Origin of the sequence: Pseudomonas helvetica (genome assembly GCF_039908645.1) — a bacterium.
GTDB lineage: Bacteria > Pseudomonadota > Gammaproteobacteria > Pseudomonadales > Pseudomonadaceae > Aquipseudomonas > Aquipseudomonas helvetica.
On sequence record NZ_CP150917.1, the window covers coordinates 2,912,564 to 2,968,634 of the forward strand.

57 protein-coding genes and 1 pseudogene (2 of these 58 cut by a window edge) are annotated in these 56,071 nt (G+C 59.4%); 22 read left to right on the top strand and 36 right to left on the bottom strand.

Annotated elements, in window-relative coordinates; genetic code table 11:
• From AABM55_RS13380 to AABM55_RS13400, 5 genes are all read left to right on the top strand, one after another.
• Positions 1–927: the 3' portion of an ATP-binding protein gene (locus tag AABM55_RS13380; RefSeq protein WP_347929829.1), read on the top strand. It extends 459 nt beyond the left edge of the window; only the last 927 of its 1,386 coding nucleotides appear in the window; its start codon lies beyond the left edge, outside the window; the stop codon is at positions 925–927.
• 83 nt (positions 928–1,010) lie between these two features.
• A complete protein-coding gene (locus AABM55_RS13385; RefSeq protein WP_054597044.1) occupies positions 1,011–1,382 on the top strand; it encodes a hypothetical protein in 372 nt (123 codons plus the stop codon).
• A gap of 3 nt (positions 1,383–1,385) precedes the next feature.
• Positions 1,386–1,568, top strand: a complete 183-nt coding sequence (locus AABM55_RS13390) for a DUF1289 domain-containing protein (protein WP_123580624.1) — start codon at positions 1,386–1,388, stop codon at positions 1,566–1,568.
• A gap of 76 nt (positions 1,569–1,644) precedes the next feature.
• A complete protein-coding gene (locus AABM55_RS13395) occupies positions 1,645–2,301 on the top strand; it encodes a VOC family protein (RefSeq protein WP_347929830.1) in 657 nt (218 codons plus the stop codon).
• A 166-nt stretch (positions 2,302–2,467) separates the two neighbouring features.
• Entirely contained in the window at positions 2,468–3,913 is a 1,446-nt protein-coding gene (locus AABM55_RS13400; protein ID WP_347929831.1) for a SulP family inorganic anion transporter, read from the top strand.
• A 41-nt stretch (positions 3,914–3,954) separates the two neighbouring features.
• On the opposite strand, the gene AABM55_RS13405 is transcribed toward AABM55_RS13400, so the two are convergent.
• Positions 3,955–5,373: a M15 family metallopeptidase gene (locus AABM55_RS13405; protein ID WP_347929832.1), complete on the bottom strand. Its 1,419-nt coding sequence runs from the start codon at positions 5,371–5,373 to the stop codon at positions 3,955–3,957.
• Between the two features lie 206 nt (positions 5,374–5,579).
• Between AABM55_RS13405 and AABM55_RS13410 the strand changes: the two genes are divergently transcribed.
• From AABM55_RS13410 to AABM55_RS13420, 3 genes are all read left to right on the top strand, one after another.
• Entirely contained in the window at positions 5,580–6,707 is a 1,128-nt protein-coding gene (locus AABM55_RS13410) for a saccharopine dehydrogenase NADP-binding domain-containing protein (RefSeq protein WP_347929833.1), read from the top strand.
• Positions 6,708–6,709: 2 nt separating this feature from the next.
• Positions 6,710–7,201: a DUF2269 domain-containing protein gene (locus AABM55_RS13415; protein ID WP_347929834.1), complete on the top strand. Its 492-nt coding sequence runs from the start codon at positions 6,710–6,712 to the stop codon at positions 7,199–7,201.
• Between the two features lie 171 nt (positions 7,202–7,372).
• A complete protein-coding gene (locus AABM55_RS13420) occupies positions 7,373–8,089 on the top strand; it encodes a class I SAM-dependent methyltransferase (protein WP_347929835.1) in 717 nt (238 codons plus the stop codon).
• A 537-nt stretch (positions 8,090–8,626) separates the two neighbouring features.
• Here the strand turns inward: AABM55_RS13420 and scpB are convergent.
• The 3 genes from scpB to AABM55_RS13435 are packed head-to-tail and all read right to left on the bottom strand — an operon-like array spanning position 8,627 to position 12,037.
• On the bottom strand, positions 8,627–9,427 hold the full coding sequence (gene scpB, locus AABM55_RS13425) for a methylmalonyl-CoA decarboxylase (protein WP_347929836.1): 801 nt from the start codon (positions 9,425–9,427) through the stop codon (positions 8,627–8,629).
• Positions 9,424–10,680 (bottom strand): CoA transferase, encoded by a 1,257-nt coding sequence (locus tag AABM55_RS13430; protein WP_347929837.1) that lies wholly within the window; start codon positions 10,678–10,680, stop codon positions 9,424–9,426. Before AABM55_RS13430 ends, scpB begins: the two co-directional genes overlap by 4 nt.
• Positions 10,681–10,714: 34 nt before the next feature.
• Positions 10,715–12,037 carry an MFS transporter gene (locus tag AABM55_RS13435; protein WP_347929838.1) on the bottom strand — a complete coding sequence of 441 codons (1,323 nt, stop codon included), beginning with the start codon at positions 12,035–12,037 and terminating at the stop codon, positions 10,715–10,717.
• 177 nt (positions 12,038–12,214) lie between these two features.
• Here AABM55_RS13435 and AABM55_RS13440 point away from each other — a divergent pair, with 177 nt between their 5' ends.
• From AABM55_RS13440 to AABM55_RS13465, 6 genes and pseudogenes are all read left to right on the top strand, one after another.
• Complete coding sequence (locus AABM55_RS13440; RefSeq protein ID WP_347929839.1) at positions 12,215–13,132, top strand: LysR substrate-binding domain-containing protein; 918 nt, start codon at positions 12,215–12,217, stop codon at positions 13,130–13,132.
• A 143-nt stretch (positions 13,133–13,275) separates the two neighbouring features.
• Positions 13,276–13,935, top strand: a complete 660-nt coding sequence (locus AABM55_RS13445; protein WP_081013800.1) for a LysE family translocator — start codon at positions 13,276–13,278, stop codon at positions 13,933–13,935.
• A 95-nt stretch (positions 13,936–14,030) separates the two neighbouring features.
• Positions 14,031–14,450, top strand: a pseudogene (locus AABM55_RS13450) (transposase); the annotation flags it as partial.
• Between the two features lie 55 nt (positions 14,451–14,505).
• Positions 14,506–15,123 carry a hypothetical protein gene (locus tag AABM55_RS13455; protein WP_347929840.1) on the top strand — a complete coding sequence of 206 codons (618 nt, stop codon included), beginning with the start codon at positions 14,506–14,508 and terminating at the stop codon, positions 15,121–15,123.
• Positions 15,124–15,660: 537 nt separating this feature from the next.
• Positions 15,661–16,293: a VOC family protein gene (locus AABM55_RS13460; RefSeq protein ID WP_347929841.1), complete on the top strand. Its 633-nt coding sequence runs from the start codon at positions 15,661–15,663 to the stop codon at positions 16,291–16,293.
• A 260-nt stretch (positions 16,294–16,553) separates the two neighbouring features.
• On the top strand, positions 16,554–17,042 hold the full coding sequence (locus AABM55_RS13465; protein WP_347929842.1) for a GNAT family protein: 489 nt from the start codon (positions 16,554–16,556) through the stop codon (positions 17,040–17,042).
• Between the two features lie 402 nt (positions 17,043–17,444).
• Here the strand turns inward: AABM55_RS13465 and AABM55_RS13470 are convergent, their stop codons facing one another.
• Positions 17,445–18,779, bottom strand: coding sequence for a PLP-dependent aminotransferase family protein (locus tag AABM55_RS13470; protein ID WP_347929843.1), 1,335 nt, complete (start codon positions 18,777–18,779; stop codon positions 17,445–17,447).
• A gap of 112 nt (positions 18,780–18,891) precedes the next feature.
• Here AABM55_RS13470 and AABM55_RS13475 point away from each other — a divergent pair, with 112 nt between their 5' ends.
• The gene (locus tag AABM55_RS13475; RefSeq protein ID WP_347929844.1) at positions 18,892–19,506 is read left to right on the top strand and encodes a DJ-1/PfpI family protein; all 615 of its coding nucleotides are present in this window, start codon (positions 18,892–18,894) and stop codon (positions 19,504–19,506) included.
• Between the two features lie 30 nt (positions 19,507–19,536).
• Here the strand turns inward: AABM55_RS13475 and AABM55_RS13480 are convergent, their stop codons facing one another.
• On the bottom strand, positions 19,537–20,430 hold the full coding sequence (locus tag AABM55_RS13480; RefSeq protein ID WP_347929845.1) for a LysR substrate-binding domain-containing protein: 894 nt from the start codon (positions 20,428–20,430) through the stop codon (positions 19,537–19,539).
• Positions 20,431–20,606: 176 nt separating this feature from the next.
• Here AABM55_RS13480 and AABM55_RS13485 point away from each other — a divergent pair, with 176 nt between their 5' ends.
• Together AABM55_RS13485 and AABM55_RS13490 are read left to right on the top strand one after the other, a co-directional pair.
• Positions 20,607–21,251: a hydrolase gene (locus tag AABM55_RS13485; protein WP_054597057.1), complete on the top strand. Its 645-nt coding sequence runs from the start codon at positions 20,607–20,609 to the stop codon at positions 21,249–21,251.
• A gap of 77 nt (positions 21,252–21,328) precedes the next feature.
• Positions 21,329–21,904, top strand: coding sequence for an antibiotic biosynthesis monooxygenase (locus AABM55_RS13490; RefSeq protein WP_054597058.1), 576 nt, complete (start codon positions 21,329–21,331; stop codon positions 21,902–21,904).
• 70 nt (positions 21,905–21,974) lie between these two features.
• On the opposite strand, the gene yghX is transcribed toward AABM55_RS13490, so the two are convergent.
• From yghX to AABM55_RS13585, 19 genes are all read right to left on the bottom strand, one after another.
• Complete coding sequence (gene yghX, locus AABM55_RS13495; RefSeq protein ID WP_347929846.1) at positions 21,975–22,862, bottom strand: YghX family hydrolase; 888 nt, start codon at positions 22,860–22,862, stop codon at positions 21,975–21,977.
• 287 nt (positions 22,863–23,149) lie between these two features.
• The gene (locus tag AABM55_RS13500) at positions 23,150–24,379 is read right to left on the bottom strand and encodes a hypothetical protein (protein ID WP_347929847.1); all 1,230 of its coding nucleotides are present in this window, start codon (positions 24,377–24,379) and stop codon (positions 23,150–23,152) included.
• Positions 24,380–24,768: 389 nt separating this feature from the next.
• Positions 24,769–25,728 carry a PDR/VanB family oxidoreductase gene (locus AABM55_RS13505; RefSeq protein WP_347929848.1) on the bottom strand — a complete coding sequence of 320 codons (960 nt, stop codon included), beginning with the start codon at positions 25,726–25,728 and terminating at the stop codon, positions 24,769–24,771.
• Between the two features lie 29 nt (positions 25,729–25,757).
• On the bottom strand, positions 25,758–26,792 hold the full coding sequence (locus tag AABM55_RS13510; RefSeq protein ID WP_103314397.1) for an aromatic ring-hydroxylating dioxygenase subunit alpha: 1,035 nt from the start codon (positions 26,790–26,792) through the stop codon (positions 25,758–25,760).
• A gap of 21 nt (positions 26,793–26,813) precedes the next feature.
• Entirely contained in the window at positions 26,814–27,041 is a 228-nt protein-coding gene (locus AABM55_RS13515) for a recombinase-like helix-turn-helix domain-containing protein (protein ID WP_027923567.1), read from the bottom strand.
• A 91-nt stretch (positions 27,042–27,132) separates the two neighbouring features.
• Positions 27,133–28,275, bottom strand: coding sequence for an FAD-dependent monooxygenase (locus AABM55_RS13520; protein ID WP_347929849.1), 1,143 nt, complete (start codon positions 28,273–28,275; stop codon positions 27,133–27,135).
• Between the two features lie 13 nt (positions 28,276–28,288).
• Positions 28,289–29,254: a VOC family protein gene (locus tag AABM55_RS13525; protein WP_347929850.1), complete on the bottom strand. Its 966-nt coding sequence runs from the start codon at positions 29,252–29,254 to the stop codon at positions 28,289–28,291.
• A complete protein-coding gene (locus AABM55_RS13530) occupies positions 29,251–30,747 on the bottom strand; it encodes an aldehyde dehydrogenase (protein WP_347929851.1) in 1,497 nt (498 codons plus the stop codon). Before AABM55_RS13530 ends, AABM55_RS13525 begins: the two co-directional genes overlap by 4 nt.
• Before the next feature lie 10 nt (positions 30,748–30,757).
• On the bottom strand, positions 30,758–31,561 hold the full coding sequence (locus AABM55_RS13535) for an aspartate dehydrogenase (RefSeq protein WP_054597066.1): 804 nt from the start codon (positions 31,559–31,561) through the stop codon (positions 30,758–30,760).
• Between the two features lie 10 nt (positions 31,562–31,571).
• Positions 31,572–33,254 carry a thiamine pyrophosphate-binding protein gene (locus tag AABM55_RS13540; protein ID WP_347929852.1) on the bottom strand — a complete coding sequence of 561 codons (1,683 nt, stop codon included), beginning with the start codon at positions 33,252–33,254 and terminating at the stop codon, positions 31,572–31,574.
• Positions 33,247–34,044, bottom strand: a complete 798-nt coding sequence (locus tag AABM55_RS13545) for an SDR family oxidoreductase (RefSeq protein WP_347929853.1) — start codon at positions 34,042–34,044, stop codon at positions 33,247–33,249. The genes AABM55_RS13540 and AABM55_RS13545 overlap by 8 nt, the downstream gene beginning before the upstream one ends.
• 1 nt (position 34,045) lies before the next feature.
• Positions 34,046–34,882 (bottom strand): IclR family transcriptional regulator, encoded by an 837-nt coding sequence (locus AABM55_RS13550; protein ID WP_081013801.1) that lies wholly within the window; start codon positions 34,880–34,882, stop codon positions 34,046–34,048.
• Positions 34,879–35,763, bottom strand: a complete 885-nt coding sequence (locus tag AABM55_RS13555; protein WP_347929854.1) for an alpha/beta hydrolase — start codon at positions 35,761–35,763, stop codon at positions 34,879–34,881. The genes AABM55_RS13550 and AABM55_RS13555 overlap by 4 nt, the downstream gene beginning before the upstream one ends.
• Positions 35,764–35,767: 4 nt before the next feature.
• Positions 35,768–36,331 (bottom strand): cupin domain-containing protein, encoded by a 564-nt coding sequence (locus AABM55_RS13560; protein WP_054597070.1) that lies wholly within the window; start codon positions 36,329–36,331, stop codon positions 35,768–35,770.
• A gap of 13 nt (positions 36,332–36,344) precedes the next feature.
• A complete protein-coding gene (locus AABM55_RS13565; protein WP_173859995.1) occupies positions 36,345–37,112 on the bottom strand; it encodes an SDR family oxidoreductase in 768 nt (255 codons plus the stop codon).
• Complete coding sequence (locus AABM55_RS13570; RefSeq protein ID WP_054597071.1) at positions 37,109–37,885, bottom strand: ABC transporter permease; 777 nt, start codon at positions 37,883–37,885, stop codon at positions 37,109–37,111. Before AABM55_RS13570 ends, AABM55_RS13565 begins: the two co-directional genes overlap by 4 nt.
• A 28-nt stretch (positions 37,886–37,913) precedes the next feature.
• Positions 37,914–38,915 (bottom strand): ABC transporter substrate-binding protein, encoded by a 1,002-nt coding sequence (locus AABM55_RS13575; protein WP_347929855.1) that lies wholly within the window; start codon positions 38,913–38,915, stop codon positions 37,914–37,916.
• A 39-nt stretch (positions 38,916–38,954) separates the two neighbouring features.
• Complete coding sequence (locus tag AABM55_RS13580; RefSeq protein ID WP_054598309.1) at positions 38,955–39,791, bottom strand: ABC transporter ATP-binding protein; 837 nt, start codon at positions 39,789–39,791, stop codon at positions 38,955–38,957.
• A 350-nt stretch (positions 39,792–40,141) separates the two neighbouring features.
• Positions 40,142–41,200, bottom strand: coding sequence for a LacI family DNA-binding transcriptional regulator (locus AABM55_RS13585; RefSeq protein ID WP_347929856.1), 1,059 nt, complete (start codon positions 41,198–41,200; stop codon positions 40,142–40,144).
• Between the two features lie 138 nt (positions 41,201–41,338).
• Between AABM55_RS13585 and AABM55_RS13590 the strand changes: the two genes are divergently transcribed.
• On the top strand, positions 41,339–42,262 hold the full coding sequence (locus AABM55_RS13590; protein ID WP_347929857.1) for a TIM barrel protein: 924 nt from the start codon (positions 41,339–41,341) through the stop codon (positions 42,260–42,262).
• 25 nt (positions 42,263–42,287) lie between these two features.
• Entirely contained in the window at positions 42,288–43,457 is a 1,170-nt protein-coding gene (locus AABM55_RS13595; RefSeq protein WP_103314407.1) for a Gfo/Idh/MocA family protein, read from the top strand.
• 78 nt (positions 43,458–43,535) lie between these two features.
• Here the strand turns inward: AABM55_RS13595 and AABM55_RS13600 are convergent, their stop codons facing one another.
• Positions 43,536–44,216: a hypothetical protein gene (locus AABM55_RS13600; protein ID WP_347929858.1), complete on the bottom strand. Its 681-nt coding sequence runs from the start codon at positions 44,214–44,216 to the stop codon at positions 43,536–43,538.
• 358 nt (positions 44,217–44,574) lie between these two features.
• On the opposite strand from AABM55_RS13600, the gene katG reads away from it, so the two are divergent.
• A complete protein-coding gene (katG, locus tag AABM55_RS13605) occupies positions 44,575–46,809 on the top strand; it encodes a catalase/peroxidase HPI (protein WP_347929859.1) in 2,235 nt (744 codons plus the stop codon).
• A gap of 185 nt (positions 46,810–46,994) precedes the next feature.
• On the opposite strand, the gene AABM55_RS13610 is transcribed toward katG, so the two are convergent.
• The 3 genes from AABM55_RS13610 to AABM55_RS13620 form a co-directional block, all read right to left on the bottom strand.
• Positions 46,995–47,420: a DUF1810 domain-containing protein gene (locus AABM55_RS13610; protein WP_347929860.1), complete on the bottom strand. Its 426-nt coding sequence runs from the start codon at positions 47,418–47,420 to the stop codon at positions 46,995–46,997.
• Positions 47,421–47,460: 40 nt separating this feature from the next.
• On the bottom strand, positions 47,461–47,760 hold the full coding sequence (locus AABM55_RS13615; protein ID WP_347929861.1) for a hypothetical protein: 300 nt from the start codon (positions 47,758–47,760) through the stop codon (positions 47,461–47,463).
• A 235-nt stretch (positions 47,761–47,995) separates the two neighbouring features.
• On the bottom strand, positions 47,996–49,063 hold the full coding sequence (locus tag AABM55_RS13620; protein ID WP_103314412.1) for an alpha/beta fold hydrolase: 1,068 nt from the start codon (positions 49,061–49,063) through the stop codon (positions 47,996–47,998).
• Positions 49,064–49,478: 415 nt separating this feature from the next.
• On the opposite strand from AABM55_RS13620, the gene AABM55_RS13625 reads away from it, so the two are divergent.
• Entirely contained in the window at positions 49,479–50,174 is a 696-nt protein-coding gene (locus AABM55_RS13625) for a tRNA (adenine(22)-N(1))-methyltransferase TrmK (protein WP_347930025.1), read from the top strand.
• 55 nt (positions 50,175–50,229) lie between these two features.
• Here AABM55_RS13625 and AABM55_RS13630 read toward each other — a convergent pair whose 3' ends face one another.
• Complete coding sequence (locus tag AABM55_RS13630; protein ID WP_347929862.1) at positions 50,230–50,892, bottom strand: NAD(P)-binding domain-containing protein; 663 nt, start codon at positions 50,890–50,892, stop codon at positions 50,230–50,232.
• A 100-nt stretch (positions 50,893–50,992) separates the two neighbouring features.
• On the opposite strand from AABM55_RS13630, the gene AABM55_RS13635 reads away from it, so the two are divergent.
• On the top strand, positions 50,993–51,889 hold the full coding sequence (locus AABM55_RS13635; protein WP_347929863.1) for a LysR family transcriptional regulator: 897 nt from the start codon (positions 50,993–50,995) through the stop codon (positions 51,887–51,889).
• A 63-nt stretch (positions 51,890–51,952) separates the two neighbouring features.
• Here AABM55_RS13635 and AABM55_RS13640 read toward each other — a convergent pair whose 3' ends face one another.
• The 6 genes from AABM55_RS13640 to AABM55_RS13665 all read right to left on the bottom strand — a co-directional run.
• Positions 51,953–52,213: an Ada metal-binding domain-containing protein gene (locus tag AABM55_RS13640; RefSeq protein ID WP_347929864.1), complete on the bottom strand. Its 261-nt coding sequence runs from the start codon at positions 52,211–52,213 to the stop codon at positions 51,953–51,955.
• Positions 52,210–52,821 carry a DNA-3-methyladenine glycosylase gene (locus AABM55_RS13645; protein WP_347929865.1) on the bottom strand — a complete coding sequence of 204 codons (612 nt, stop codon included), beginning with the start codon at positions 52,819–52,821 and terminating at the stop codon, positions 52,210–52,212. Before AABM55_RS13645 ends, AABM55_RS13640 begins: the two co-directional genes overlap by 4 nt.
• A gap of 144 nt (positions 52,822–52,965) precedes the next feature.
• Positions 52,966–54,006 (bottom strand): YncE family protein, encoded by a 1,041-nt coding sequence (locus tag AABM55_RS13650; protein ID WP_347929866.1) that lies wholly within the window; start codon positions 54,004–54,006, stop codon positions 52,966–52,968.
• A 92-nt stretch (positions 54,007–54,098) separates the two neighbouring features.
• A complete protein-coding gene (locus tag AABM55_RS13655; RefSeq protein ID WP_347929867.1) occupies positions 54,099–54,551 on the bottom strand; it encodes a chromate resistance protein ChrB domain-containing protein in 453 nt (150 codons plus the stop codon).
• Between the two features lie 84 nt (positions 54,552–54,635).
• Positions 54,636–55,994, bottom strand: a complete 1,359-nt coding sequence (gene chrA, locus AABM55_RS13660) for a chromate efflux transporter (RefSeq protein ID WP_347929868.1) — start codon at positions 55,992–55,994, stop codon at positions 54,636–54,638.
• Positions 55,991–56,071: the 3' portion of a chromate resistance protein ChrB domain-containing protein gene (locus AABM55_RS13665; protein WP_347929869.1), read on the bottom strand. 861 nt of this gene lie beyond the right edge of the window; only the last 81 of its 942 coding nucleotides appear in the window; its start codon lies beyond the right edge, outside the window; the stop codon is at positions 55,991–55,993. The genes chrA and AABM55_RS13665 overlap by 4 nt, the downstream gene beginning before the upstream one ends.

Consider the following 56,071-nt stretch of genomic DNA (forward strand, 5'->3'; position numbering starts at 1 on the left):
GCCTGGCGCGGCCTGCTGCCGTTTCTCATCCTGTTTCCGGTGCTCTTGCTGGTGGTTGCCGATCTGGTGCGCAAGCTGTTTCGGCCTATCGCGGCACTGGCGTCTGAAATCGACCAGCGCGGCGAGCAGGAACTGCACCCCATCGACGAAAACCATTTGCCCGCCGAGATCCGTCCCTTCGTGTTGGCCATCAATCGATTGCTCAACCGTGTGGCGCAGTCGATGGAAACCCAGCGGCGCTTCGTCGCCGACGCCGCCCACGAACTCCGATCGCCGTTGACGGCGCTGTCGCTGCAAGCCGAGCGCCTGGCCGTCGCCGACATGTCGACGTTGGCCCGGGAGCGTCTGTTTGCATTGCGGCGAGGGATCGAGCGCGGCAAAAATCTGATTGATCAACTGTTGGCGCTGGCCACCGCACAATCGAACTCGACGCTGCCGGCAACGCCGGTTTCCGTGCATGGCGTCTATCGGCGTGTGTTGGAGGATCTGCTGCCGCTGGCCGAGGCCAAGCATATCGACATCGGTGTCGAGGATGAACAGGATGTGCAGGTGCTGATCAACGAGCTCGACCTGCTGGCCATGGTCAAGAACCTGGTTGATAACGCCATTCGCTATACACCTGCGGGCGGACGGGTAGATCTTTCGGTGGGCATGGAGGAGGGCGGAGCGCTGTTGCAGGTCAAGGACACCGGCCCCGGGATTGCGGCCGAGGAACGGGAGCGTGTGTTCGACCCGTTTTATCGCAGCCTCGGGAACCATGAGGTAGGGTCCGGCCTGGGGCTGTCGATCGTCAAGGCAGTAGCGGATCGCAACGGGGCACAGATCCGCCTGGGGTTTGGCGATGAAGTGGCAAGACGCGGGTTGGGTGTTTCGGTATGGTTGCCGTCATTGATTTCCCGCAGCGTTCCGCCTGCCGCCCATTTGTAGGCGCGGCATCATTTGCGAAAAGAACACATCGCTGGCCGGTGCATCCTTCGGCCGGCCACGGATATTCATTCAAGGATCAACCCATGCTTTTAAGCAAACGCGATCAGGCGCGAATCGAGCGTCGCCTGGTGGTTACCCTGACCGAGGCGTGTGAGACGGCCAAGACGGAAATAGCAGGGTTTGCCTGGTTGACTCACGAGGTGGATTACACGGCGTTCCCCGCAAGCCTGAAGGTGACCTGGGTCTTCGACACGCTGGCCAACAAGCGCCAGGCCCTGGCCGTCGGGCAAGCTGAACGAATGGTCGAACTGACGGCCGTGGCGTTGAGTGAAGCGGACATTCTCGTCAGTCCGGTTTCGGCTCACGTGCAATTTGACACCGAAGAAGAATGTCAGCGCGCTCATGCCGGAAACTGGCAGCAACGTTTGGCGCGCCAGCGCTCGACTCGGGATTGAACCATGGCCAAGGATATCGAAAACCCGTGTATTTCCGTTTGTCAGCTGCGCGGCGAGCTGTGTGTGAGTTGTGGGCGCATCAAGGAGGACATCAGGAAATGGAAGCGCATGAAGCGCCCCGAAAAAATGGCCGCTGTGCAACGCGCGAACTTGCGCCTGCAAAGCCTGAAAAAAAATAACGGGTGAGCCGCTGGCGAGTAAAGCTGTTGAGCCGTTGCTGAGTAACCAGACAGTCAAATCACAACGTTAAAGGGAGTTAACGATGGAAATGGATCATGTTTTTATTTGTGTGAATCAAGACGGTCGAGGGGCTGAAGCTCTGAAAATCCTCGGGCTTGTCGAAGGGACGCCAAACGTCCACCCAGGTCAAGGCACTGCCAATAGACGGTTCTTCTTCCGAAACGCTTTCATCGAACTTCTATATCTCACGGATGAGTCAGAAGCTCGAAGTCAGTTAACGGCGCCAACCCGACTCTTTGACCGCCTCACGTGCACAGAGGGAGTCGCCGCGCCCTTTGGTGTTTGCTTCAGACCTTCCACGGTAGGGGAGAAGCCGCTATTTCCAGTCTGGGAGTATCGACCCGTTTACTTACCCGCCGCCCTGAGCGTCGACGTGGGACATGCGCCTGTATCCGAACCGATGTGGTTTTTTCTTTCGTTTGCCAAGAGACCCGATGAGGCTCCGATTGAGCGAGCGCAGCCGTTCGAGCATCCCAATGGTTTTCGCGACATTACATCGGTGCGAGTGATCACTCCCGACAACCAGGCTTTTTCTAGCGCTGCGCAATGTGCTAACCAACTGGAAGGGTTTGCAATTGTTCATGGTCAAGAGCATCTGGTCATAGTGGAGATTGATCATGGGGCGGGCGGCCAGACGCACGATTTTCGTCCGGGGATGCCGATGATCATGAACTGGTAGTTCGGCCTGAAACGGACGCTCGAAAGCAAAACAAGCTAAAAACAGACGATCACGCAGGGGGATTACCGGTTGCTGGCCGGGGCGCCTTCAATTCCGTAATATCCGCAGCCGTCTTTTCCCACCACGCCCTGCGGCTTGTTCCGTCGGCCTGTTTTTTAGGTAAGCCATGAAATCCAAACGTCTGCGCGCTGATGCCCTGGCCGGACTCACCACCTCTTTTGCTCTGCTGCCCGAATGCATCGCCTTCGCCCTGGTCGCGCACCTGAATCCGCTGATGGGTTTGTACGGAGCCTTCATCATCTGCACCCTGACTGCATTGTTCGGGGGCCGGCCGGGGATGATTTCCGGGGCCGCCGGATCAATGGCCGTGGTGATCGTCGCGCTGGTGGTGCAGCACGGTGTGCAGTATTTGCTCGCCACGGTGTTGATGGGTGGACTGTTGATGATGGCGTTCGGTTTGCTACGGTTGGGCAAGCTGGTGCGCATGGTGCCGTACCCGGTGATGCTCGGTTTCGTCAATGGCCTGGCGATTGTCATTGCCCTGGCGCAACTGGAGCATTTCAAAAGTGGCGGGACCTGGCTGAGCGGCACAGCGCTGTATCTGATGATCGGGCTGGTGGCGCTGACGATGGCCATCGTCTACGTATTACCGCGCCTGACCCGAGCCGTGCCACCGGCGTTGGTGGCGATCCTCGGCGTCGGTCTGGCGGTCTATCTGCTCGGCCTGCCGACTCGCACCCTTGGCGACATGGCGCATATTGCCGGCGGTCTGCCTGGCCTTGCCTTGCCTCAAGTGCCCTGGAACCTGGAAACCCTGCGCATCGTCGCCCCTTATGCGGTATTGATGGCCCTGGTCGGCCTGCTGGAAACGCTCCTGACGCTGAACCTTACTGATGAGATCACCGAGAGCCGTGGCTACCCGGATCGCGAATGCGTGGCCTTGGGCGCGGCCAATATGGTCTCCGGTCTGTTCGGTGGGATGGGCGGATGCGCCATGATCGGTCAAACCGTGATCAACCTCAGTTCCAGCGGCCGCGGTCGCCTTTCTGGTGTGGTCGCCGGAGTGATGATCTTGCTGTTCATCCTGTTCCTTTCACCGCTGATCGAGCGCATCCCGCTGGCCGCGCTGGTCGGGGTGATGTTCGTCGTGGCGCAGCAGACCTTCGCCTGGGCCTCGCTGCGGGTGCTCAACAAAGTACCGTTGAACGACGTATTGGTGATCATTGCCGTAACGATCATCACGGTGTTCACCGATCTGGCCATCGCTGTGCTCTGCGGGATTGTCATTGCCGCGCTGAACTTCGCCTGGCAGCAGGCCCGCGAGCTATACGCCGACAGTTACCTGGAAGCCGACGGCAGCAAGCTCTACCGCCTGCATGGCACGCTGTTCTTCGCCTCTACTGCACCGTTCCTCAACCAGTTCGACCCCGCCAACGACCCGCCTCAGGTGACCCTCGACTGTCGTCACCTGAGCTTTGTCGACTACTCGGCCGTCGCTGCGCTGAAGACGCTGCGTGAGCGCTACGTCAAGACCGGCAAACAGTTGCGCGTGTATCACTTGTCCGAACGCTGCAAGAAAATGCTCAAGCGCGCTGGCGTGGACCACGACTGAGGTCGGCGCCATGGGCGCAGCTCGAGTTTGAGTTTGCGATATCAACGCTGGGGAAGGTTCCAGCGTTCGCGAAAGTGCTCGTACTCCGCTTCGGGCAGTTGAACCAGTAGGGGCGACTGACGCGGATCCAGCCAGCTGAACAAGCGAGCAATATCTGCCGGGTCCATGGCTGTGCAGCCAAGCGTCGGGGACGTGGGGGCACGCCAGATGTGGAAGAAAATGCACGAGCCTGCGTCGGCGGACGCCGGCGTGTTGTGCTCGATGACAATGCCTTGTCGATACATGTCGTCATCGCGACGCATGTGTTCGGAGCTGTTCCAGTCCTTGGCAATCGTCGACCCGTCGACAAGCTCGTTATAGCGCTTGGAATGGCGGTCATCCACGCATTCGGTGGTCGGTGTCAGCGCAAGGTAAGGCAGCCTGGTGTCGGCCGTGCTGTCGTAGCCAAAGGCGGTTCCCAATTTGAACAGGCCAGCAGGCGCTTTCCCGTCGCCTTCACGTTTGACCGGCCCTTCGCGTTGCTCGACGACACCGAGACCCTTGCCCCAGGCCAGCCCGCTTTTGCCGACAACCACCGGAAACGGCGCGCCGTATTTCTGAAATGTTTTCCCTAGCCGCTCGTAACGTTGGGCGGTCCCCTGGACATCAGTCCAGTTTTTTGTCGTGACCACAATCAGCTGGTTGCTGGTGTCCAGCGCCTGAGCCGTAATAGGGAAATCCATGACGTTCTTCAGCGCATCATTCCCGGTGTAGGTGAAGTGCCACCACTCTTTCGAGTACCCGGAAAATCCCTCTTTCTGCATGGCGTTGCTGAGCCGCTGGCGATTCTCTTTGGCGGTCGCGTTGATCGTTGAACTGTCGGTATGCGCTCGTTCATCGAAGCAATCGAACCCTGTGCCCATGTCGACGGCACCATCATGCCAACGCTGCTCATAGGGCGCGGCGCAGTCGACTTGCGCCGCCGAGGGGCTCCATGTCTGGGCGGGCAGAGCCTCCGGCCCGGTCAGCGTCAAATCCACCGTGCCGCCCTTGGAGTGATTCGAAACCCGGGCCACATAGCCCAAATGCCAGAAGTCTTGCTTGTCTACGCGGGGATAAAACTCGGCCTTGCGCGGGTCACCCGGTTGCGTCGCAAAGCGCCCCATGTCGGCAACAGCACGGCTGGGTCGATAGCAGTCGAATACCTTCAAACCGTAGCCTTGCGTGCGCAACGCCGCTTGTACCCGGGCAAGCGCCTTGGCGGCGTCCAGCGACAACAGACACTCCGCAGCGCCGTAGCCGTCGAGCGGGTGTCCGGTGAAGTTGTGGGCGCTGGCATAGCGGATGTCTTGCTCGATACCTGGATCAATCGCCCGCAGATAGACCATATGCTCGGGTCTTGGCTCGGCGCTCGCCAGGCAGGGCGCGATGATGGCTAGCATCAAGAGGCACAGCGGTTGGATTCTGCACAGCAGGCGCATGCGATGCCTCCAAAGATGCCGGATTTTCAATCCAGAGCAGGCTAATGGTTGTACCCTTTTTTCTCAATCAGGGTTAGCGGGGTGAGTCGCCTGGTTGGGTAGATGGCATTACCGCTTGCCTGGCCATCTGATATCAGAGAAGCTCCGCGCCAGTCCATGTTCAGGGCGAATTAGCCACATGATCGAATGGTTTAGGGAAGAGATGAATGACGCTCAGGGTGATGGTAATCGGTGGCTACGGAAACTTTGGCAGCATCGTTTGCCGGCATTTAATTGCGATGCCAGGTGTATCGCTGGTGATTTCGGGGCGTGACTCACAGAAGTTGTTGCGCAAAGTCGATGAGCTGAAAGCCCAATCGGGCACAACCTGTGAAAGCTGGTGCGGCGATGCCATGGACACTGCATTCAAGTCCGTCCTGGACTCGATGGGTATTCAGTTGGTCATTCATACCGGCGGCCCGTTCCAGGGACAGACCTATGCCGTTGCGCAGGGCTGTATCGATGCGGGCGTGAATTATTGCGACCTGTCTGACTGCCGTACTTTCGTCACCGGAATTGGCGCGCTCGACGCACAAGCCAAGCGTGCAGGAGTGGCTATCCTCAGCGGTTGCAGTTCGGTGCCGACCTTATCGTCGGCAATAATCGACCAACACCGACATCGCTTCAAACGTATCGACTCGATCGACCATGGCATTTCATCTTCGGCAAAGATGCCGGGACTGTCGACCGTCGAAGGCGTGCTCGCCTACGCAGGTAAACCGATCAAGCAACTCAGGAATGGACAGGTGCATGAAGTGTTGGGCTGGCAGGACCTGACGCTTCGCAAGATGCCACAACTGGGTACCCGGGTCCTGGCCAATGTCGACGTGCCGGACATCGATATATTCGCCCAGCGTTATGGTGCGCAAACCCTGAGTTTCAAGGCTGGCTCAGGCCTGAAACTCGGCGGTGTGGCCAATTATCTGCTGGCTCAGGCGATGAGAGCGGGGCTGGTTCGGGACCCTGCGCCATGGGCTGCAAGATTGCATCGCTGGGGCCGGAGGTTCGAGCGATTCGGTGATGGTAAAAGTGCAATGTACATCGACGTCCAGGGCATCGATGTTGATGCAAAACCGCTGTCCATGACGGTGCAACTGACGGCTATGAATGACAAGGGGCCGGAAATCCCCAGCTGCGCAGCGGTTGCCTTGGCCGCAAAAATCGTCCAGGGGTACTTGCCCGAGCCCGGTGCCCGAGCTTGCGTGGGCGAGATCACCGTTGATGAGTACATGGCTGCGATCAACGACCCGGCGAATCTGCACTTGTCGGTAAAATTCTCTGACGAGCAGGGCTGACCATGCTCTACCTGTGTCTGAAGTACATCCACGTCATCGCCGCCATTTTCCTGTTCGGATTCGGCATGGGGTCTTACCTCTATTTGATCGCCGCCAGCCGCACGGCCAATCCTCAAGTGATCGCGCATGTGGCGAGAATGGTCGTGCGATTCGACACCTGGATTACCACACCGGCAGGTTTCATTCAGATCGTGACAGGCTATCTGTTGGTGAGGCTTGCCGGACTTCCCCTGACCACGGAATGGGTTCTGACGTCGCTGATCATCTTCCTGTGTGTGGGCACGCTGTGGCTTCCGGTGTTGGTGCTTCAGAAGCGGCTGCAGATGATGGCCTTGAGCGCGGTTGAGACGGGGGTGGGGCTTGCTGAGGAGTACAGATCCGTTTACAGGAAATGGTTCTGGATGGGCGTGCTGGGGTTTTTGGGAATGTTCGTGATTGTGATGATTATGGTGACGAAGATGACGCCGAGGGACTTGATTGAAGTGATGGGGTAGGAGGGTGAGGCAATGCCGGACGCGGGCTATCACCAAACGACGCAACCAACCCAGGCAGACGAGCAATCACTCAAGCGTTACATTCCTGGTGGGAATGGATAGCATAAAATTAATGAATTTTAATTATCGCTGAGCATGGCGTAGCTTGATTTGAGGACATGGAGAATCGCCTTGAAATCATCGCCTCTGAACGCAGCTGAAAAATTTGATACCTCACGGGCCAATGAGTACGGACGACAGAGCCGTATTGCATTGGCAGGCTATGACGCCTGCCACGATCTTGCAGCGTGCATGCTGGCGGCAATCCTCGGTGACACAAACTCGGCGAGAATACTGGTCGTTGGCGCAGGCGGTACGGCTCAGGAGATTATTGCAATGGCAAGGTTGGAGCCGAGTTGGCGTTTCACTGCCGTTGATCCCTCTGAGCCGATGCTGGAGGCCGCGACGCAGCAGCTGGAGGCAAACAACTTACTTGAGAGAACGGACGTGCATCTTGGTCAGGTTGACGACCTGCCACCGGACGCGTCATACGACGCGGCGACGCTGATCGGTGTACTCCATCATCTCGCTGGAGACGACGCCAAACGACAACTTCTACGTTCCATTCGGACTCATCTAAAGCCGGGTGCGCCGTTGATTGTCGCGGGCAATCAATATGCCTATGCCAGTCAACCATTGTTGCTTGCTGCCTGGGGGCAACGGTGGCGACAGCAGGGTGCGAGCCCGGATGAAGTGAAGGTCAAGCTTGGGAAAATCCTTCAAGGCGCAGACCCTCCACACTCCGAGGCGGCAGTTCAAAAACTGCTGCATGACTCGGGATTCGGAGACGCTACTCGTTTTTTCAGCAGCCTTTTCTGGGGTGCTTGGGTGACGTGTAAAACTGTCTGAATGGAGCCGATTGTCGGTTGTTGGCCGATAGGCGTATCTCGCCAACGGGAGCATTGGATGGTGATTGCGGACGATATCGGTAACGTCGTGTGGCGAGTGACGCCCGTGCCATCATCGAAGGAAGGGTGATGAGGCGAACGCCCACGTCAGGGAAATAAAACACAAACGATGAATAAAGATGATCTTCGAATCTATCGAAGCCCGAGGACCGACAGGACAAACAGGGCGATCACAACTGCCCCGACGATGTAGACGATGCTGCTCATGAAATCCACCTCTCATACTGAACGGGATTGCGACACCAGGGTATTGCCAATACAAGGTACGGCACTGTTGTTCGAAATTCCGTTCGGCAGCACACATAGCACCGTTGTTCATTCGCTACCTCCATTGGCCTGTACATTGGAAGCAGCGGTATGGCTTGAGTTCGGTTTTTTACCGGTGTTCCCGATGGGTGTCGGCTCTCGTGATTTTCATCGGGAATCAACCGTATGATGCGCGTAGTTCACCAGGCTTGATTGTCTGCCTCGGAGCGTCCTACTGACCGCCAAACACCGCTGGCCTGCGCTCTGCAAACGCCGCCAGCCCCTCATCAAAGTCGCTGCTCTCGCACGCCAGTCGACGCAGTTCTGCGATCTGTTCCATCGCCTGGACGGGCATCGGTTGCAGGTCTTCGAGGATGCGCAATTGCTCCTTGACCGCCGCAATGGCCAACGGTGCTTTGCCGGCAATCGTGCGTGCCAGTTCCAGCGCAGTCGCTTCCAGCACGTCGCTATCGACCAGCCGGTTCACTACACCGAAGTGTTCAGCGCGTTCTGCATCGAGCTTGTGCGCGCAGAAAAACATTTCCTTCAATACGTGAATCGGCAGGTTGTTGAAGAAGCGCAGCAGCCCGCTGGTGGTGTAGGGCAAACCGATGTTTGCCGGCGTCATCGAAAAGCTCGCACTGCGATCCGCGACCACCAGGTCGCAACTCATCGCCAGGTCGACCGCGCCACCCCATACCGAGCCGGAGATCATGGCGATTACCACACCGGGGTAGGCGCGGATGCGGCGCAAGACTTTTTCGAGTGGCTTGCCGTAGGCAACCGGGTCGTGGTCGTGTTGCAGTTCGCGGATGTCATGGCCGGCGCTCCAGACGGGCTGGCCGATTTCGCTGCCGAGTATCACCACCGGTATACGTTGTGACGCCAGTGCGGCGAGGCTTTCGTCGAGGGCGTTCAGCAGTTGTGCGCTGAGGGCGTTGCGATGGGTGGGGTTGCTGAAGACCAGCCGACTGATTCGTTCATCGAGCATGTTGACGGTCACGGTGGCGGAAGAGGTTTGCGTCGGGATCATTGTGCGGTTCCTGTTGATTGTGCAGATGCCATTGCTGGCGAATCACTGGTGTCCTGATACACGGCTTTCGCGGCCAGCAGCGCGTTGATCGACGCCGTGTCGAAACCTGCTTCGCGCAGGACTTCGAGGGTGTGTTCACCGAGCAGCGGCGGTGGTCGCTGACTGACACCGGGCGCAGGTTCTGCGGCGTCGGTCGCGCTGAACACCGGGGTCACGACCTGGCGCAGCGCGCCGAGTGTCGGGTGCATGAGTGTCCGGGTCAGCTGGCTATGCAGCACCTGCGGATCGTCGAACACTTCGTCGAGTGTATTGATCGGGCCTGCGGGTAAACCAGCCTCGATGAACAGCTCGGTCCACACGCGTTTGCTGCGGGTTTTCAGGCGGCTTTCCAGAATAGCTTTCAACTCTTCACGTCGCTCGACCCGAGCTTCATTGGTCGCGAAGCGCGGGTCGTCCGGCAGCGCGGGTAAATCAAGCAGCGTGCATAAACGTCCCCACATGGCCGAGGTGATCGGCGCCAGATTGAGCGGGCCGTCCTGCGTCTGGAACACCCCGTAAGGCGCAATGACCGAGTGGGCGTTGCCCGTGCGGCGGGGGACATCGCCGAGGCTGAGGTAGCGTTGCCCGTGCACGCTCAGCAACCCGACCAGGCTGGCCAGCAACGAGGTGCTGACGTGCTGGCCGTAACCGCTGCGTTCGCGCTCCAGCAGGGCGGCCAATACCGCGGTCACCAGCCACATGCCCGAGGTCAGGTCGCCGATGGCCGTGCCGGTGCGGGTCGGATCGCCATCGACGAACCCCGTCAGGCTCATCAGCCCCGAGTAACCCTGGGCGATCTGGTCGAAACCTGGCCAGCTGCTCATCGGTCCGTCACTGCCAAAGGCGTTGATGCTGCCCATGATCAGCCGCGGATTACGTGCGCTGAGCACCTCATAACTGAGGCCCATGCTATCGAGGGTGCCGGGTTTGAAGTTCTCGATCACCACGTCGGCCTCATCGATCAGCCGCTGGATCGCGGCCAACCCCTGGGGATTGCGGAAGTCGATGCAGATGCCGCGCTTATTGCGATTACACGACAGATAGTAGGTGCTCACGCCACGGTCAAACGGCCCCCAGGTCCGGCTCATGTCGCCGGTTGGGCCGGGCTCGATCTTGATCACATCGGCGCCAAGGTCCGCCAGCACCATGGTGCAGAACGGCCCCGACAGTGCGCGACTCAAGTCGACGATCTTCACGCCTTGCAAAGCTTGCATACGGTTCTCCACTGAATGTTTGAGCGCTGCGGTTTTATTGCGGCAACGGTTGATCACGGGTTTCGACGGCAAACGGCAGGATCAGAATGCCGGCCACGAAGGCCGCAGCGGTCCAGGCGATGGGGGCGCCAAGCGAGCCGTGCCAGTGGATCGCGGCGGCCAGCAGGAAGTTGACCCCGGCGCCGATGAAGCGGCCGACCGAGGCGTTGAAGGCGAACGCCGTGGCGCGGATCCGGGTCGGATACTGCTCAGGCAGCCAGAGCGAGAAAATCGCGAAGTTGCCGCCGAAGAAGCCGAGAAACACCAGCGACACCATGAACAGGTGCAGGCCGTCGTCCATGTAGAACACCCAGCCAAAGGCGACCACGATCGACGTCGCCATACCGGCGAAGTAGATGCCCAGCGCAAGCCGTCGCCCAAGCCGCTCGGCCAGCCACGGCGCGACAAGGCAGCCGAGGATAGTGCTGAGCGACAGCACCGCCGCGCCAATGGAAGCCAGGTGCACAGCGCCGACGTGGTCGATACCGGCACGAGTCGCCAGGGTCACCACGGCCGTTGCTTCATAAACCGAGCCGGCCCACAAACCGACGATCGCAACTCCGACCAGGGCCGAGCTGGTCAGCGTGCGTCGGCGAAAGGCCGGGGCAAAGATTTCCCACCACGAACTGCGTGCAGAAGTGATAGGGGAATGTGCGACAGGGTGCGCCACCTTGTGCGTCTGGGCAGGCTCCTTGACCTTCAACGCGGTGTAGATCGCCACCGCCGCCGGTGCTAGGCCGCACAGAAACATCACGCGCCAGCCGTAGGTTGCACCGACGGTGTAGTTCAGCAACGCGGCAATGAAAAATCCGAAGTAGTAGCCGGTTTGCAGATAGCCCGCGCCCATCTTGCGCCGGTCCTCCGGCCAGCTCTCGGCCACATAGGTGCCGGCCAGTGCCCATTCGCCACCGACACCGATCCCGGCAATCAGCCGAAACGCCGCCAATTGCCAGATGTTCTCCGAGAACGCCGCGGCCCCGGTAAACAGCGAGTACACCAGGATACTGGCCGCCAGCATCTTCACCCGGCCAAAACGGTCGGCAAGCGGCCCCCAGATAAACGACATTCCCCAGCCGATCAGAAACAACCCGAACAGCAGAGATCCGTACATGGCGATATTGGCGGGGGTTGGGGTGATGCCCGAGTTGGGTAGCAACTCGGTCAGGGCGGGAATCAACACCAGGGCGAAGATCACCGAATCCACGCCATCCAGCACCCATCCCAGGTAGACCGTCCAGAAGCCGCGAATCTGCTCGCGGGTCAGGGGCGTTTTGATCGGCTTCACACTCGTTGCTGATGCGGTTAATGCTCTGGACATTAAGATCTCCCATTGACCTTGATCAGGCCTATTGAGGCGCTGCGAGGCGGGGGACGCCGTCAGCGCTTCGTTTATTGTGAAATCAGTCTAGGCAGCGCATCTCATAAGCTACAAATATGAAATTCCTTTGGTCCCATCGGATTTTTATATAGAGTCAGATTCTTTGGACGCCCCCCCATGGACCTGCGCCAGTTGCGGTATTTCATCAAGGTGGTTGAGTGCGGCAACATCACCCGCGCCAGCGAGGCACTGCATATCGCGCAGCCCGCGATCAGCCAGCAGATGCGCAATCTGGAACGGGACATGGACACGCAATTGCTCGAGCGCAGCGTGCAGGGCGTGGTCCCCACCGCGGCCGGGCAGACGCTGTACCGGCATGCCATCGAGCTGCTGCGCCAGGCCGACGGCACCCGTGAACTGCTGCGTCAGGACGCCGAACTCCCGCAGGGCAAGGTCTCGGTCGGCATGCCGTCGAGTACGGCGCGGATGTTGGCGATTCCGCTCGCACGCACGATCCGCAGTCGCTACCCGGGCATCAAGCTGGAATTGATCGACGCCCCGAGTGCCGAGCTGGGCGGCCTGATCACGGTCGGGCGGGTGGCGCTCGCGGTGAATGTCGACGTGGTCGAAACCCGCGGGATGATCTCGCAGCGACTGCTCACCGAAACGCTGTACCTGATTGCGTGGCCGGAATTTCCGTTACCCGAGGGGCCGGTGACGATCGACGCCCTGGCGAAGATGCCGCTGGTGCTGCCCTGTGCCCCGAACACCATTCGCAGTCGAGTCGAGTCGGCATTGCAAGAGGCTGGTCTGCACTGTGAGGTCGAGTTTGAAGCCAACTCCACGGACTTGCTGTTCTCAGCCGTCCTGGCAAAGCTGGGCGTGACGATCCTGCCTTGGGCAGCCGCCCATGTCGAACTGGATCAACATAAACTCAAGCTCGCCAGGATCGATCATCGGCTGTTCACCCGTGAGCTGTCTTTGTGCTGGCCAGACACCGCCGTGCAGAGCAACGCGGTGCAAAAGGTCAAGGCGACCATTTTTGAATTGTTCGAGGCGTTTGGACGCCACCCGGGGTGGGCGGACGGGCAATAACCTAAAGTCGTGATCGACTTAGAGCATGTCTCCTTTGCGGGAAAACGAACGTGTTTCGGTAACCGTTCGGCAAGCACATATTGTCAAATGCAGTGGCTTTGACTTTGCCGCCTGGTACGGGCAGAGTTTGGCGCTACATGAGGATGGATGCCTCGGTGAGGCTTAAGGAGAATGCCGTGTTTCCGATCAATATTTGGCTTGCCTATACTGCCGCGTGCTTGCTATTGGTTCTCGCACCAGGCCCGGACAATCTGCTGGCCGTAGGCCGAGGACTCAGTCAGGGCAGGGTAGCCGCTATCGTATCGGGCATGGCATCTGGGGCGGGAATTCTATTTCATGTGGCAACCGCTTCGCTGGGACTGACTTTGCTTATGCAGACCTCCGCAGTTGCCTTCTGGGTCGTCAAGCTTATCGGCGCCGGTTATTTACTATGGCTTGGCATAAAAGTCCTACGCTCTCGTAGCCTGATTAGCTTCCAGCCAGCGACTCGGCAATCACTGCCGAGCATTTTCCTCACGGGATTACTCTCGGCTGCACTCAATCCGAAGCCTGGTTTTTTCGTTCTTGCGTTTATCCCGCAGTTCGTAGACCCACAACGCGGCTCAGTGAGCGTGCAGATGCTGGTGTACGGCATATGGTTCGCCGCACTTACGGCAGTGGGATTCGCACTTATGGGCGTATTTGCCACTGCACTGTCCCGATTTTTGCGTCAGAGGCCACGGCTGGTAAATGGCCTGAACGTAGGGGCAGGACTCACCTTCGTTGCTTCGGGAGTATCGATAGCGGCGCTCAGCCAAAAATAGGATCCGTGTATTGGCGTTGCGGGGCCAAGATTCCAGCCTCGCTGAGCCTCGGTGATTATGAAAGCTGACGACTTTAAGACCTGGAACCGAATTTACGGCATCGAATACGGCAAGAAAAAGCCATGCCGGTGATGGGTATGCTGCACACCTGGATGATCTGCCAGCGGAATTTAGTGCCCGAAGGTTCAGCTATCAGTAGAGCGCTGGATTACAGCCTGAAACGCTGGGCAGCGCTGTCGCGCTACCTTGATGACGGCGCCGTACCCATTGACAACAACCGGGCAGAAAACCAGATCCGGCCTTGGGCACCAGGACGCAAGAACTGGCTCTTTGCAGGATCATTGCGTAGCGGCAAACGGGCGCCAGCGATCATGAGTTTGATCCAGTCTGCGCGACTGAATGGCCATGATCCGCATACTTATCTCAAAGATGTGCTGATGCGGCTGCCGACACAACCAGCGAGTGAGATCGGGCAACTGCTGCAGCAACAGAGAGTGGCTGCAGAAATCAGGTAAGCCCCGATGCTTTGAGACTTACAAGGATGACGCAATTAACGGAGTAGCCATAACGATGATTTTGGTTGTTGAAGGTATCAGCGCCAGCGGGAAAACCACTTGGTGCGCTAAGCATGGAGGGCAACATGTCATTCCGGAAAATGGCCGGTTTGAAAACGAGCCGGATCGGATAAAGGATTCAACCGGAGCAGCAGCTTTTTGGGCAGAGCGAAACGTGGATCGCTGGCAAACCGCGCTGGCCATGGAAGACATTTTTTCGTGGGCTTTGTGTGATAGCGACCCCCTCAAGCTCCACTATATTTGGAGTCTTTGGCAGATCGGCGAGGCGAGCGAACACGACTGGCGAATAGAGTTGGACGCCACAAGAGAAACGATCGCACAAGGACGTATTGGCTTTGCTGACTGTTACATTGTTGGCCGCATAGATCCTCAGCTTGCGCGCGAGCGAGCCAAAGCCGATACCACCCGCCGACGGAGTAGATTCGAGCTACACGTGCGCCTCCAACAAGCTCTGCTGACCTGGTACTCAGCTATGGATGAAGTGCTTCCCGGCAGAGTGCGATTCGGTTTTCCTTCAGAAATGCCAACCTTGAAAAACCTTGACGGAAGATATGCGGTGGCGGCCTTTGATCAAATGATCGCATCGCTCCCATGGCCTACTCACACCTCTTAGCGAGACGGAGCCTTAGTTCGAATCCTACGAGAGTTTCGAGGCGCATGTCGCCAGACTTGAAGGACTCGTAGACCAGCCATTTTTTTCTGTACTACCCTCCAATGGGAAAGTTAGCGGATGGGTTTCGTTTTGCGACATCGATGCGCATAACGCCGCTCTTGAAATAGGCAGCATCTGGTTTTTCACCAGCATTGCAGCGGACTCGACCCGCTACCGAGGCGATTTACCTGCTTATTGACCACGTTTTTTCTATTGGCTTCAACAGAGTGGCTTGGCGGTGTAACGCGCTCAATATGCCCTCTCGAAACGCTGCGCTACGACTAGGATTTTCCTTTGAAGGCACTTGGCGCGATACAGCCTGGTATGCACAGTTTGCAGAAGAACGGCCAGCTAACAAGCTCCTGATTGAGCGGTGGCTGGCCGATGATAACTTCGACGCCAATGGCCGTCAGTACACCTCGCTACGGTGAGAGGTGAGGCTAGCAGTCCGACGAACATTCCTTTTTGACACCGTCGCCTGTAGCGATTGGAGCCCTTATGCAGACTTCGCTGGATCATTTAGTCATCGTGGCGCCTACGTTGGAAGCGGGTGACCGCTTCGTGAGTCAGCGACTGGGTGTGAAACTTCAACCAGGCGGTTGCCATCCGCTGATGGGAACCCACAACAAACTGCTGCGGCTAGGTACACATTTCTATCTGGAAGTGATCGCTATTGACCCAGCTGCCCTGCCTGTGGGTCGGCCTCGGTGGTTTGGCCTGGACGGGCTGCCAGACAACGCGTCTCCTCGGCTAGCCCATTGGGTCGCTAAAACCGACACCTTGAAAACGCTTAGCCCGATGATCGCAGAGGTCGTCGGACAGGTGCAGCCGATGAGCCGAGGCGAACTGTGCTGGGATATTACAATTTTAGCGGACGGCAGACTGCCTTTGGAGGGGGCCGCGCCCAGCCTGATTCAATGGGGACAGCCGGTGCACCCTGCGACGATGCTTGAAGATAAAGGCTGCTCATTGCAGATGCTCGATATCTTTCATCCTGCGCCAGAGAGGATTAGCCACCTGCTTGATGCCATAAATTTTTCTGGGCCAGTTCGACTTCATAGGTGCGATAGCATTGAGGTGTCACGCTTGGTTTCCTGTATCGAAACTCCAAGTGGCCTCAGGAATTTATAGGGCAAATATCGCATGCGAGGGTTAGTTGTAATCGATACTCGCGCTGAATGGTAATAGCCCTCCTAAATCACCTCGCGTACGTCAGAAAGGCACCCACTGATGCGGTAACAGTTGGACGTTCTCACTCGCCTACCGACGCAGCGGGCGTGTGATATTGCAAATCTGCTGCCGCATCAATGGGGGGGCCGGTAACCAGGCAAGGTGTTTGAGCAAATCCAGGTGAGTTAGAATGCCGGATGCATAGACCTCAAGGACGCGCGATGATATTACAACACAGGCCAGTGAAGGCTGATGACATCAAAACTATCTGTAGCTTTCCCCTGAACGCTCGGGAACTGTTTTATATGTTTCCGAAAGCTCAATACCCTCTGACTGAAGCTCAGCTGTCTAACGCTATTACTCAACGTTTCGACTCGACGGTTGTCGAGACCCAGAACAGCGTCGTCGGCTTTGCTAACTTTTATCGGGCTGAAACGGGTGGGGTTTGCTGTATCGGCAATGTCATTGTTGCCCAAGAGGCACGAGGTAAAGGTGTGGCGACCTTCATCGTGGAGACGATGACGGCTCTGGCGTTCGACCGCTATGACGCCACAGAGGTGCAGATCTCGTGCTTCAATGAAAATACAGCAGGCTTGCTGCTTTATCCAAAACTGGGCTTCTTACCCTTTGCTGTCGAAGAGCGAATTTCCCTGGATAGTCGTAGATCAGCACTCATCCATATGGCCCGCAGAAGAGCAGCCCGACCATAATACTCACCTTGAAAGCCCACTTAATGCAGCTGCTTTCAGGTATTCAGTCGGTTGCTTTGGTTTAAGTGCGTCAGTGCTGAATGGGCAGCGCTGTGCGGCCTAGGGATCAAGAGGCGGGATTACCGGACGCTTACACGTTAAGGGCTATCGCGTCCGCTTAAATACGCGGACACCATCGCCCTTAATGCTGGAGTTCGGAAGGTGTGTTGGCTAGACGCTTACGATGTGAGGGCGAAGTAAAGATGTGTTCGCCATCCGCTTACGTTGCGCATGCCCTTGGGCCCGTTTAGCGGACTTGGCGCATTTGGGGGCGTGCGGCGTACCGGTACTCATGCAAAAGCAAAGGTGCGTCGGTGGCTATAAGGCCTGCTTGCTCATCGTTCAGCGACGCGCTTGGCCACCTCAATAAGAGTGAGCGTCAACCACACGCTTCACCGTGTCGAGTGCGACTTGCAGCGCATCCAGTTCCAGCGAGCCGAGCGCAAGCCTGATCGCGTGAGGAATAGGGGCAGAAGTCGCAAAGGGTTCCGCAGTCGACACCGAAACGTGCTCGCGCATCAGTGCCATCGCCACCTGGTCGGCGCGAACCTCTTCACCCAACGGCAGCCAGAGAAAATAGGAGGAGGGATGGCCGATGTACTTCAAGTCGGTCAACGTGGCTCTGGCCATGGCCTGTCGCTTTGCGGCGTCCTGACGCTTTTCGCGCTCCAGGCGATTGACCGTGCCGTCGTCGAGCCAGTTACAAGCGATTGAAGTCATCACCCCGGGCGTGTTCCAAATGGTCGCGCGTATGGCTCTCTCAATAGCGGGGATCCAGGTGGAGGGCGCCGCGACAAATCCGACGCGCAACCCGGTGGCGACATTTTTCGAGAGGCCTGTCACGTACACGGTTCTTTCCGGTGCAAGCGCTGCCAAGGGGGGCGGTGCGTCCTCTGCGAGGAACGCATAAGCGGCGTCCTCGATGATCAGCAAGTCATGCTCGCGGGCGATGCTCACCAAGCGTTGCCGCCAGCTTTTGCTGGCGACCCACCCCAGTGGATTGTGCAAGGTTGGCATGGTGTAGACGGCGCGGACCTTTCGGCTCTGGCACAGTCGAACCAGGGCATCCAGATCAGGTTCACCGCCTGCAGCAGGGAGGGGGGCCAGTTCCAGGCGCAGGGTATCGGCGAGGACTTTGAAACCGGGATAGGTCAAGGCATCCGTCGCGACGACATCGCCTGGGCGCAGCAGCCCCATGACAGTCACTGCCAGCCCGTGTTGAGCCCCGTTGACGATCAGTACGTGCTCGTCGCTGACGCTCAAGCCTCGGCACTGGAGATGCCGGGCAACTGACGCACGCTCATGCTGTCGCCCGCCATGGGGCTGATAACGGAGCAATGCCTCCAGATCGCCCGAAGACGCCAGTTGGCGCAAGGCGCCACGCAGCAGTTCTGCCTGACCCGGTAGAGAAGGGTAGTTGAAGTTAAGGTCCAGAACACCGGTGGCGACCGCTTGCTGATCGATGCCTAAACCTGATGGCAACGAGGTCTCCCGGACAAACGTACCTCTCCCGGTTTCGCCGCTGACCAGGCCCATTGTTTCAAGCTCTGCGTAGACACGGGTCGCCGTGGCTAATGCGAGGCCTTCGTTGGCCGCAAGCTCCCGGTGCGTGGGCAGGCGCGTTCCAGGTGACAGGCGTCCTGCGCGAATGTCGGCCGCAAACGCATCTACCAACGATTTATACCGGGAGCGAGCCATGGAGATGTATCCATTACAATAATTTGATTGTACTAATTATTCGCCATAGCCTGCGCCTGTACAACCGCCTCCCTCAGGCGGATACCAGCCACATTTGCAGGAAGGCTCAACCATGCATATCGCCATTCTCACCTTCGAAGGCTACAACGAATTCGACTCCCTGATCGCACTCGGCGTACTTAACTGCATCAAGAAACCTGGTTGGCGCGTGTCGATTGCCAGCCCTGCGGCCCGTGTCCGTTCAATGAACGGAGTGGTGATCGAATCCCAGGCAACGCTTCGCGAGGCGAGCGAAGCCGATGCGGTGATTGTCGGGAGCGGCATGCAGACTCGCGAGGTGGTGGCTGATACCGCCCTTATGGCGCAGTTACAACTTGATCCCTCGAAGCAGCTCCTGGGTGCGCAATGTTCCGGCACGCTGGTGCTGGCCAAGCTTGGCTTGCTGGAGGGTGTACCAGCCTGCACGGACTTGACGACGAAACCGTGGGTCCAGGCGGCTGGCATCGATGTCCTTAACCAGCCGTTCTTCGCCAAAGGCAACATCGCCACCGCCGGTGGATGCCTCGCTTCGGTCTATCTTGCGGCCTGGATCATTGCCCGTCTGGAAGGCGTCGAAGCGGCAGAAAGTGCACTGCACTACGTCGCGCCAGTCGGGGAAAAAGAACAGTACGTTGAGCGCGCAATGCGCAATATCGCCGCGTATCTGCCCGATGGGCAGGTTGCTTGAGGCGATTACAGCGAGAATCAAACCGCCGACTCAACTCGGCTTTTGCGCAAGCTGCGTCACCAAAAACTCGATAAACGCCCGGGTCTTCTGCGGAACCCGACGTGCAGACGAGTAGACCGCGTTGATGGTGATCGGCGGGGCCTGCCATTCGCACAACACGGCGACCAGCCTGCCAGCCGCCAAAGCCTCTTCGACAATGAAGCTCGGCAGCAAGGCGATCCCCATGCCGGCTTCTGCGGCCTGGGCCAGCAGGTCGCCATTGTTGGCATGCAGAGGACCGGTGACGTGTACGCGCTGCGTCTCGTGGCCGTTGCTCAATTGCAGGCTGACGCCACTCTGCAGGTAGCCATAATTCAGGCATTGGTGGGTGCTCAGGTCCTTTGGCGTTTGCGGTGTACCCGCGCGCTCAAGATAGGCCGGGGAGGCGACCATGATCCGCGGAGCGGGCGCCAGCAGTCGGGCCACCAGGGAGGAGTCCGGCAGGCTCGCGATGCGGATGGTCACATCGAAGCCGCCGCGTACCGGGTCGACCTGCTGGTCGCTCAGGACCAGTTGCAGCTCAATGTTCGGATGCTGCTCATGAAACAACGGGATCAGCGGCCCGAGTCGCCGCAGACCGAACGACATCGGCGCGTTGACCCGCAGCACGCCGCGTAGCTCGCCAATGCCGTTACGCGCCCGTTGCTCGGCTTCGTCCACGGACGCGATCACTTCGCGGGCCGCTTCGTAGTACTCCGCGCCGGCCTCGGTCAGGTGCAGGCTGCGCGTCGTGCGCTGCAGCAACTGCACACCGATGGCCTCTTCCAGCGCCTGAATCTGTTTGCTGACTTTTGAGCGTGGCACATCCATCGCTCGGGCTGCGGCGGCAAAGCCGTTTGCTCCGACGGTGGCGACAAAAGCACGCATGCATTCGATCCGGTCCAAGACTGTCCCTATTTTGGAAATAATGATTATGCATTTTAGGTAATTGTTTCGGTTTTATCCAGAAACTACATTAGGTTCCAAGCCGGTAGCACATCACCTCCAACCGGAGTACGCACCGAGCCTTGCAGCCAAACGAACCCATCTATCCAGAACAGCGACATCAAAAGGAACACGCCATGTCTATTCGTGAATTGCTCAACCCAACCAACTCCGCTCTGATCCTGATCGACCACCAGCCGCAGATGTCCTTCGGCGTGCAATCGATCGATCGTCAGACCTTGAAGAACAACACCGTTGCACTGGCCAAAGCTGCGAAGATCTTCAACGTGCCGACCATTTTGACGTCGGTCGAAACCGAAAGCTTCAGCGGCTACATCTGGCCGGAATTGCTTAGTGTGTTTCCCGATCATCAGCCCATCGAGCGCACCTCGATGAACTCCTGGGAAGATAAAAAACTGGTAGAAGCGGTGAAGGCCACCGGTCGCAAAAAGCTGATCATGGCCGCGCTCTGGACTGAGGTGTGCTTGAACTTCCCGGCTTTGGAAGCGCTGGCCGAAGGCTACGAGGTGTACATCGTCACTGACGCATCGGGCGGGACAACCAAAGAAGCTCACGACATGTCGGTGCAGCGGATGATCCAGGCCGGTGCGGTGCCGGTGACCTGGCAGCAAGTGTTGCTCGAGTACCAACGTGACTGGGCACACAAAGAGACTTACGACGCAGTGATGGACCTGGTGCGCGAGCACAGTGGTGCCTACGGCATGGGCGTGGATTACGCTTACACCATGGTGCACAAGGCGCCGCAACGTCAGGTCAAGTAAGCCGCGAAAAAAACCGTTGCTCAACGGCGCAGTTCGCTGCGCCGTCACTGCCAACGGGCCTGCTCGGAGAGTCAGTCATGAACATCGAATTGTCGGAAGGCGTGGTCACACTGCTGGTGCGCCATCGGGTCAAAAAGGGTGGGGATGAGGCGTATGAAAACTGGTTGCGTCACACCATCGCCATAGCGCGCACGTATCCAGGGCATCTGGGCATTGATGTGATGCGCGGACAAAGCCAGGGGCTGGCGCAGTTCACCAGTGTGCTGCGCTTCGCCACGACCGAACAGTTGCAGCATTGGCTCGATTCCGAGGATCGCCGCAAGCTGGTAGAAGAGGCGCGGCCATTGCTCGCGGATGGCGACCAGACCGAGGTCAAGGCCGACCGTGAGTTCTGGTTTACTCCGACTGATGAGGCTGCGCCGCCCCCACCGCGCTGGAAGCAGGCCTGCGTGACCTTTTTGGTCATCCTGCCCCTGAGCTTTCTGGTGCCGATGCTGTTCAAACCGTTGTTTGGCTGGGTGCCCTGGCTGGGCGGCTATGTGCAAGGCAATGTGCTGATCACGGCCAGCATTGTGCTGTTGGTGGTCTACGTGTTCATGCCTCGGGTGACACGTCTGTTTGGAAAGTGGCTGCAGCCGCGATCCGGTTCCTGAGCGAGGTTCCTGCCGGGTGCAACGCCTCACTGACCGTGCGCAAGTTCTCGTGTTGCGGACGTTTTCAACGCTAAGCCAGGTACCGCCGGAACCAATCCAGCGTCCTGCTCCAGGCAAGCCTGGCGGCGGCTTCATCGTATCGAGGCGTGGAGTCGTTATGGAAACCATGGTTAGCGCCAGGGTAGATGTAGGCTTCGTAAGTCTTGCCGGCAGCTTTCAACGCCTGCTCAAAGGCGGGCCATCCTTCATTGGTCCGCGCGTCCAGTTCGGCATAGTGCAGTAGCAGAGGTGCTTGAATACGGATGACCTCTTCAGCCTTCGGCTGGCGGCCATAAAAGGACACGGCAGCACCCAATTCTGGATAGGCCACGGCCGCGGCATTGGCGACGCCACCGCCATAACAGAACCCGACGATGCCGATTTTTCCAGTAGTCGAGTCATCCTTCATCAGCCACTCGATGGCGGCGAAAAAGTCATTCATGAGCTTTTCAGGGTCGACAGTCTGCTGCAGTTCCTGACCCTTTTCATCGTTGCCGGGATAACCTCCGACCGATGTCAGGCCGTCGGGGGCGAGGGCGATGAATCCTGCCTTGGCCAGCCGTCGGGCGACATCCTCGATGTAGGGATTGAGCCCGCGATTTTCATGCACGACCACCACTGCCGGCACCTTGCCGCTGGCTTTCGCCGGGCGCACCCGATAGCCACGGACGTGCCCGTGTCCCTTGGGTGAGGGATAGGTGAGGTATTCGGCGATGATGTCCGGGTCGGTAATGGGCACCTGCTCGGCGAGCGCATAGTTGGGGCTCAGGGCGGCGAGGAGTGCGCTGGCCGTTAAACCTCCTAACGTGAACAACACCGCCCGATCCAGAAACTCTCGCCTGTTGATCATGCCGTGGGCGTAGTAGTCGTAGAGTTCCAGCAGTTCAGGGGCAAAATCTTTTGCAGTAAGACGGTTCATCTGTGCGCTCCCTTTGAATCAACCGGGTTGCCAGTGTGATGTCCAGCAATGCAGCGTAGACAATAATTCGGCCTTGTTGCAGCTCGGCAACCAAACCCTACGGCTCAAGCAACTGCCATGGCGCGCCTTGCGCAAATAACCTGAGGCCCGCCAGTTTCCTGAATTGTCACGGTGCTAACCATTTGGAACTCCAGATACACATTGGTCGTATCGGGAGTCTAAAGAGTCAATGCACAAGCACTAGTCAGGGCAGTTGCAGTTCATTGCTGCAGCAGCTGCAGTAATAGTCAGAAGTAATACCCGATGTTGACATTGGTCCGGTAATACCAGGCATTGCTGCCGATCGAACTGGTGTTGGTAAAGCCGGAGCCGTTTTCCGCACCGCCGTAGGGGTTGGCATTTTTCGCCCAGGTCAGGTCGACCCAGGCCATGATCGGCATGGCCAGGAACTGCGCACCGACGGTGTACATCTGCGAGTCGTCCCAACCTTTCTGGTCTTTCATCAGGCGACTGTAGTCGTTGTACAGCTTGATCTTTTTCAACTGACCCAGTTTGGGCGTGAGGATGTCGTAGCTGACGTTCAGCGAAGCAATGGTGGCTTTGGCGGCAATCAGGTACGCGGGTGTCAGGCCGTTACCGCCCATCAGCACTGAGTCGTTACTGACACCGGCCGGGTTTTTCGGATCGTACTCGTAGCGGATGCCCTGGGTGGAGACGGTCCATTGGCCTGCGTTGATGATGGCGTGAATGCCGCCGGCCCAGTAGTCGCCGTCTTCTTTGGTGGTGGCGTTGTACAGCTGGGCGGCAGCTAGTGACGCGCCGATTTCGGTTTTCCAGCCATCGTTGACAAAGGTGCGCGCGACGCGGGCGTTGACCTGGTTGTGTTTTTCGTTGTCCTGGCGTGACTGGATGGCGGGAATCGCATTGTCCTTGAGGTCGGCGAAACGCCCGATTTCCGGCGAGTAGCGAATGTCGGAAGGCAACATCCGTGGGAAATACGCGAGTTGCACATCCCAGTCCTTATCCTTGTAGCTGTACTTCAAACCCGAGCCGGCGCTTACGCCATAGCCCATGAAAAAGGGCAGGTGATAACTCCAGCCAAACTGCGGATACGGTTCCAGGCCAAACGGCTTGAACGGTGCGCCCACTTGCAGGTTTGAATTGCTGTTCAGGCGATAGCCGACGAAGCCACGATCGACGGAGCGTTTGCCGTCATCCTGGAACCAGTAGCCGACATCACTGAAGAGGTTCTTGTAGGTCGCTTGCACATCGAGGCGGAACGTGTCGAAGAGAAACCGGCCATTGTTTTCAGTGGTGGTCCAATGTTCGTCGCGGTAGTTGGTCCGCAGGGCACCGCCGATATCCAGGCTACTTTCGCCATCATCGCTACGCCAGGCGATATGCGGAAACGGCTTTTTAGCGGTACTCGACGTCTCCGGCGAGGCAGGACCGGGTTCGCCAGCGAAACTGATGCAACTGGTCATCATCAGCCCCAGGCATATAACGTGATTCTTCATATTGAACTCCCCTGCAAAGTTGAGCACTGCACAATGATCGGCAACACTTTCCCGCTTGCCTTTAATGTGGCAATGGGCGGATGACGTCGAGTGTTGCGGTAGTGAGTGCGTTTTTTTTGTTTTACTGTTTCATGGGTAATACGGCGTATAGCCTATAAACTTATGGGGGATAGAGCAGAAATTATGCCAACTGCCGACTTCTTCCGTTGCAGGTAATAATTTCAATAAAAACAATTGTTTATACGTGGAACATGTTTTTTTGTGTTGCCCGTGAAACGTAGGCCTCAGGGGGTAACGAAACTGCACATTGTTGTGCGTCTTTATTTCACGTCCATAAAAAAGGCCGACAAAAATGTCGGCCTGTTTATTCGATAAAGTTGAACCCGGTGTTATAGATCAAGTACCAGTCGCCGACTCTTGCATCCCGATACACACACCATCATCGATTTATTCGCCGCGCGCTCGGCTTTGGTCAGTACGCCATCGCGGTGGTCGATATCGCCCTCCAGAACCCGTGTTTCGCACGAACCGCAAACCCCTTCGCGACAGCTGTGCTCAATGTCGCAGCCCGCCTCAAGCAACACGTCGAGCAAACTCAAACCCGGCTCAATCGAAAGCGTCTTGCCGGATTTTTTCAGCTCGACGCTGTAACTGCTCTGCGCGTCTTCGGACGGCGGCAGTTCGGCCGCCGCGAAGCGCTCTATATGCGCATGGGGATAGCCGAGGCCTTCGCAGGTGCTTTCGAACGCATCGAGCATCGGCGTTGGACCGCAGCAATAGAAGTGCGTGTCGCTGGGCTGATCCGCCAGATAGGCACTCAGGTCTGGCGGCATGCCCTTTTCGTCGTTGAAGTGGTAAAGCACGTTGGCGCTCAGGCCACTGAGCTCTTCCACCAGCGCGGCCTCCTGCCGCGACCGGGCGCAGTAGATCAGCTCGGCGGATTTTCCCAGTGCCAGCAGCTGGCGGAACATGCAGTAGATCGGCGTGATGCCGATACCGCCGGCCACCAGTACGCTGTGCCTGGCGCTCAGGTCGAGCTGGAAGTTATTGCGCGGGGATGAAATCGGCAGTTGCATGCCGACTCGCAAGTGCCCGTGTACGTATTCGGAGCCGCCACGGCTGTTGCGATCGCGCAGGATACCGATCACATAACGGCCTTGATCGGTCGGCGAGTTGAGCAGCGAATAACTGCGCACCAAACCATTGGGCAAATGCAGGTCAATGTGCGAGCCGGCGTCGAACGGGGCGAACACCGTGTCGCCAAACGGCCGCAACTCGACACTGATGATGCCTTCGGCTTCGTAGCGCAAGGTATGCACGAGCGCGGTGAGGGGGGAGGAATGGGACATCGTTCACCTCTTTTCGACAATAGGCAGATTCATGGCAACTGCTTCGCGTCGATCAACTCCAGTTGGGCCTTGGCAGCGTTTTTCAGGTAGCGACGCAGACGCACCACACCGAGGTCATGCTGGTAGAGGTTTTCCCGCTGGTTGGCGTCCGGCTCCATGAATTCGAGCAACACCCGATCCTGTTCCAGCACTGCCCAGTGCCGTGCTTCCAGACGATTCTTGTAGAGGAAGCGCCAGGTGTCGCGCTGCCAGCCGGTCAGCGGACGGCAACGCCAGTGGAACACCGCCGACAACGAACGGCTGCTCGGCGTGTAGCTGCCGATGATGGTGAAGTTGCCGCCCGGGCCACCGGTTTTCGGATAAGGGATTTCCAGACGCAGCCAATGGCAGCCATTGTCCATGAACTCGGTCCAGTCGAAATTCACCCCGCGCTGGCCTTCCTTCTCGAAGAAGAAACCATTGTCCGTGTCGCGGGTGACGAACTTGGCAGTAGCTTCGCCTTCGCTCATGGAGTGCGACATCTTGTGCAGGTAGGTGCCGTGCATCGGGTCCATGACGTTATCGATGACGTAGCGGTAGTCGCCTTTCCACTCTGTGTAGCAAACGAAGCTGCTCCATTCAGGGGAGGTCAGTTGCTCGGGCAGGACCAGTTCCGGCGGAGTGTCGACGTGCGGTTCGGCAGCGTTGTAGAGAAAGATTGCGCCGGCGGCTTCACGGGTGTGGAACATCCGCGTCGGGCGGCTGCCTTCGAGCTTGCATCCCGGGCTGCCGGGGACTTTGGTGACGGTGCCGTCGCAGCGTACTTCGACGCCGTGATAAGGGCATTGCAGGCGATCGCCCAGCACCGGGCCCTGGGACAATGGCGCGCCGCGATGCGGGCAGTGATCTTCGAGGGCGTGGACGCTGCCGTCGTTGTCGCGCCACAAGGCGATTTTGTAGCCCAGTCGGCGGATCGACACTGGTTTTTCGCCCAACTGATCGGATGGCAGGACCGGGAACCAAAGGTTCTTCAAACCATTGGCCAAGAGGTTTTCGGCAGGATCGACGGTTGTATTCATAGTCATTTCTTATTTACCTCCGGTGGGTCATTCGCCCAGCCGAGCCATCAGGGTTTTATAGGCGTCCGCGGTCCACTCTCCGGTGGTCAGCGGGCAGGGCGGCCCGGCCAGGTTCAGGTGCGCGAGCAGGTCGGGCAACTCGGTCACCCCATTGCCAAAGGCGCGTTCGATGGAGTCGCCGAGCAACTCTTCGAATTGGGTGTTGGGCCGTTTACGGGCCTGATGTGGCTCCAGGTAGGGTTCGGTATTGCTCATCTCATTGACCTCCGTTTTGTACCCGTTCGCAGATCATTTCGCGCACGGGGATAAAGTCATACGCTGGGAAGCATTCGCTGCTGAATATGTCCTAGGCCGCGCTTGATGTCGGCACGGCCCAGGCGTCGTAGCCATACACCCAGTCGGCATTGCCACCGTCCTTGAGCCATTGATTGCCGCGCGAACCGATCTGTATCTGGCTGGTGCGCTGCAGTCGTGCCTGCTGGTAAGCGAGCAGTCCGTCAGCGATCTGCGAGGTGCAGGTCAGGTCTTGCAGGTGGCGAGCGAGCACCACCGCATCCTCGATAGCCTGGCCGGCGCCCTGAGCCATGAACGGCATCATTGGATGGCAGGCATCGCCCAGCAAGGTCATCGAACCCTTGGACCAGAACGGCAGCGGATCACGCTCATACAACGCGGTCTTGAGCACTTCGGTGCACGCGTCGAGCAGGGCGAGAGCATCCGGATGGAAGTCCTGGTAGTGGCTGCGCAACTCGTCGACATCGCCGGCGCTGGTCCAGGATTCTTCATGCCAGCTGTCCTGGGCGGTGGTGGCGAAGATGAAGATGTCCCGGCCCTGATTCAGGGGAAAGGTCACGATCTGGCTTTGCGGGGTCGGTCCCCACCACTTGGTGAACGCTTGAATGTTCGGCACATGGGCCACGCGCTCGGCCGGGACGACGGCACGGTAGGCAACCACACCGGTAAAGCGCGGTTGTTCATCACCGAACAGCGCATTGCGCACCACCGAATGGATGCCATCAGCACCGATCAGCAGGTCGGTGACGTGGTGGCTGCCATCCTTGAAGCGCAACTCGATACCGTCGGCGGTTTGCAGGACTTGCTCGGCGCGTTTACCAAACTGCACCTGATCTGGAGGAAAGACGTCCGCCAGCACGGCAAGCAGGTCGGTACGATGGATGGTCAGTTGTGGCGCACCGTATTTATGTTCGGCGGTATCGGACATCTCCAGGCGCGAGGTTTCCTCGCCGCTGTCCCACATACGGCTGATCCGATGCGTTGGACGCGCGGCCGGGATTCGCACTGCGGCGCCAACACCCAGACCGTCCAGGGCGCGTACGGCATTGGGTGTCAGGTTGATATCGGCACCAACCCGCAAGAAGGCTTTCGACTGTTCGAATACGGTGACGTTATGGCCCGCGCGGAGCAGCGCAATAGCGGCGGTCAAGCCGCCGATACCGGCACCGGCAATCGCGATATTCAGTGAAGACATGGGCTACTCCTGCTCAGGATTTCGGTTTGTCGGTAAGGAACTTGCCTTGCGGCGCTTCGACATGTTGCTGGCGTCGGGTATTGCCATCGATGCCGCCGGCAATCGCCCATTCGGCAAACATCGTCGGGCCAGGCTCAAAGGCGCGCGGCTGCCATTCGCCGGTCAGTTGGTCTTCATCGGCGTAGTACTCGACCAGCGCGCCGGCCGGGTTCTTGAAGTACCAGAAAAACGCCGAAGACACCGGGTGCCGACCGGGGCCGATTTCCGTTGCCCAGCCGCTGCGGGAGATGTGCATGCCGCCGCCGAATACTTCGTGCACGTCGCGCACGGTGAAGGCGACGTGGTTCAGGCCCGCACGAGGGGCGGGCAGTTGCAGCATGAACAGGTCGTGGTGACCGCCTTCTTCGGCAGTGCGCAGGAAGGCTCCGCGATCCGGATAGCGGTCGGAGGCCTGGAAGCCGAAACGCTCGTGATAGAAAGCTTCGCAGGCGTTCACGTCTTTGACGAAAAACACCACATGACCGACCTCGATCGGCGTGGCGCGCTCGTAGATCGGCGCGGCCTTGTTGATTCGGCCTTTGGTTTGCCAGGTGTTGTGGCCGCTGCACTCGATCTCCAGTTCGCGCTTGCGGGTCACTTGCAGGCGGATCGCCAGGCCATTGGGGTCGGTGCAACCGATACGGCCATTGGCATTGATGAAACCCGGATCCTGAGCGATGCGCTGGCTGTAGAGCGCAAGATCAGCCGCGCTTTCAACCCCCCAGACCACTTCGCGTACCGTCGAACCGGCTTCGATGGCGGGCGGCAGGCCTGCCTTGTTGATGTCGGCGAGCACCACTCGGCAGCCGTTGAGGGTTTCGAAGATCACCTCGTCGGCTTGCTCGCTGACTTTTGTCAGGCCCCAATCGCTGAAAAAACGCGCACTGGTGTCGAGGTCCTCGACGCCGTAAGTGACTTCATCAATGCCTAAGACGCTCATAACCCTACCTCTTGTTGCACACCGGCCCAGGCCAGTGGCTGTTCATTCATGCCCCAATAAAGGCTCTTCTGTTCCATGTATTGCAGGATGCCGAGGCGACCTTTTTCTCGGCCCAGGCCACTGTCGCGCCAGCCGCCGAAGGGGGTGGAAATCGAGAACTGTTTGTAGGTGTTGATCCACACCGTGCCGGCCTGGATTTTTCGACCCAGCGCCCAGGCGCGTTTGTAGTCGCGCGTCCAGATCCCGGCGGCGAGGGCATACAAACTGTCGTTGGCCTGTTCGATTAATTGCGCTTCGTCATCAAACGGCATGGCCACCAGCACCGGTCCGAAGATTTCTTCCTGGCAGACCTGTTGGCTGTTGTTCAAGCCTTCGAGGATGGTCGGCGGGTAGTAATAGCCCTGGTCGTAAACACCACCGCTCGGGCGTTGCCCACCGAGCAGCAAACGTCCACCTTCGGCCAGCCCCAGCGCGACGTAGCGCTCGACCGACTCACGGTGGCCTGCGCTGATCAGCGGGCCCATTTGCGTGCGCTCATCCGCCGGATCACCGACACGCAGTTCGGTTGCCGCCGCTACCAGACGCGCCATGAACGGCTCGTACAGAGCACGGGCGACGAATAACCGCGAACCGGCGATACAGGCTTCGCCCGAAGAACTGAAGATGCCGTACAGCACACCCGCCACGGCATGGTCGAGGTCGGCGTCATCGAGAACGATGGTCGGTGATTTACCGCCCAGTTCCAGCGACACCGGCATCATCTTGTCTGCGGCGATGTGAGCAATGTGTTTGCCGGTTTTAGTGCCGCCGGTGAACGACACGCGCTTGACCAGAGGATGACGGGTCAACGCATCGCCGAGCAGCGAGCCCTTGCCAGGCAGCACACTGAGCAGACCTTTCGGCAATCCGGCGTCTTCGCAGATGCGCGCCAGTTGCAAGGCCATCAACGGGGTGATTTCCGCCGGTTTGATCACCACCGCATTGCCGGCAGCGAGTGCCGGAGCGACTTTCTGCGCTTCGCTGGCAATCGGTGAGTTCCACGGCGTGATCGTGGCGATGACCCCCATCGGCTCGTAAACACTCATGCTGACGAAATCACCCCGCGATGGCGTGATGGTTTCTTCGAGGGTTTCACAGGCCGCGGCGAAGAACTGGAAAGTTCCGGCGGCGCTGGCGACCAGAGCACGGGTTTCGTTGATTGGTTTGCCGTTGTCCTGACGCTGCAATTGCGCCAGTTCTTCGCTGCGCTGACGGATCAGCTCGGCAATGCGATACAGCACGCTGGCCCGTTCATGGGGTTTGCGCTGTGCCCAGCCGCTGTGCAAAAACGCCTGGTGGGCGCCGTGCACGGCGTCCTCGACGTCTTCGACACTGGCGGCATTGAGCCAGGCAACCGCTTCGCCGGTGGCGGGGTAGCGTGTGGCGTAGCGCTCGCCGCGACCCAGTCGCCATTCGCCGGCAATGCAGATCGGTAAAGTCTGTTCGAGAGTCATCGACGGTCCCCTAAATCGAAATTGCATGGGCGTGGTTGCCCAAGGCGCGGACGACGCTGTAGACGGTCAGCGCCGAGGTCTTCGGGTTGGCCAGCAGCGGCTTGCCACGCAAACTCAATTCGAAACCGCCAAAGGCGCCGCGCGCTTCGAAGTGATGGACGTTTTCCTCGCTCAGTGGGTCGGCGATCAGCGTCACGTGGGTGCGATCGAGGCCGAGCCCGGCCAGCGACAAGGTTGCGGCGACGTTGGCGTTTTTTGGATAAAGGCGTGCCGCTTCGCGGGCGCTACCCTGAAAAATCACCGTGGCTTCGGTAATGCTGTCCAGATCACAGGCCTGTTCGGCGGGGGTGTTTTTCCAGGCGCGTGCCGGTTTGCGACCGGTGTAATTGACCGAATCCAGTCCGCCGACCTTGGCCGCGGACAAGGCGTCGATGCCACCGATGGCACCAGGCAGCAATTCGATGCGGGTCTGGCCACGTTCTGCCGCTGCTTCAAGGCGTTCGACCAGGCCGACTTCGGACAGCGCACCGACCGAGACGATCAGGCACGCAATGCCACGCTCCAGCGCTGGCAGCACATGTTCTTCGATGGCGCGGTGGCCGGCGCACTCGACCAGCAGGTCGGGGCGGGCGTCGGCTGGCAACGCGGTCAGCACCTGCGGCGGCTGTTTGAAACACGCCAGCCGCTGGCGCACCAGTTCTTCGGATCCGGCCGAGGCAATGACGTAATCAACGCACAGCTGCGGGTCCTTCTCCAGTAACTCGAGCACGCCGACGCCAATGGCGCCGCAGCCGATCATGGTGATATGCAACATGACGAAGTCCTCAAGCCGTGGCTTTCTGCGCTTTGGTTTCGCTGTTGGGCGGACCGGCAAACTGGGTGGCAAAGCTGCCGACGCTGAGCATGTCGACTTCCAGCAGGAACGGCCCGGGTTGAGCCAGTGCGCTGTCGACGACGTTGCCGAAATCCTTCAGGTCGGTCACGAGGCCGTGGCGCAGGTTCAGCGATTCAGACAGCTTGGAATAGTCCGGCGTGTGCAGGTCGACGTAGCAGTGACGGCTGCCATAGACCGCGTCCTGAATGTTGCGGATCACGCCGTAACGCTGATCGTTCATCAGCAGAATCACCACGTTGGCCTTTTCCTGCACCAGCGTCGCCAGCTCGCCGAGGTTGAGAATGAAACCGCCGTCACCGGCCAGGGCGAAGACCTTGCGTTCAGGCGCCGTTTGCGCAGCAGCCACCGCGGCACCAATACCCATCGACAGGCCCTGGCCAATGCCGCCGCCCAGCGCATGCACGCCTGCGCGCGGATGGAACAGGGTCAGCAGGCGGTTGCCCCAGATGCTGTTGGACAGCGTGACGTCGCGAACCCAGGAAAAATTGCGCCCGGTAAGGGCTTGCAGTTGCTCGACCATGGCCGAGTACGGGCCAAGGTCGGCCATCAGTTGGGTGCGGGACTTTTCGCGGACGTCCTTGAGTTCGGCGAGGAACATCGGGTCGATCTGCAGGCGACCTTCGAGACGGTCGGCCAGGCCTTCGAGGGCCAGCGCCGAATCACCGCAGATGAACAGCTCGCTGTTGTAGCTGCGACCTTCGATGGCCGGGTTGGCGTCGATACGCAGGGTATTGCGGGGCAATTTCAGCGCGTACTTGAACGTCTCGTTGCTGCGCAGGCGCGAACCGGCGATCAGCAGGGCATCGCAGCTTTGCAGGAACTGCTCGACCCGTTTGTTTTGCGAGAACGCGCCAAGGCAGCGTTCGTCATCTTCATTGACCACACCGCGACCCTGGGTCGAGGTGATCACGCCGACGCCCATGTCCAGCAGGCGCTTGACTTGGGGGCCTGCATGCCGCGCGCCGCCGCCAAGCCACAGCAGTGGACGTGTGGCCGTGACCAGACGCTCGGCGACCAGGTCCAGCGCTTCGGGCGCGGGCACGGCAACCGGAATCGGCAGGGGAGACAGGTCGGTCGGCATCGGGATAAAGGTCGACTGGATATCGATCGGGATTTCCACGCTGACCGGCCCGGTAGGCGCGGTCAACGCGGTTTGCACGGCCAGCTTCAGGGTGCTGATGGCGGTTTCGACGCTGCGCACACGGAACGCGGCCTTCGAGACGGCCTTGAGCATGGTCAATTGGTCACGCGCTTCGTGGATGTACGCGAACTCTTGATCCAGGTACGGCGTTTCGATCTGTCCGGTAATGTGCAGCAGCGGCGTGCCGGCGGTCAGGGCTTCGACCATGGCCCCGGCGGCGTTACCGGCCGCGGTACCGGTGGACGTCAGGCAGACGCCCAGACCACCGGTGGTGCGGGCATAGGCGTCTGCCATGTTGGTGGCGCCGGCTTCACCACGGGCCATGACGAAGCGGATGTTGCCCCGAACGGCGAACGCATCGAGGATCGGCATGTTGTGGATCGAGATCACGCCGAATGCGGCTTTGACGTCGCATTGTTCGAGAAACGCGGTGATGGCAGCGCCAACGGTGACAGTATTTTCATTACGCATGGCGGGACAGGCCTCCAGAAACATCGATATGGCTGCCTGTGGTGTAAGCCGACAGAGGCGAGGCCAGAAACAGGATCGCGCGGGCCGCTTCAATCGGCAGGCCCAGACGCCCCAAGGGAATGTGTTTGCGTTGCGCCAGTTGGGCGGTCCATTGGGTCCAGTCAAGATCCCGCTCTTCGCGGGCTTCAAAACGTCGGCGCCATTGCCCGGACTCGACCAGGCCAATGAGAATGCCGTTGACCCGAATGCCTTCACCGGCAAATTCGGTGGCCATCGAACGCACCAGGTTCATGACCCCGGCGCGAGCGGCCGAGGTGGCGACCATGTGCGGTTCCGGCTGGCTGGCCAGTAGCGAATTGACGCAGACGATGGCCGCGTTCGCTTGGCTTTCAAGCTGTGCCTTGAACGCGCGGACCGGGTTGATCACCGAGAAGAATTTCAAGTGCAACTCTTCGGTCCAGGCGCTATCGGGGGTGTCGGCGAAGGTCGACACCCGACCTTGTCCGGCGTTGTTGATCAGCACGCTGGCCGGCCCCAGTGCGGCCAGGCTGGCGGCGGCAAAGGCGTTGACCGAGTCCGCGTCGAGCACATTGCACACGTGGGCCAGCAACCGTGCCTCGGGGAAGCGTTGACGCAATCCGGCTTCGGCACTGCGCAGGCGATTTTCGTCGCGACCGCAGAAGGCCACGGCTGCGCCGGCTTCGAGCAACAGCTCGACGCAGGCCAGGCCAATCCCCGAAGAGCCGCCAGTGACGATTGCGGTGCTGTCTTGCAGTTGATAGAGACTCATCTCAATCCCTCATCAAGGCCGTTACGCGGTTCTGGCCGTCGTGGGCGGCAGCGCTGTTGTAGTCGAGCAACCGCGACAGCTCGTCGGCACTGCGACGCACCTGCAGGAGCAATTCGTTGAAGTTGACGTGACCGATCTGAACGGTCGGAATCGTCACGCCCAGTGCAGCGACGATATGCCCGGTCTGATCGCGCACCGGGGCGGCGACGGTCGAAATCGCTGACTCGAAGAAACCTTCGCTACTGACGAAACCGCGCTGACGGTCGGCTTGAACCATGTCAAACAGCTCCAGCACGGTTTTCGGCGTGCAGGGCGAGAATTGCTCCAGGTGATCTTCCGGGTACAGTTCACGCAATTCGGCCAGCGACAGGTCTTCGAGCAGGATGCGCCCCAGGACAGTGGCGTGGGCGGGGAGGCGAGTGCCGACATTCACCGCGTTGGAGAACACCGACGGTGGTGAGACTTTAGCCACGTAGACGATCGAGCGGCCATCGCGCACCACCAGATTGCTCGGGTAGTTGAGGCGGTCGCACAAGCGGGCCAGCAGCGGTTGGCCGAGTTCGGTCAGCTCCAGCGAGGCCAGGTACTCGAAGCCCAGGCGCAGCACCGACATGCCGAGGCGGTATTCATTGCCGCTGCGGGTGACAAACCCCATGGTTTCCAGTGTCGTCAGCAGGCGAAAGATCGTCGAGCGCGGCAGTGCCAGACGCCGGGCCAGTTCCGGCGCGGTCAACGTGCGATTGCGCCGGCTGAACTCGCAGAGCAGCAGCAATCCGCGCTCCAGGCCCGGCACGATGTACTTGTCCTGAGCATCCTTCAGCAGATCTGAATCGTTCATAGCGATGCACCTGTCAGGGATTCTTTGATGGCAAAGGCCAAGCGGCCCGCCACCACACAAGGTTGTTCGATGGGGCTGGCATGCCCGGCATCGGTAATCAGGTTGAACGTGCCTCCCAAGGCCTTGGCCAGGGGCAGGCAGTTTTCGGGAGCGGTGATGCCGTCGGCTTCGCCGCAATGCACTTCGCAAGGCATCGACAGTGGCGCGTGCCGCAGCAGGTCCTCGCTGCACAGCAGTTCTATGGCCTGGCGATAGCCATCGGGATTGAGCCGGGCCATGTTCCACTGCACCCAGGCGTGTGCCTTTGGGCTGGCAGTGGGCGAAAGCATGTAGGCGCTGCGTTGTTCGGCCATGCGTTGAATGCCCAGTTGTTCCAGGGCTTGCAGGCGTTTGCTGCGCACTTCCTGGCGCTGCAAGGCGCGCGATGGATGACCGTAGCCCCGGGCCGGACTGATCAACACCAGCCGGCTGATCCGCTGTTGGTGCACGCCGCTGGCGAACGCTGTGGCAGTAATCGCCCCGAGCGAGTGACCGACCAGCACACAGCGCTGGATGCCTAGCGCATCGAGCATCTGCAGCAGTCGTTCGGCGTAGTCCGAAGCGTCGGGGGCCAGCGATCTCAGCGGCGTGGAGTCACCGTAGCCGGGAGCGTCCCAGGCAATCACATGTGCGCTCTGGCCAAGCGCTTGCGCCACCTCTAACCACGACGCCGAGCCCGAGCCGATCCCGTGCAACAACACAATCGCCGGCCCGGTTCCGCATTCGCGAAAGGCCTGGCGACCGCCAGCGATCCCCAGCGTACGCAAAGGAAAGTGCAGGGCCAGCTGCGCCTGGAGGTCAGCCGTGAGCGGCGGGACGAGATTATCGATGGCGTACGACATGGGCTTATCCGCGCTTGATCGAGGCCAGAGGGTGTTCTGGCGGGTAGGTCGGGGTCAGCGGTTTTTTCGCACCGAGCATCACGCACATCAGCGCATCTTCATCGCCGATGTTGATCTCTTCGCGGTACACGCCCGGTGGCACGGAAATGACGTCACGGTCGGTCAGGATCGTTTCGAAGCGCTCACCGTCCTTTTCGATCACCACTTTGAGTTTGCCGCGCAGCACGAAGAACACTTCTTCAACGTCGGTGTGCAGGTGCGGCGGGCCTTCGTGACCGGCCGGAATCACCATGGTGGAGAACGTGAAGTTCTCCGAGGGAATGGTGTTCATGTCGGTGCTGATACCGGTGCCGCCGGTACCGATGTAACGCATTTGTGCGCGGCGGAATTTCGGGTCGTAGTCGGCCTGGAATTTCAGCGCGTTCCAATCGTACTGACGCGTTTCGTAGCGGGCGATACGGGTGTTCATCCAGCTTTCGAGGTCACTGCCGGCCGGCTGTTCCCAGCTTTTCGGGGCGTCTTGCTGCTCAGATGAATGTGCAGATGAGTGTGCAGATAGATTAGTCATGGCAGTCTCCTGATCAAGGCATTACGAACCCGCCGTTGACCGGCAGGGTTTGTCCAGTGATGAAACGGGCGAGGTCGGACAGCGCGAAGAGCACGGCGCCGCTGACGTCCTCGGGGAGTTGCGGGCGTTGAATGGCCCGCTGCTCGTTGTACAAACGGTGACGTGCTTCAGGCACATAGGCGGTGGCTTCGACCAGCACCAGGCCAGGCGCGATGGCGTTGACCGTGATGTTGTCGGTACCCAGTTCGCGGGCCAGGCTGCGGGTCATGGCGATGATTGCGCCCTTGCTTGCGACATACGCCAGCAGGTTCGGCGCGCCCCACAGCGGCGTGTCGGATGCCAGGTTGACGATGGCGCCATGACCGCTGGCGCGCAGGGCCGGCAGGCACGCCTTGGTCATCAGCCAGGTGCCGCGGACATTGACGTGCATGACCTGATCCCAGGTATCGAGGCTCAGCTCTTCGCACGTCTTGCCACCGGAATTGGTGATCGAGGCGTTGTTCACCAGACCGTCGAGGCCACCCAGCAGCCGGGTGGTTTCAGCCACGCAGGTGTCGATCGAGTCGGGTTGCGCCAGATCGACGGCCACGCCATGAACGGTCAGGCCTTCGGCGACCAGCTCGGCGGCCGATTGCTGAACACGCTCGGCGAGAATGTCGGCGATCACCACGTGGGCGCCGGCCCGGCCGATGGCCTGGGCAAAGGCATAACCCAACCCGCGGGCGCCACCGGTGACCAGCACCCGACGGCCTTCGAGCAAACGATTGAGGGTCGTCATCATTGGGTACTCAGCATGGCTTTGGGCATGTAGTGCAGGACGCGTTTCTCGGTCCAGACCACCGCGCCATAAGCGAGTACACCGATCAGCGTGAGCATGACGATGGCCACGAACACACCCGCGGTATTGCCCTGGCCTTCGGCATCGACCAGCAGGAAGCCCAGGCCCTGGTTGCCACCGACCAGTTCACCGACGGTGACGCCGATCACGGCCAGGGTCGACGCTATGCGCAGGCCGGAGAACAGTGCGGCCATGGCCGAAGGGAATTCCACCAGGCGAAAGATCTGCCAGCGGCTGGCGTTCATCGTCCGGACGAGGTTGATCATGTCCGGGTCAACGGTGCGGATCGCCGACAGTACGTTGATCATCACCGGGAAGAACACGATCAGGATGGCGATCAGGATCTTCGGATAGATGGTGTAGCCCAGCCACATGACAAATAGCGGAGCGAAGGCGACTTTCGGGGCGATTTGCAGCGCCAGAATGTAGGGCGACAGCATGGCTTCGGCGGCGGGCGAGAGTCCCAGCGAGACACCGATGGCCACGCCGAGCAGGGCTCCCAGACCGAAGCCGACAATGATTTCGAACGCGGTAATCAGAGTGTGTTGCAGCAGACCTCCGGTTTGCCACATCACCAGGCTTTCCTGGGCCACACGGCTCAGTTGCGGCATGACGAATTCGGGCATGCCGAGCAGTCCCGGGCCCCACTGCCAGAGCACCAGGAACAGGATCAGCAGTGCAACGCTGCCCAGCACGGAGTTATTAAGGTTTTTCATCGTGTCGGTACCTTGTTGTCACTCGCCGTTATTGCGCGGCTGTTTGGGTGTCGATGAATTGATTGGTGTACAGCTCGTCGAGTTTTGGCTCATGGCTGACGATGCCTTCGCTGACGTAGAACTGACGGACCGCTTCAAGTCGTGCCGGATCGATTCGGCCCAGAACGGCCTGATTGGCATAGACATGCTCGACGTAGAGCCTGAAGATTTTCTCCAGCGACGCTTCCTTGCCGGCATAGGCGGGGACAGCCTTGGCGAAGGTGACCGCGGCGGCTTTGGGGTCCTGAATGATGTCGCGCATGCCTTGCAGGGTGGCCTGGACCACGCCGCGAACAATCTCGGGGTGATGCTCGATGGCATCGTCGGAAGCGAGGATCGCCTGGGCCATGCTCTCGAAAATCTGCGATTGAGGGATCAGCTTGATCTTCGCGCCGGCTTCTTCGGCGTTGACCACCCAGTCCGGCACGCCGGCCATTGCCTGGGCTTTGTCGGCCGAGAACAACTGCCAGACGCCCGAAGGCCCGGCTGCCTGAATGTTCACATCGTTTTTGCTCAGGCCGGCTCGGCGTAGAGAGGCGAGCAAGGCGTAGTAGGTGGTGTCCGAGTAGGACATCACGGTCATCGTCTTGCCTTTGAGGTCGGTGATCGAGTTGATGTTTTCGGCTGCATTGGTGGCAATCATCGTCACGCCGCCGGCGCCCAGCACCGCGACGGCGCGCACTGGAATACCGTTGGCCCGCACCACAATCGGGGTATCACCCAGAGCACCGCCGAGCATGGCGTTACCGGCACCGATCTGTTTCGCCACATCCACACCGCCCTTGGCAGCGATGAAGGTCATGTTCAGGTTCTGGGCGGTGTAGTAACCCTTCTGCTGCGCGATGATCCACGGGGCGAACGCCGGTAGGTTCGGCGGCGCCGGCAACAAGTAAGTCACGTCGGTCGACTGCGCCTGGGCGGCGAAAGCCATGCCCAGGCCGAGCGCGATACCGGTGACCTGGCTGAAGCGTTGAAACAGAGACTTGAACATGCGTACTCCTGATTCGGTTGATGGCCACAACGGCGTTGATCAATGCAGCTCGGTGTCTTCGCCGACTTGCAGCAACTCCATCAGGCGACCGACCAGCGGGCCGATTTCCGGCAGCTTGCGGCGCTCCAGCGGGTTGTCACGAAACGGCAAATCGACAGTGATCTCTTCGATGATGGTGCCCGGGCGGGCACTCATGACCAGCAGCCGGTCGGACATGGCAATGGCTTCGATCAGGTCATGGGTAATGAACAGAGCGGTTTTCTTTTCATCGAACAGCATCCGCGCCATGTCCTGCTGCAGGATCATCTTGGTCTGCGCATCGAGGGCCGAGAACGGTTCGTCGAGGAACAGCACTTGCGGGTCGATGGCCAGGGTGCGAGCCAGGGCAGCGCGTTGACGCATGCCACCCGACAGCTGGAACGGGTAGTGGTCGGCAAAGCCTTGCAGGTGGCAACGATCGAGCAGATCTTTGGCTACGGCCTGACGCTTGGCCGCCGGCACACCTTGAATTTCCAGACCCAGTTCGACATTGCGACGAATGCTGCGCCACGGCATCAGCAGGTCTTTTTGCAGCATGAACGCGACCTGACGGACCGGGCCGGTGACCGCTTCACCAGCGACGAAGACCTCGCCTTCGGTCGGCCGATACAGCCCGGAGCCCATATTGAGAATGGTGCTCTTGCCGCAACCGGAAGGGCCGATGATCGACACCACTTCACCGCGGCGAATCTTGAAGTTGACCTCGCGAATGGCAAATGGCGCTTCGGACTTTCCTTTGGCCGGGAAACATTTGCCGACATTGCGAAATTCAATTTCGGTGGGCTCCTGATCTTCCTTGGGAGCGGGCTTATTCCATTGAGGGGCGATGGCGTACATCTCGTTCACAGCCATTGGAAAGGGTCTCTGGTCTGTTTTATAGGTGATACGTTGTTTAGTGCATGAACAATGCCAGAGACTTGCCAAGTTGGTTTTTTGTTTAAAAACCCTTTCTTATTAATGAGTTACTGAAAATTCAGTATTTATTGGATGTTTCATATATAAAACGTGGTTTCTTATATGGCACGAAATTGCACGTTGAATGTGTAGGGCAGGGGGAATTACGAGAAGGGGGCGCTTTTATAGGTAACGCCGGATGCGAGGAAATGACGGATTTGTTTTAAATATGAAACGAACTGCTGAATGTGCGTTGTGCAGTTGAGAGTTTCGTTCCTGTTATCGCTTGGTCTCTAAACGCTTTCAGACACGTCAATCTGAAGTGCAAGCATGAGCTTCGTGGCGATGGCTGACGATGGGTCTATCGCTGCATCCACCATCACGTTCACGGCAGTCTGCGCCAGTGCCACGACGGGATGCGACAGTACGGCTTGAACAATGCCGTCACGCAGGGCCGCTTGGGTGATGGGTGTCAGGTCGTGGCATACAACTGTGGGAAGCGCGACGTTCTGGGCTTTCAGCTCGCGCAGGGCGTTGATGACGCCCTCGATACCGCCGCCGGCCACGTACAAGCCGACAAGGTCGGGCTGACTGCTCAGGAGGTCGAGCGTGCCGGCATAGGCGAACTCTTCGTCCTCCAGGGTGAGGCGTGTTGCCAATAGCTCCCAGTCTTGGGATTGCTCCGCAAGAAAGGAGCGCACGCTCATTTCGCACAGTTCCTGGCACTGAAAACGCTGCGTTCCTACCATCACCGCCACAGGCCCCGCGTGGGGCGCCAGGTTCTTGATGAACCAACCAGCCGTGCGCCCCATTGACCGGTTGTCGACACCGACATAGCTGGCGCCAGCCGACGCACTCAGCTCGGAAACCAGAGCAACAACGGGAATGCCGGCGGCACGCAACTGCGCCATCGCTTCGCGCACGGCGGGATGATCTGCCGCCACCAAACCCAGAGCATCGACCTCTCCTTGTAGCTTGAGGATGCGTTGTGCAGTGGCGGCCGGGGCGAGGTCATCGATGTAATGAATCATCACCCGAACCTGGGCGCGGACGCTGGATGCCGCTGCCTCGGCCAAGGCCTTGGCCAGCCCTTGATAAAACGCCACGCCACGCTTTTGTAGCAGAAACCCCAGGCGTACGGTCGGTCGCTGCTGAAGCAGGCGTTGCTCGATCACATTGCGACCGTAGAAGCCCAGCCGGGCAGCGGCTTCGGCAATGCGCCGCGCAGTATCGGCGCGAACGTTGGCACGCAGATTCATCACCCGATCCACGGTGGACAGGCTAACGCCGGCGGCCTCGGCGACATCTTCCATGGTTGAACGACGGCCGGCCGGGTGATGGGTCTCTGACATGAAATGAAAGGCTCTTTAATGTTTTTGACGGGTTCTGACAGGTATGGCTGCAGGACTATAGCAGTCGTGCACCCTGGCAACTTAGGATTTCTCCGAGCGAAACAGCACCACTCATAACAACAATCATCGGAACCTGACATGACCCTCCATATCTCCACTGCACCCTGTTGCTGGGGCGTAGACGACGTCAACAATCCTCATCTGCCAGCGTGGCAACAGGTGCTCAGCGAAGCCGCGCAAGCCGGGTATCGCGGCATCGAACTGGGGCCGTATGGCTACCTGCCGCTAGACGCTGCGGCAGTCCGCACGGTGCTCGCCGAGCAGGGCCTGCATGTGGTGGCCGGCACTGTATTCGACAATCTGGTCGATCCGGCCAATCTGCCGAACGTGCTGACACAAACCCGAAATATTTGTGCCTTGCTCAAGCAACTGCCAGCAGTGCCGCAGGAACCGGGGCAGCGCTTCGCCATGCCTTGCCTGGTGGTTATCGACTGGGGGCATGAGGAACGTGACTACGCGGCCGGACACTCCGAACGAGCACCGCGTCTGGCACCTGACGCCTGGCGGGGCATGATGAATCACATCCGGGCCATTGCTGATCTGGCCTGGCTGGAGTTCGGCGTTCGTACGGTGATTCACCCGCATGCCGGCGGCTACATCGAGTTCGCCGACGAGCTGGCGCAATTGGTTGCCGACATTCCCTACGAAGTGGCCGGTCTATGCCTGGACACCGGCCATCTCTACTACGCCGGCATGGACCCGGTTCAGACCCTGCGCCAGTACGCGGATCGTCTGGATTACCTGCATTTCAAAGACATTGATCAGGCGGTGTTCGATCAGGTATTGGGTGAGCACATCAGCTTTTTCGGGGCCTGCGCCAGGGGCGTGATGTGCCCGATCGGCCAGGGTGTCATCGACTATCGCGCCTTGCGTGAGCTGATCACCGAGCTCGGTTACCAGGGCTACATCACCGTCGAGCAAGAACGCGATCCGCGTAACGTCCATGGCAGCCTGCGCGACGTTGCTGCCAGCCGCGCCTACCTCTCTCAAGCAGGTTTCTGATTTCTCTCACGCAAGGGACTTATCGATGATCAATGGCAGCAAGCGTATTCCCGAACCTCTTCGTTGGGCCATGGTTGGCGGTGGACGCGACAGTCAGATTGGCTACATCCACCGCAGCGCGGCATTGCGTGACCAGTCGTTTGTGCTGGTCGCTGGCGCCTTCGACCTGAACCCGGAGCGCGGTCGGGCGTTCGGCGTGGAACTGGGAGTCGACCCCGAACGCTGCTATGCCGACTATCGCAGCCTGTTTGAAGGTGAGGCAGGGCGGCCGGATGGCATCCAGGCGGTTTCAGTGGCGACGCCCAATGGCACCCATTTCGCAATCACCAAGGCCGCCCTGGAAGCAGGGTTGCACGTGGTCTGCGAAAAGCCGCTGTGCTTCACCCTCGAGGAGGCGCAGACGCTGCGGGAAATTGCCGTGTCAAACAACAGGGTAGTGGGGGTGACCTACGGCTACGCCGGACATCAACTGATCGAACAGGCCCGGCACATGATTGCCCAGGGCGAACTGGGCGAGATTCGCATGGTGCACATGCAGTTTGCCCATGGTTTCCATTGCGAGCCGGTGGAGGCGCAAAGCGAGGCGACCCAATGGCGAGTCGATCCGCGTTTCGCCGGCCCCAGCTATGTACTGGGAGATGTCGGCACCCATCCGCTGTACCTGTCGGAAGTCATGCTGCCCGAACTCAAGATCAAAAGGCTGCTATGCACCCGTCAGAGCTTTGTCAAAAGCCGCGCACCGCTTGAGGACAATGCCTACACGCTGATGGAATACGAAGGCGGGGCAATGGGCAGTGTGTGGTCAAGCGCCGTGAACGCCGGCTCCATGCACGGCCAGAAAATTCGCGTGATCGGCTCTAAAGCCAGCCTCGAGTGGTGGGACGAGCGGCCAAACCAGCTGTCATTCGAAGTCCAGGGCAAACCCGCGCAAGTGCTGGAGCGCGGCATGGGGTATTTGCATCCCGATGCAGTGCTCGATGACCGAATCGGTGCGGGGCACCCGGAAGGGCTCTTCGACGCGTGGTCCAATCTTTACTACCGTTTCGCCGTGGCTATGGACGCCGCCAACCGCGGCAATCATGAGCGCTTGGCGACGCTGCGCTATCCGGATATCCATGCCGGAGTCGAAGGTGTTCGCTGGGTCGAGCGCTGTGTCCAGTCTGCGGACAAAGGCGGGGTCTGGGTCGATTACTGAGACGAGTTCAGCGGTGTGTCACCCTCCATAAAAACAAAGGGATTAACTCACCGCCAGCTAAAAGACTACTGAACGAAGTCACCGGCAATCGAAGTCAGTTCGGTCAGATGGTTGCCGGGCTTTGCTGAAAAGTAGCTTCGAGTGGGCGGCAGTCCACCGCCTGTTGCGTCGCATATCGAGGGTTGCCAGGTCATTAGTGAGCCGCGTCGGTGACTCCCCGGTGACTTCGCACAGCAGCGCTGTTATAGCTTCCCCGTTAACCGTGCCGTGCTCTTGTAGAAGATCCGCGACAGCGGTGACAGCGGGCCAGTAGTGACGCACCAGACAGCAGGAGCGGGCGATTGCCCGGGATTCGGCGTCGAGTAGCTTTCGTGCAGGCAGCAAACTGATCAATTCGTAACCCCGGCAGCGGTCCCCCCGGCCGCTGGCCCAGGTGAACTTGTCCGATTTGGTGCGCCTGTAGACTGCTTCGGCCACCGGGCCGGCGAAGCAGTCGAGAAGGTCGCGCTCAATAGAATCGATCATTGAGGGTAGGTATTCAGCAATCCCGGGCGCGTCGAAGGATGGGTGCGGGACCAGGTAATCAGCCTCGACCAACCCCTCTACGTTTTGCGGGTTGCCGCGCAGATCAATCATTGGGCCGGTGCAGGCTTCTGTCCTGGTGCGCACAGTGATGCGCTCGATGTGCTGACCATTCCACCAAAAAGCCAGGGCGTGGCCAGCTTCGTGGACGGCCGTGCAGCGCCGGCACTTATTCATGGTCTGGTGCTCTCCCGTACAGGCGTACGTCGTGTAACAGGTCTATTCCTTCCTTGGGTGTCAGGTAAAAGACTAGGCCTATCAGGACCGAATACGCCACCTATTAGCTGAGTGCTTTATAGGGGGCTAACCTTAACGGAGCGCTGGTGAAAACTGGCCGGTTGAGACCTGATAAGAGATACGAATAAGTCAGAAGCGTACTAGGCTTGCCGTGGGCCACCGTGCTGGTAACTCGATTGCCGCTGTCCGGATTGCCCGTGTGACCACGACGATCAATTGATCGAATTGTTGGCCCTGCAGCTTATGTCATTGATTTCGCTCGTCGCTATCGCGCGCCCACGCGGGGCCGGATAGCCGGATGAACACGACCAAAGGTAGCTCACACATGGCAACTGAATCGAAATGCCCGTTCAATCACGCCGCCGCGGGCGGTGGCCCGTCGAACCGCGACTGGTGGCCGAACCAACTCAATCTGAAGATCCTGCACCAACACTCATCCCTGTCCGACCCCATGGACGAGGGCTTCAACTACGCTGAAGCGTTCAAAAAACTGGACTTTTCAGCGCTCAAGAAAGACCTGCATGCGCTGATGACCGATTCGCAAGACTGGTGGCCTGCGGATTTCGGTCACTATGGGCCGTTCTTTATTCGCATGGCCTGGCACGCCGCAGGCACGTACCGCACCGGTGATGGGCGTGGTGGTGCCGGCTCCGGCCAGCAACGCTTCGCGCCGCTCAACAGTTGGCCGGATAACGTCAGCCTCGACAAGGCACGCCGACTGCTCTGGCCGATCAAGCAAAAGTATGGTCGTAACATCTCCTGGGCCGACCTGATCGTCCTCACCGGCAACGTCGCGCTGGAGTCCATGGGCTTCAAGACCTTTGGTTTTTCCGGAGGCCGTCCGGACGTCTGGGGACCGGATGAGGACGTCTACTGGGGCTCGGAAAAAACCTGGCTGGGGGGCGACGTGCGCTATGGCAAAGATGAGAGCCCTACTGTCCAGGAGCGCAACCTGGAGAAACCGCTTGCTGCGGTGCAAATGGGCCTGATCTACGTCAACCCGGAAGGCCCTGAGGGCAACCCGGACCCGGTCGCTGCTGCGGTGGATATCCGCGAAACCTTCGCTCGCATGGCGATGAATGACGAAGAAACCGTGGCATTGATCGCCGGCGGCCACGCCTTCGGCAAAGCCCACGGTGCCGGGCCTGCAACCCATGTCGGCGCCGACCCCGAAGCCGCTGGCCTCGAACAGCAGGGCCTGGGCTGGAAGAGCAGCTTTGGCACCGGCAAAGGTGGCGACACGATCGCCAGCGGCCTGGAAGTGACCTGGACCACTACGCCCACGAAGTGGAGCAACAACTACCTGGAGAACCTGTTCGGTTTCGAGTGGGAACTGACCAAGAGCCCGGCCGGTGCGAACCAGTGGACAGCGAAAAACGGCGCTGGCGCGGGCATCATTCCCGATGCTCACGACCCGTCCAAGCGGCGTAATCCGACCATGCTGACCACGGACCTGTCCCTGCGATTCGACCCGATCTATGAACCGATTTCACGGCGCTTCCTGGCCAATCCGGATCAGTTGGCCGACGCGTTCGCTCGCGCCTGGTTCAAGCTGATCCACCGCGACATGGGGCCGCTCTCGCGCTACCTCGGTCCGGAAATGCCGAACGAAGAGCTCATTTGGCAAGACCCTATTCCAGCGGTCGACCATGCACTGGTCAACGACAGTGACATCGCCTCACTCAAGAGCAAGCTTCTGGCGTCGGGCCTGACAGTCTCGCAGCTTGTATCAACTGCCTGGGCGGCGGCGTCCACCTTCCGAGGCTCCGACAAGCGCGGTGGCGCCAACGGTGGGCGCCTGCGCCTGGCCCCGCAGAAGGACTGGCCGGCCAACCAGCCTGCGAAACTGGCGAACGTGCTGGCGACCCTCGAGAAAATCCAGAGCGAGTTCAACAGCGCGCAGACTGGCGGCAAGAAGATCTCGCTGGCGGACCTGATCGTGCTGGCCGGCTGTGCTGGTGTCGAACAGGCGGCGAAAAATGCCGGTCACACCGTCACGGTGCCTTTCACTCCAGGGCGGATGGACGCGAGCCAAGAGCAGACGGATGTCGAATCCTTCGGGTTTCTCGAACCCATCGCCGATGGCTTCCGCAATTACCTCAAGACCCGATACCGCGTACCGGCCGAGGCGTTACTGATCGACAAGGCGCAACTGCTGACTCTCACCGCGCCAGAAATGACGGTGCTGATTGGCGGCCTGCGCGTGTTGAACACCAACGTCGGACAAACCTCGCACGGGGTCTTCACCAAGAGAACTGAAGCGCTGACCAACGACTTCTTCACCAACCTGCTCGACATGGGCGTGGAATGGAAGCCGGTCTCGGACGCCAATGAAGAGTTTGAAGGACGCGATCGCAAAACCGGCGACCTCAAATGGACAGGCACTCGTGTCGATCTCGTCTTCGGCTCTAACTCGCAACTGCGGGCCTTGGCCGAAGTCTATGCCAGTAGCGATGCGCAGGAGAAGTTCGTGAAAGACTTCGTGGCAGCCTGGACCAAGGTGATGAATCTCGACCGTTTCGACCTCAGGTAACGCGAGCGTTGGACCCTGGATCCCGGAGTGGGCCACCTCGACCTGATCGTTCAGGTCGGGGGCTCCGGGAACAATCGACAAAATGAGAAGCATCGTCTACACGATGGGACAATCAGCCGGCGCGAGACATCGGTTGCTCTGTGCGCCGATCACGGCGTTTCGTCGCGATGTAGCTCGCGTCGACCTTATTCTCCAAGAAGGGACAGGGTCCTGGCGTCTGGCTCACCGGCGAAAAACTGGTCGAGGGCCTGCTGGAACAGGGGCTGTTCGGGTTTGATACTGGCGAATAGCGTGAGACAGGAGCGCAACTTCAGGTCATCGGGGTGGCCAAGGATGGCCAGCGCACTCTTGTCACTGTGTTGCAGGAGGGTACTGACGCTTTCCTCCAGCCGTGGCCCCAACACATCATGCAGCAGATAGGCCCGGGCTTCGGCAGCACCGGAAATGGCAAAGCGCTCGGCCATCTCGCTATGCCCGAGGCCCTGCAGTTGCGGGAAGATGAACCACATCCAGTGGCTGGTCTTGCGCCCGGCGCGCAACTCATCCATGACTCGGCTGAAAACCGGGCGCTGGGCCTCGACGAAACGACGAAGATTGAAGGGATCGTGCATGCTTGTACTCCCTCAATTGGCAAACACTGCAAACGCGCTATTACTTTTTGCACTCCGCTGTCACCACATGGCAGGTACTCGGCGTGCCACCGGATTGGCCGGCATAGCGTTTGCAATTATCCAGGGATTTTTGCCGAGCCACGCCCAAAGTGGAGCCCCAGGCCAAGCCGCCTTCGCCGGCAGAGGGTAGCGCTTTTGCGTAGCAGTTCGAGGCTGTGCTTGAGGTCGAATAGCGGTGTGCGGCAGTTTTGCCTGAGCATCCGGCGGTCAGCGCCAGGTTGATGGCGAGCAGGGAGATCAGGGCCCATGACGAGCATTGGCGCGCTGTGATTCTGGTCATGCCGTTTCCCCTGTATCAAGAGTGTGGTCGTGTTCTATTCAGATTAGACAGTGTTGCGCCTGCCCTTGGACCGGTTCAGCGGACCGAGTGCATGTGGGGGCGTTTTTGCCGGGCTGGCTCTTTTCAGTTGGTGATTGTCCAAAAGAGCCGCGCAAAGAACAACGGCTCGTCAGATATAACGAGCCGCTGTTGAGAACGTGCTTATCGGGGGAAGTTCACGAATGTCGGATCGGCCTCAAAGGTGATCCGCATCAATCACCGCCTTGGCGAACGCCTGCGGAGCCTCCTGCGGCAGGTTGTGGCCGATGCCGCCGCTGATCAACCGGAACTCGTATTTACCGGTGAAGCGCTTGGCGTAATCCTCGGGGGCAGGGTGTGGCGCGCCGTTGGCGTCGCCTTCAAGGGTGATGGTCGGCACGCTGATGGACGGCGCCTTGGCCAGTTTCTGCTCTAAAGCTTCGTATTGGGGCTCGCCTTGAATCAGGCCCAGGCGCCAGCGGTAGTTGAACACGGTGATGTCGACATGGTCGGGGTTGTCCAGTGCCTTGGCGCTACGATCGTAGGTGGCGTCATCGAACGCCCATTTCGGCGAAGCCGTTTGCCATATCAACTTGGCGAAGTCGTGGGTGTTTTTCTCGTACCCGGCGCGACCGCGGTCAGTGGCGAAGTAAAACTGATACCACCACTGCAATTCAGCCTTCGGCGGCAGCGGGTTCTTGCCGGCCGCCTGGTTACCGATCAGATAGCCGCTGACCGAGACCAGTGCCTTGACCCGTTCTGGCCATAGCGCCGAGACGATGTCAGCCGACCGCGCGCCCCAATCATAGCCACCGAGCACGGCTTGCTTGATCTTCAGTGCATCCATGAAGTCGATGACGTCACTTGCCAGCGCGGTCGGTTGGCCATTGCGAAGAGTTTTTTCGGATAGAAAATGCGTATCTCCGTAGCCGCGCGCATATGGCATCAGCACTCGATAGCCCTTTGCTGCAAGTAAGGGTGCGACCTCGTCATAGCTGTGAATGTCGTACGGCCAGCCGTGCAGAAGAATCACCACCGGTCCATTGGCCGGGCCTGTTTCGGCGTATGCCACGTTCAGTAGTCCGGCGTTGACATGCTTCAGTGGGCCGAACGGAGAGGGTGCCGCATGAGCGGTACTAGCATTGATCACAGCTGGCTGTGCGGTTGCGGTCGTTTGCGCGTGGGCCGCGCCGAGAGTGCCAAACAGGCTGAGCGCGAGGACTGACGAGCCGACCAGACGGTGGCGTGTTTTACCGGTTTTGTTGTTTTGCACTGCCATCTTCATGGTGATGTCTCCGTTACAAGTTGTTGACTGCAGAGTCTGGCTGATTCCCTTCAAACCTTGCTTGCATTTGAAGGCGGTGACGTATCGGGCCTGTGTCGAATCGCAGGCCAGATGAAAGCCTGCATGTCGAGATGTTATTCAGAAACACTGCCATGCACAGCGTATCAGCAGATTTGCTATGGGATGACCCCCTGCATTCGTCATGAGGCGGATCATCCTGGCAGGCCGCGTCCTTGCGAAGATCGGCCAAAAGCAGCCCATAACCAGGGTTCGCTTTGGGCCGATGCGCAAGCGCCAGGTTTGGGGCGAGCCATGGTCTTGATCGCATAAAGTTGAAATGCACGGCGTTGCCCGACAGAATCGCGCCCCGATCCAGCCAATGGTGCCGGACGTTCGTGGTGAAAAGGGGCAGCAGTTGAACGAACAGACATTGTCCATGCGCCTGGAGCGCGTGGCGTGGCATGTGCCAGAAGGTGCACGGCTGGCCGATATCGGCTCGGATCATGGCTACCTGCCGGTGGCGTTGATGCGCCGTGGCGCTATCGCGGCGGCGGTGGCCGGCGAGGTGGCATTGACGCCGTTTTACTCAGCCGAACGCACCGTGCGCGAGAACGGCCTGGACCAGCGGATCAGCGTGCGCCTGGCCAACGGCCTGGCAGCGATCGAGCCGGGAGACGGGATCACGGCGATCAGCATCTGCGGGATGGGCGGCGAGACGATCCGCGACATCCTCGACAGTGGCAAAGCGCGCCTGAGCGGCCAGGAGCGCCTGATCCTGCAGCCCAACGGCGGCGAGCAGCCACTGCGCCAATGGCTGATGGAAAATGGTTACTGCATCCTCTGTGAGGAACTGCTGCGGGAAAACCGCTTCGACTACGAAATCATCGTCGCCGAGCGCGCCGGGCCGGTGATGTACAGCGCCGAGGAGCTGTACTTCGGCCCGCTGCAGATGCAGGCCCGCAGTCCGGTGTTCCTGGCCAAGTGGCAGCGCATACTGCGCGAGAAGCACAAGACCCTGAGCAACTTCGCCCGGGCGCGGCAGGCCGTGCCCGAGGAGAAGGTGCAGGACATCGTCCGGCAAGTACGGTGGATCAGCGACCTGCTGGCTTGAGCCTCGGTCCAGGGGGTTGTACGGAAAGCCACCGAGCGGCGATGTTGCGGGCTATTCAGCGGCGCCACGATCCATCAGGCAATTCAACCTGCCGCTGAGCCGCAGCCAAGGCAACCTTCAGCCCCTGTTTATCCAATGGGATGCAGTAGGCGGGTTTAGCCCGTTCGAATCGCCAGCTGTCATCAAGATTGCCAGCATCGACAGCGTCGAACCCAATCTCGTCCAGCAATGTGGTCACCAGGGCTTTTGCGACCGGGTCATCCGCAGCGATCGGCAGTGCGCGTCGGTTGGGTGCCGCTTTCGGGCGCGAGTCCTGAACCAGGTCTTGAGCGAGGATTGCGTTAAAAACCTTGACCACCCTGGAGTCGGGCAGATGCTCGGCAAGCAGGCGGCTGGTGGTGGTTTCGAATCGGTCCAGGATGGGAATGTGGCCGTCTCGCTCCGGGTAGTAGTTGTTGGCATCCAGGACGGTTTTGCCCTCTAGCCACTTGGCCGGCACGCTTCGGTAATGCGCCAGGGGGATTGCCACAAGTACAACTTCGCCGAATCGTGCTGCCTCTTCGACAGTGCCGACCTGACTGCCAGGAATGCCACTGAGCACGCTGCTCATGGTCTGTGGCCCACGTGAATTGCTGAGCATCGCCTCGTGTCCCGCTGCGATGACCAATTGCGCCACTGAACGTCCTATGAAACCTGCCCCAATAATGCCGATACGCATGTCCTTGCTCCGCTGGTTGGTAAGAAGAAACCATGATGATTGCCAACCAATGGCAGATAAATAATCATCGGCTACTTAGTCTCGTTACCGGGAGTGTTGAATGATGGATCGCTTGACGAGCATGAGCGCTTTTGTGATGGCGGCGGAGTCAGGCTCCTACGCCCGCGCTGCAGAGCGATTGGGCATGTCGCCGCAGATGGTGGCCAAGCATGTTGCCGCTCTTGAGCACCGGCTGGGGGCGCGGCTACTGAACCGTACTACCCGGCGGCAGAGCCTGACTGAACTGGGGAGTGCTTACTATGAACGCTGCAAGCATATTGTGAGCGAAGCCCAGGCTGCCGACTCCCTTGCGCAGATCATGAACGACACCCCTCGTGGCAAACTGAAAATCAGTGCTCCCGTGACTTTCGGTTCCTATAGCCTCATGCCGTTCATGACGGATTTTTTGCGTCACCACCCTGAAGTGGAAATCGATCTGCATTTGACGGATCGCTTCGTCGATCTGGTGGAAGAGGGCTATGAAGTGGCTTTCCGGATCGGTCCCTTGACCAACTCCAGTTTGACCGCCAGACCGTTGGCGCCTTATCGGCTGGTGGCCTGCGCAACACCGAGCTACCTGATTGAACGCGGAACGCCACAAACACCGGCTGATCTCGAGAACCATGAATGTTTGGGATTTGCCTATTGGTCCCGTCCGGCCGACCGCGAATGGCAGTTCTGCAAGGGGTCCACCGTTCATAAGGTACAGGTCACCAGTCGCTTGCAAGTCAACGAGAGCAAGGCACTGCTGTCAGCCGCGCTTGAGGGGTTTGGAATTGTCCTTGGATCCGAAGACTTTCTTCAGCCGGCGCTGCAAAGCGGCGAGTTGGTGCGGCTGTTAACTGATTTCGAAGCGCCGAGCCGACACATGCATTTGCTCTACACGGCAAATCGCCAGAGAACCGCCAAACTCCGACGATTCATCGAGGCTGCAATCGCCCGCTTTGGTGCGATTTGAGCCGGCTTTTGAGTTGTCCAAGCCGCATTGACCTGTGATTGATCCCGATCGCAGGTTACCGCGTCATTGACTGGATGCTTTTTTCCATTCCCTGTACGCCAGCGGCAAACACACCGCACACGGTCGATAGCCCGCCGCGCGGGCTATGGCTTCATCGGCAAAAAACACCCGGTGCGCGACATAGCCACCACGGGCAATGGCCCGCAGTGCAGCAGGGCAGTCCAGTCGACCGTAAATTCGGGATCGTCGATGACCACCCATTTGTCCGGGTTCGGCGCTGTCTAGCGGTTCGCCCTGAGCATTGATCAACACAAAGCGTTTCATGGGTTCGGCACTCGCCACAAATACCAGGCCGCGACGGTTCTATAGGGGCTCCATGCCTGACCGATATCGACCATCTGCTTGCGGCTTGGCTGTTGCTCCAGGCCCTTGAGACGGCGGTAGCCGTCGCGCACGCCAAAGTCGTCGGCGGGCAGGATGTCCATGCGTTCGAGGGTGTAGATCAGCAGCATCTCGACAGTCCAGCGGCCGACACCGCGTAACCGGGTCAGGCGTTCGATCAATTCGTCGTCGCTCATCGACAGCGCGTTTGAACGATCCGGCACCAGCCCCTCCAGTGCGCCTTGGGCGATACCGTGAAGCGTGGCGATCTTGCTGCCGGAGAAACCACAGCCGCGCAGCACCTCGAATTCACAGGCCAGCAATTGCTCGGGCGTCGGGAACGGCGAGTCGGGAAACAGCGCGATCAAACGCCCGAGAATGGCATCGCCGGCCTTGGCATGGAGTTGCTGATAAGCAATGGCCCGAACCAGCGCTTCGTAGGGATCACGAGCCGGTTTTGGCTGATGCAGGCACGGGCCGATGGCGGCGATGTGCCGCGCCCAGTCCGGGTCGATGGCGGACAGGTAGTGGCTGGCGGGGTGATAGGGCATGGAAATTCCAGGCAGAAGTTCAGGTACTGCAGGCAGATTAAAGATCTGCCCGCTGGATCGCACCCGGTCTCTTGCGCTCAAACTTTCGCGTAGGTTGCAGCGCTATAAAACTCCAGCTACCGACAGTGACGCAGCACGGATGCGCTACCGGGGTTCCATAATCCGCAGTACCGGGTGCCCGTCGATATCCTTGAGTGGAAAATACGAGCGGTGTGTCGCTGTATCCACAGCAACGACGTGCGCATGCGGGCCTACGCGGCCACTGCCGATGTTCGTGAGGACGCTGTCCTTGACGTGGAACATCGACACCATGCCGGCCTCTGCAGCCACATAAAGCGTGCCCGGTACGGGGTCAAACGCGAGCACGTCAGGGGTTCCTCCAGTATCGAACGCCTGGATAACCTGCATCGTGCGCATGTCCAGTACCAGGAGTTTGTCGTTACCTTCGCATGCGATAAAGGCCAGCCGGTCACGCGGGGTGATCAACAAGCCATGGTTGCCTCTTGCCCCCGGCAAATCAATGCGCGCAACGATCCGGTCGGTTGCGGGATCGATCTCGATCAGTTGCCCGCGTGTCTGGACATTAACGAAAATGTGCCGTGATACAGGGTCATATTGTGTATTGCCGACTTCACCTCCGAGGGGAATCGTTGCGACGCGAGTGTTGGTGCGCACGTCGATTACCGTTTCGGTCTTGCCGTTTTCGTTCGATACGTAAAGCTTGTGAAGGTCGGGCACATAAGCCATTCCGTCTGGGTAGACACCGCCGGGAATACGACTGACAACTGCCAGGGTCGTTTCGTCAATCGCCACGATTTCGTTGGTGCCCGTCGCCGACGCGTAGACACGCGACAGTTCAGGAATAACCAGCACACCGTGCACCGACGAAACGTTCGCAATGCGTCCAACGACACGGGACTCACGCAGGTCAAAGACGATCACTTCGCTGTCACCCAAATGAGCGATGAACAACAGGTTACGCGCTGGATCGTAGCTCTCGTAGTCAAGCCGAGTAGCGCCGCCGGGCAACGGAATGTCGGTGACATGTTTCAGTGGCAGGTCGTTGGTCGATGGTTTGTCTGCAGCCTGAACGTCGCGAAGGTTCGCGACGTTCATGACGGCTAGCGCCATCAACAGGACGGCGAAGACTGGCAGAGCAAAACGTCGTTTGTGCCGTAGGGTCATGAGGTCCTCTTCTGCTTGGGCAGGGCGACGTCAATCGTCCTGCCTTTGTCCCGGTAATACAGGATTAGAACGTTCAGTGTGAACAGGCCTCTTCACATCTGCGGAGGCCAGTTATGCGTCTCGCCTTGACACTCCTTGCACCAGGCGTACAGCGCGTCATACATGATCAAACCGTGCGACAGCATTTCCTGGTCATCGGCGAAGCATTGCGACAATCCCAGCGAAATCGCGTACAGCCCAGCCGATTGCGGCGTCAGATCAAGGCGGGAGGTATCCGCCCCACGCACGATTTTGGCCAAATGCTGCAAGGCGGTATCACTGAGCTGGTACTTCTTCAGGAACGCATCGAAGCTGCACAGCTCACCTACGTGGGAAAGCTCGACGCCCGGAATATCGTAAGGCGTTGCATCTTTCTCAGCGGCAAACCGCAGAACGTCTTTGCTGGGGACGTAGAGGAACTCGGCCTGAGGATCGATAAAACGAGTGATCAGCCAAGGACAAGCGATGCGATCAATCTTGGGTCGTTCACGGGTAATCCACCTCATGCAACACCTCCTGCCTGGTTCGACAGGCTGGATGATCCGGCAGGCCCGATGCCTGCCAGGAAACGTTTGATCGCCGCACGCTTTCTAGCGCAGCAGATGCACTGCCAATCCAATGAGCGCACAGGCCATCAATACTTGAATGACGCCACGCTTGAAGCGAAACAAGGCAATCGCTGCGGCAATGGCGATCAGCGCAGAGGGCCAGTCGAGGGTGCCGCTGAACCCTTTGGGCCACAGCACGTGATAGCCGAAGAACACTGCCAGATTAAGAATCACCCCAACCACAGCGGCGGTAATCCCGGTGAGCGGCGCGGTGAACTTGAGTTCGTTGTGCGTCGTCTCCACCAGCGGGCCGCCGGCAAGGATGAACAGGAACGAAGGCAGGAAGGTGAACCAGGTCACCAGCGTCGCCGCTACGGCGCCGCCGAGAAACACCTGGTCGGCGCCGAACACCTGCGAAACATAAGCCCCGACAAAGCCGACGAAAGCCACCACCATGATCAGCGGCCCCGGCGTGGTTTCCCCCAGCGCCAAGCCGTCGATCATTTGTGTCGGGGTCAGCCAGCCATAGTGCCCGACTGCGCCCTGGTAGACATACGGGAGCACCGCGTAGGCGCCACCAAATGTCAGCAGTGCCGCCTTGGTGAAGAACCAGGCCATTTGGGTCAAGGTACCTTCCCAGCCAAAGAGTGTGGTCAGGATCGCCATTGGCAACGCCCATAACCCCGCGCCGATGAGTGTCAGCAGCGCCAGCTTCAACCAGCTGAACCGGGCATGGTCGGGGGAAGGGGTGTCGTCATCGATCAATGCCGGGCCGTAGGATTTTTGGGCAGCGCTGTGGCCTCCGATCCGGAACTTTTCCGGAGCAAAACGGCCACCCAGATAGCCGATCAAGGCCGCACTGAGCACGATCAGTGGAAAGGGCACATTGAATGCAAATATCGCCGCGAACGACGCCGCCGCGATGGCCCACAGCCAATTGTTCTTCAGCGCTCGCGAACCGATTCGATGAGCCGCCTGTACGACAATGGCGGTCACGGCCGGTTTGATGCCATAGAAAAGCCCGGCGACCATTGGCACGTCGCCGAAGGCGATATACATCCAGGACAAGGCAATCAGGATGAACAGCGAGGGCAGCACAAACAGCCCACCTGCAATGACACCGCCCCAGGTTCGATGCATCAACCAGCCGATGTAGGTTGCCAGTTGCTGAGCTTCTGGCCCTGGCAGCAACATGCAGTAGTTGAGGGCATGCAGGAATCGCCGCTCGGAAATCCAGCGCCGTCGTTCGACCAACTCCTGGTGCATGATCGAAATCTGTCCTGCCGGCCCGCCGAAACTGATGAAACCCAGCTTGAGCCAGAACCAGAATGCCTCACGCAAACTGATCGCCTCAGGCCTTGGCAGTTCAGCTTCAACAAGCGATGGAGATGCCTTACTCATTGGGGTTGTTCCTCTTTCACAAACGCGGCAAGCAGGCCGTCGAAGATGGCGCTCGCAGTAGCCAACAAGTGGTCATC

Excerpts from the sequence above, each read along its gene's own strand:
- AABM55_RS13385 (WP_054597044.1), top strand. The coding sequence starts at position 1,011 with ATGCTTTTAAGCAAACGCGATCAGGCGCGAATCGAGCGTCGCCTGGTG.
- AABM55_RS13390 (WP_123580624.1), top strand. The coding sequence starts at position 1,386 with ATGGCCAAGGATATCGAAAACCCGTGTATTTCCGTTTGTCAGCTGCGC.
- AABM55_RS13395 (WP_347929830.1), top strand. The coding sequence starts at position 1,645 with ATGGAAATGGATCATGTTTTTATTTGTGTGAATCAAGACGGTCGAGGG.
- AABM55_RS13400 (WP_347929831.1), top strand. The coding sequence starts at position 2,468 with ATGAAATCCAAACGTCTGCGCGCTGATGCCCTGGCCGGACTCACCACC.
- AABM55_RS13405 (WP_347929832.1), bottom strand. The coding sequence starts at position 5,373 with ATGCGCCTGCTGTGCAGAATCCAACCGCTGTGCCTCTTGATGCTAGCC.
- AABM55_RS13410 (WP_347929833.1), top strand. The coding sequence starts at position 5,580 with ATGACGCTCAGGGTGATGGTAATCGGTGGCTACGGAAACTTTGGCAGC.
- AABM55_RS13415 (WP_347929834.1), top strand. The coding sequence starts at position 6,710 with ATGCTCTACCTGTGTCTGAAGTACATCCACGTCATCGCCGCCATTTTC.
- scpB (WP_347929836.1), bottom strand. The coding sequence starts at position 9,427 with ATGATCCCGACGCAAACCTCTTCCGCCACCGTGACCGTCAACATGCTC.
- AABM55_RS13430 (WP_347929837.1), bottom strand. The coding sequence starts at position 10,680 with ATGCAAGCTTTGCAAGGCGTGAAGATCGTCGACTTGAGTCGCGCACTG.
- AABM55_RS13435 (WP_347929838.1), bottom strand. The coding sequence starts at position 12,037 with ATGTCCAGAGCATTAACCGCATCAGCAACGAGTGTGAAGCCGATCAAA.
- AABM55_RS13440 (WP_347929839.1), top strand. The coding sequence starts at position 12,215 with ATGGACCTGCGCCAGTTGCGGTATTTCATCAAGGTGGTTGAGTGCGGC.
- AABM55_RS13445 (WP_081013800.1), top strand. The coding sequence starts at position 13,276 with ATGGATGCCTCGGTGAGGCTTAAGGAGAATGCCGTGTTTCCGATCAAT.
- AABM55_RS13455 (WP_347929840.1), top strand. The coding sequence starts at position 14,506 with ATGATTTTGGTTGTTGAAGGTATCAGCGCCAGCGGGAAAACCACTTGG.
- AABM55_RS13460 (WP_347929841.1), top strand. The coding sequence starts at position 15,661 with ATGCAGACTTCGCTGGATCATTTAGTCATCGTGGCGCCTACGTTGGAA.
- AABM55_RS13465 (WP_347929842.1), top strand. The coding sequence starts at position 16,554 with ATGATATTACAACACAGGCCAGTGAAGGCTGATGACATCAAAACTATC.
- AABM55_RS13470 (WP_347929843.1), bottom strand. The coding sequence starts at position 18,779 with ATGGCTCGCTCCCGGTATAAATCGTTGGTAGATGCGTTTGCGGCCGAC.
- AABM55_RS13475 (WP_347929844.1), top strand. The coding sequence starts at position 18,892 with ATGCATATCGCCATTCTCACCTTCGAAGGCTACAACGAATTCGACTCC.
- AABM55_RS13485 (WP_054597057.1), top strand. The coding sequence starts at position 20,607 with ATGTCTATTCGTGAATTGCTCAACCCAACCAACTCCGCTCTGATCCTG.
- AABM55_RS13490 (WP_054597058.1), top strand. The coding sequence starts at position 21,329 with ATGAACATCGAATTGTCGGAAGGCGTGGTCACACTGCTGGTGCGCCAT.
- yghX (WP_347929846.1), bottom strand. The coding sequence starts at position 22,862 with ATGAACCGTCTTACTGCAAAAGATTTTGCCCCTGAACTGCTGGAACTC.
- AABM55_RS13500 (WP_347929847.1), bottom strand. The coding sequence starts at position 24,379 with ATGAAGAATCACGTTATATGCCTGGGGCTGATGATGACCAGTTGCATC.
- AABM55_RS13505 (WP_347929848.1), bottom strand. The coding sequence starts at position 25,728 with ATGTCCCATTCCTCCCCCCTCACCGCGCTCGTGCATACCTTGCGCTAC.
- AABM55_RS13510 (WP_103314397.1), bottom strand. The coding sequence starts at position 26,792 with ATGACTATGAATACAACCGTCGATCCTGCCGAAAACCTCTTGGCCAAT.
- AABM55_RS13515 (WP_027923567.1), bottom strand. The coding sequence starts at position 27,041 with ATGAGCAATACCGAACCCTACCTGGAGCCACATCAGGCCCGTAAACGG.
- AABM55_RS13520 (WP_347929849.1), bottom strand. The coding sequence starts at position 28,275 with ATGTCTTCACTGAATATCGCGATTGCCGGTGCCGGTATCGGCGGCTTG.
- AABM55_RS13525 (WP_347929850.1), bottom strand. The coding sequence starts at position 29,254 with ATGAGCGTCTTAGGCATTGATGAAGTCACTTACGGCGTCGAGGACCTC.
- AABM55_RS13530 (WP_347929851.1), bottom strand. The coding sequence starts at position 30,747 with ATGACTCTCGAACAGACTTTACCGATCTGCATTGCCGGCGAATGGCGA.
- AABM55_RS13535 (WP_054597066.1), bottom strand. The coding sequence starts at position 31,561 with ATGTTGCATATCACCATGATCGGCTGCGGCGCCATTGGCGTCGGCGTG.
- AABM55_RS13540 (WP_347929852.1), bottom strand. The coding sequence starts at position 33,254 with ATGCGTAATGAAAATACTGTCACCGTTGGCGCTGCCATCACCGCGTTT.
- AABM55_RS13545 (WP_347929853.1), bottom strand. The coding sequence starts at position 34,044 with ATGAGTCTCTATCAACTGCAAGACAGCACCGCAATCGTCACTGGCGGC.
- AABM55_RS13550 (WP_081013801.1), bottom strand. The coding sequence starts at position 34,882 with ATGAACGATTCAGATCTGCTGAAGGATGCTCAGGACAAGTACATCGTG.
- AABM55_RS13555 (WP_347929854.1), bottom strand. The coding sequence starts at position 35,763 with ATGTCGTACGCCATCGATAATCTCGTCCCGCCGCTCACGGCTGACCTC.
- AABM55_RS13560 (WP_054597070.1), bottom strand. The coding sequence starts at position 36,331 with ATGACTAATCTATCTGCACACTCATCTGCACATTCATCTGAGCAGCAA.
- AABM55_RS13565 (WP_173859995.1), bottom strand. The coding sequence starts at position 37,112 with ATGATGACGACCCTCAATCGTTTGCTCGAAGGCCGTCGGGTGCTGGTC.
- AABM55_RS13570 (WP_054597071.1), bottom strand. The coding sequence starts at position 37,885 with ATGAAAAACCTTAATAACTCCGTGCTGGGCAGCGTTGCACTGCTGATC.
- AABM55_RS13575 (WP_347929855.1), bottom strand. The coding sequence starts at position 38,915 with ATGTTCAAGTCTCTGTTTCAACGCTTCAGCCAGGTCACCGGTATCGCG.
- AABM55_RS13580 (WP_054598309.1), bottom strand. The coding sequence starts at position 39,791 with ATGTACGCCATCGCCCCTCAATGGAATAAGCCCGCTCCCAAGGAAGAT.
- AABM55_RS13585 (WP_347929856.1), bottom strand. The coding sequence starts at position 41,200 with ATGTCAGAGACCCATCACCCGGCCGGCCGTCGTTCAACCATGGAAGAT.
- AABM55_RS13590 (WP_347929857.1), top strand. The coding sequence starts at position 41,339 with ATGACCCTCCATATCTCCACTGCACCCTGTTGCTGGGGCGTAGACGAC.
- AABM55_RS13595 (WP_103314407.1), top strand. The coding sequence starts at position 42,288 with ATGATCAATGGCAGCAAGCGTATTCCCGAACCTCTTCGTTGGGCCATG.
- AABM55_RS13600 (WP_347929858.1), bottom strand. The coding sequence starts at position 44,216 with ATGAATAAGTGCCGGCGCTGCACGGCCGTCCACGAAGCTGGCCACGCC.
- katG (WP_347929859.1), top strand. The coding sequence starts at position 44,575 with ATGAACACGACCAAAGGTAGCTCACACATGGCAACTGAATCGAAATGC.
- AABM55_RS13610 (WP_347929860.1), bottom strand. The coding sequence starts at position 47,420 with ATGCACGATCCCTTCAATCTTCGTCGTTTCGTCGAGGCCCAGCGCCCG.
- AABM55_RS13615 (WP_347929861.1), bottom strand. The coding sequence starts at position 47,760 with ATGACCAGAATCACAGCGCGCCAATGCTCGTCATGGGCCCTGATCTCC.
- AABM55_RS13620 (WP_103314412.1), bottom strand. The coding sequence starts at position 49,063 with ATGAAGATGGCAGTGCAAAACAACAAAACCGGTAAAACACGCCACCGT.
- AABM55_RS13630 (WP_347929862.1), bottom strand. The coding sequence starts at position 50,892 with ATGCGTATCGGCATTATTGGGGCAGGTTTCATAGGACGTTCAGTGGCG.
- AABM55_RS13635 (WP_347929863.1), top strand. The coding sequence starts at position 50,993 with ATGATGGATCGCTTGACGAGCATGAGCGCTTTTGTGATGGCGGCGGAG.
- AABM55_RS13640 (WP_347929864.1), bottom strand. The coding sequence starts at position 52,213 with ATGAAACGCTTTGTGTTGATCAATGCTCAGGGCGAACCGCTAGACAGC.
- AABM55_RS13645 (WP_347929865.1), bottom strand. The coding sequence starts at position 52,821 with ATGCCCTATCACCCCGCCAGCCACTACCTGTCCGCCATCGACCCGGAC.
- AABM55_RS13650 (WP_347929866.1), bottom strand. The coding sequence starts at position 54,006 with ATGACCCTACGGCACAAACGACGTTTTGCTCTGCCAGTCTTCGCCGTC.
- AABM55_RS13655 (WP_347929867.1), bottom strand. The coding sequence starts at position 54,551 with ATGAGGTGGATTACCCGTGAACGACCCAAGATTGATCGCATCGCTTGT.
- chrA (WP_347929868.1), bottom strand. The coding sequence starts at position 55,994 with ATGAGTAAGGCATCTCCATCGCTTGTTGAAGCTGAACTGCCAAGGCCT.